We start from the raw sequence: 57,671 nt of genomic DNA, 5'->3' as shown, positions 1-57,671 counted from the left end.
AGAGGAATTGAGGTTTGCAAAAAACTGTTGGACAACATCAAAAATAGTCTTTCTTCTGATCAATGTAAGATGTCTATGAGTATTGGTGTTGCAATCACTCAAAATCGAGAGCCGATTCGTTATTATTTAGAGATGGTAGAGAGTCAATTAAAGCTGGCGAAAGATGAGACCTGTCCTCTCATCTTAAAAAACGAGCTTGATGCTAAAATTGCAATTGGAAATTTAGCATTTTTTGATCTTAATTATGCAAGGATTAAAGCAAGAAAAGGAGCGTTAAAAGGCTCAGCTAATAAAGACAAAAAACAGATAAACCGCGAGCTGAGTTTAATACCTGCATGGTATGCTTTTTTACATCAACTACGTGTATTACGTTGGATTCAAGATAATGAAAGATATAGACAGGAGCTTGGCCGTTCAAGATTTTTTTATACGCTTTTAGAAAAATTGTGTGATCCGAGTGTTGAGTCAAATGATATCAAGTATATGAATCAGCTTTTATATCACTTAATTCCTAAATATATGGAGCAGCCGGAGTTGTATCAGGCAGAAGTGCTCTTAAAAGCGGGTATACTTGAGCAGGTGGGAGGGAAAGGGGAAAATGGATTTGAATTTGTGATGCTTAAGGGAAAAAAAGAAGGAGAAGAATTGTTTTTAAGACTTAAGCTTATTCAGAAAAGAAAAAAACGCTTAGAAAGCTATTTACGGCTTATGCTGCTGTTTTGTGATGAGCGATTTAGTATTGCTGAAGAAAAAAATAAAAATGGAAAATACTTTAATGAGATTGAGCTAAAAAACGCTGGAAAAATTTTGCTTTTTAAAACGACGGATTATTTATATGAAAATAGTTTGTATAATAATCAGTTTAAAAACGTATTTGTTCAAAAAATGGAGTTTTTTCCAAAGGATAAAAATAGAAAAAGATTTTCTTATTATAAAAAAATTCATATTGAAAAATCTATGTTTTTTAAACTGCGAGATACAAAAAAAATAAATATCGAAAAGGCTAAAAATATGATTTTGGGATATGCGAAAATATTTTGTGGAGAAGAAAAAGAGTCGAAAAAAATGATCATGAGTGGAAAGGAGTATCAGCAGACAGATCAGCCTGATTATCATATGGATTTTGATAGTGATAAATTTTGTAGATTAGCACATGCATGGTGGAATGTAGATTATATTGATTCACTTATGCTATTTTATCAGTATCATGATATGTGTATACGTAATAAGATTCTGATGAAAAATCAAAAAGGTGGAGGAACTAAATCATGCAAAACATCATTCAATTTAAAATAAAAACACTTTCCAATTTATTTATCGGCGGTGCACCGGTAGCGTTTGAAATTGGCGGGATAGATCAGCAGACGGTGGTAGATTTGGCGGGGTTTCCGTGTCTTCCAGGTTCCTCGCTTAAGGGGACTTTGCGTGCAATTATACGAGATGATACGAGTGCAAAAAAGCTGGAGATTGCGGATTTATATACGAAGTATTTGCAGGATAAGGAACAACAGATTGTGTTACGGCATGAAGACGTAAAGCGTATACGAGAACGGTATCACGAGGTTCAGGAGAAGCTTTCTGCTGAATATTTATTTGGAATTGAGGGCTTTAACAATACACCGAAGTTGTTGTTCAGTGATGTGAGCATCAAAGCAAATGATTATAACATAAAAGACTGTTTTTCTATTGATATGAAAAACTCTATTGACATGCAGGATGGTAAACCAGTTTCTAATCCTCGTACATATAAGGCGGCACGAAGCGGACTGCTCTTTCAAGGAGAAATACGTTTATATAAGATAGCATTATTAGGTGAAAATGCTGTAACTTTATGCAAAGAATATGTTCAGGAGCAATTACTGAAATTTAATGAAGGTATCTATCGTTTGGGCAATTCTAAAAGTCGTGGTTATGGAAAAATTTCAGTCATGCTTGAAGAGGGAGGTTCCGATATTGAAAAATTATCGAATTGACCTTAGTGCAATTGGAAGGATGACGCAGATTCCAGATTCGCAACGTGTGTTTGGTGTTTTAGTTTCACTGTTTGCGGAGCGATATGGGGACCAGCAGGCAACTTCGTTGGTAACAGATGTTTTACATAAAAATATTCATTTTGCACTTTCGAATTTAATGCCATTGGGATACTTACCAACACCAGTGAATTATTTGGTCGACTGTTTGGTGGAACGTGACAAACAAGCAAGTGGTAACGTGTATGTAAAAATGGAGCAATCAAAGGTAGAAGCGACTTTAAAACAGCTTCGTAATGAAATAAGAAATCGAAATTATATTGGATGGTCTGATATTGAGAAAAGTTTAAACGATCCTATGTATTGTACGACTTTGTTTCCTTACGTCAAGGTGCAAAGTGGGCAACAGTCTCGTACTTCCCTAGAAAGTGCACGTCTGGATCTTCCGGGGATAGAAAATAAACTTTTTTCAGTTCCAACGATAGAAGTAACTGAAGTGAGCGGCAGTCAAGATAAGCAGATACAGCAGCCTGTAGGTGAGTTTTGTTTTTATTTGCAGCTAGACAAAGAGAATGCGCTTTGCGAGAAGTTTTTGATGATGCTGCGTACCGTAATGGAGGAAAACCAACCTGTTATATTAGGAAAAAGGGCGTCGCAGGGACTTAATGTATTTACGTTTCGTAAGTTTGATGAAATATCTTTTAAGAGTCAGGCTTCAAGTGATTTTATAAATTTGGGCATGTTGTTGCCTAATCAAATAAATTTTGCAGCTTCGACACTAAAGCTGTTTACTTCGGAAAGACGACCCTTTCATATGCTCGGTGGGTGGGATAACAATCTTACTAAACAGTATATTAGTTTTATTGCAGAAGGAAGTATGATAAATGTGGAGGATGAGAAAAAAGCAGTAAAATCAATTTTATCTCCATTCAATCCTGAACGGGATATTGTCTTTGGCAATGCGTTTTTGTATCCAATTACGCTACAGAAAGGGGAGCGATCAAATGGAAGAAATCAAAAAAATCAAGTATAAAATGAGAACAATATCCAGCGTAATTGTATCACCGAGGGCAAATACAGCGTTTTATAAAGATTTAAACGAGTTTGATACTGATGCATTAGTATCAAGTAGATACTTGGAACAAAGTAAGGTAAATGTGATTTATCCATTCTATCAGTATGGGGAGTATGAAACATATGAACCATTGAAAGCGCAGTATTATTTGCCGGGAAGCTCAGTTAAAGGTGCGTTATGTCAAGGTTTGTATGATAATCAAGGACAGATAAAAAAATTTATGGTAGATGATGTGCAGGTATGTAAAACGCAAATTGTTTTGCGCAATCTTTATAAAGTGCAGTATATAAAGGATTCACAAAAAACATGCTTTGGTGCATTTTTCCCAAATATCGGGATAGAAATGATAAAGGACAATGTGGAATTAAATGGAGAATTTTACACGAAAGATAGAAAAACTGCGGAAGAAAAGATAAAGATAGCGAGTAAAGCTACTGCGACTAAGATAGAGAATATGATGGCATATCTTACTGCACTAAAGGATAGAGTAGCAAATGAGGAGCTAAAAATTAAGCTTCAAGATTTTTTTGAAAAACTTCGTGATGTGCAATCTAAAAAGGATATTATTTTGTTTGGTGGTTACAAAGGATTAATTCATTCGATGCAAAAAAAGATAGAATTGCCAAATGAAGAAGATCGTGATGCAAGTTACAGCGCGATTTTTATTGATACAGAAACTAACTTACCACATGGTCTTGTTCAGATCGTGTTGCAATAAAAAAGAATAATTTGTGGTGTTTTTGTTATAAGTTAGGTGGATTACAGAGTAAGTGACAGGTTAAATCAACCAAATATTAGTTTGATAAATTTTATTGACATCTAATTAACTTACTGATATAATATATTTTGTGGTTGACGGGGCATGGCTCAGTTTGGTAGAGCACCTGGCTTGGGACCAGGGGGTCGCAGGTTCGAATCCTGCTGCTCCGACCATCAATCGCGCCTGTAGCTCAGTTGGATAGAGCAACGGCCTTCTAAGCCGTGTGTCGAGCGTTCGAATCGCCCCAGGCGCACCATTTGAAATTTAAAGGTTCTAGCATTTTGCTAGAGCTTTTTTGTTGTTCATCCAGTAAAGGAGTCAGTAACTTGGTGGCGAAAGTCCGATACGACTTAGTAGTAGGAAACATTAGATGAACAGCAATTCACCTTTTAGAAAAATTATCTTTATAGTAAATTCAAAACTTGGTCAACGAATTGGTACATTGTTTAGTTAATTAGCTTAATATAGTGAACGGAAATCGCTTTTGTTAAGAGGGGTATTTGTTATTATAAAGCAGTGAATGAGATTATAACTAAATATGGTTTAAATCCAATTAAGTATTATGGGGATAGTGATAGTATTAATCAAGTGGTATAGTGAATAAAGGTAACCTAGATAAGGTTGCCTTTATTATGATATAATTAAAATTGAAGAATTTACTCTAAATTAAAAGGGTGTATTTATATGAAACTTTATCATGGTTCACATATGATTGTTCAACAACCTGAGTTAATTGTACAAAATAGATTTTTAGATTTTGGGTTTGGTTTTTATACGACAACGAATAAAATGCAAGCGGTTAGTTTCTCAAATAAAGTGATTAAGCGTCGGAAAAATGGTAAGCCTATTGTTAATATATATGATTTTGATGAAAAGAAAGCTTCTGAAAATTTACAGATCTTAAAATTTGATTTTGCTAATGAAGCATGGCTTGATTTTGTATCTATGAATAGAGCTGGCGAATATAAAAGTAAACAATATGATATTATTATAGGTGCTGTCGCAGATGATGATATTTATCGTACGTTTGCATTGTATACTGAAGGGCTTTTAACAAAAAAACAAACTTTAGAAAATTTGAAAATAAAAAAATTATATGATCAAGTTGTATTTGCAACAGGTAAAGCCTTAGAATACTTGATTTTTAAAGGTACAATTGAGGAGGTAGAATGAAATGTCTGATAAGCAGTTTAAAGCTATCTTAACGTTAATCTTACCTAAATTAATTTCATTGATTGCTGAAAAAGAAAATATGAATGAAATTGAAGCAACGAATCAGCTTTATCAATCAGAATTATATACATTGCTTGAGGATGAAGATACAAAACTTTGGCACTTCAGCCCGTTAACTTTATATCATATGTATGAAGAAGAACGAAGAACGGGGAAGATTACTTTCCCTGAGGAGGGATAAGTTGTGAGTAGAGAGTTGCCTTTTTTGATTTATTGTATTGAAGAATATAAGAATCAAAAAAGCATGACAGGAAAGCAGACCATACAATTGTTTAACAAATATAATATATCCGAATATCTCTATGAATGTTATGAAGTCTTGCATACTACAGGGGCAAATTATATTGTAAATGATATAGACTCCTTTATTAAGGAAAGAAATAGTATAATTCAATGAAAAAATTTATGATGACTATATGAATTTTTAGTATTTTTTTTAATTCTTTAGTGGGTCAATAAGAGAAAAAATCAAAATAATCATTGGAATAAAAATTTTGATTACAAATAAAGTCCCTGTTAAATAAGGTTTATTGAGACATAAGAAACAAATAAAATTTAAAATTTTATTCTTCTAAGCCGTGTGTCGAGCGTTCGAATCGCCCCAGGCGCACCATTTGAAATTTAAAGGTTCTAGCATTTTGCTAGAGCTTTTTTTGTTGCGCAAATTAAGGCTAGCCGATTTAAATTGGCTAGCCTTAACTACAAAGTTGTAGATTAAGTAGTTGGTTTTTTGGGAAAGGAAAAGGAGAATATAGCGCCGTTATTTACGCTTCCGATAAGCCATGCTTTTCCATTGTGCCTTTTTAAAATCTTCTGACATACGACAAGTCCGACACCGGTTCCTTCAAACTCATCGACAGAGTGTAATCTCTCGAAAATTTTGAAGAGGCGTGATGATTCACTCATATCGAAACCTGCACCATTATCTTTAACAGATATAATGTAGTTATTGCCTTCCTCTGTAGAAGTTGCTTTGATAATTGTTTGCTCACGATTACGGGTATATTTGAGTGCATTGGAAAGAATATTGGTCACTAATATTTTTATCATGATCGGATCCCCGTAAATTATAGGTAGGTGATGCGTCGTAAAGTTTATATTTCTCTTGGGAGTAATGTCAATGAGCTCCTTGTACACTTTATGAAATAGTAATTCTAAAGAGATTTTATCCATTTTAACTTCTTTTTGGGACATTCTAGAGAGCTCTAATAAATGATCTGTCATATTAACTACTTCTGCTGATTTATTTTGAATATGTGTAATAATTTCTTGCCCGTTGCTATCAATTTTATCAGAATAATCACGTAAGAGGTATTTAGAAAGTTTGTTAATTGATTGTAATGGGGATTTAAAATCGTGTGCGACAGAATGGCAGAAATGGTTAAGCTCTTGATTAGATTGTTGGAGTGCTATGTTAGCTTTTTGAAGAGCTTTTTGGTTAAGAATTAAATCGGTTCTAGTTTTTTCAAAATATACTAACAGTATCCCGCCCGCAATTAGTAAACGAACCATAGCACAAATAAGGCTAATAGCCGAATAAATTCCTGCATTTTGTAAATTTTGATAACAAAAAGAAATTATAAAAGTGAGAAGCCCCCATAAAATTAATGAACACCCTGTGATATATTTTCCAAACCATTGAGTGTTAATTTTTAAAATACTATATCCAGTGTAAATAAGTGCAATGGCGCTGAATGAAGTAAGAGGTATTAATTTATAAATCAATGGTAAATGATTTATTGAGGAGAGAATGCTCAAAATAATTATGATTATAACACTATAAAACCAATATTTTCTTAATGGTCGGTTTGTAAAATTGTGTGTGCCGCAAACAAGAAGAAAAGTGGCTATGATATAACATGCTTGATATAATAAGGAGCTAATAAATGAGCTATTCCAATCAATCAATCCATAGTCAAATAGAAAAAATCTCGTAAATAGTATAAGCCAACACATTGTCCAGATACCCATAAACCGTTCACGGTATATTACGTATAAGTAGATATATATAGGTATAGTTGAAATTGTTCCTAAAACTATTGCTAGATTGGATAGCTGTAAATAACTCATTTTTATATAATAGCTCCTTTTAGGTGAGATAGCAAACGTATGTTTTAAATTATAATAAATTTTTACATTAATATCAATATTTCCTACTGTTATAATAAGTGATGAAGTTTTTAAGAATGACACATATTAGCAAGTATTTTATATGCAATATTAGGATGTCGTTTTCTAAAGTTACAAAAAGCATAGGAGGATATGACTAAAAGTTTTGAGTTTTCCAATGATATAATATTTGAAGAATGAGTTTGAAAGCAGATTAGACCATTTTCTCCGCAGGGTTGTCCAGGATAGAGCGTTCCAGTAAGTGTAGAGTATGCCTTTCCAGATAGTAAAATAAGAAATTCTTGACTTGTGTTGCCGCGAGATGTAAGGTAATCACCTGCGTGACAATGAACAATTGTACTGCAAAAATGTAAAAAAATTTTTGATTCTGTGGTGGTTAACCCGTTTAGAAAAGGAATTTTATAATTAGGTAAGATGCCAAGATACTGCCAAATTATATTCCATAGAGTTTCCTTATTGGTAAGTTGAGTATTAATATTTATTTCAATTTCTTGGGCAAATTCTGAATAAAACCAATTTACAGCTTTTTTATTGATAATATTTTTTTTACGAATAATACGAAATAATGGGGATCTAACTGATCTCAAATGATCAATATCATCCACCAATAAAACAAGACTAGTTAAAGGACTTTTATCATTAGAATCTATAGTATTTTTGTTAATACGAATCTGCCCAGTATGTTCATAAAAAGAAATTAAATGAAATGTACAATTTAAAAAACAAAATTGTACATTATACTCGTAGCACATTTCATAGATTTTTGTTATAAGTAGGTATAAAGCTGTAGAACTACGATATTGTGGGGATATTATACCTCGCGAGATGATTGTAAAATGAGGATCATCTTTTTTACTATAAAATTTCATAAATCTATCCAAGCAATAGGTTTCAACTAAGTCAGAAGGAAAATCTGATATTTTTCCAATGTTTATTCTTACTGTACCAATAAGTGTTAATCCAATATGAGCGGTAAGTAAAATTCCCCAATCATCTAACTCATCATATAAAAGTTCGTTTTGATGATCGACATCCTCAAGATTATAGCCTATTTCTTCAGCATAAACTTTGTAACGTAATTGATAGACTTCTCTTTTTTCCTCAGGCGTGGTTGCTATACCAATTTGAATAGGACCTTCTTTGATGGATACATTTGTTACTTGTGTTGTGTTTTTCATGAAAACGCCTCCTCTTTTTTATAAAAAGACAAAAATCTTTTTATTTATTAATAATATCTACTTAACTGTAATAATTTGCAATGTTATAATAGACATAACTTGAAGAGGCATTTGGAAATAAAAGCTAAACATAAGAAGGCTAAGTTCAAGGGAAATAAGGTACACAATGTGATAGTTATGAGGTTTTTGTTGAAAAATGACGGGAAAACCTGAAGTGATAATTTAAGAAAGGTACATTTTACAGCATTTTGTTTGATAAAGTGAAATATTGGTTATGTATCATTTGTTTATAGGAAGATAAAACGAATGGAAGAGGAGGGGTGTAATTTGTATAAGGTGTTGCTGGTAGATGATGATAAATCGACTTTATGTGGGCTTAGGCAGTTTAAAGAATGGCAATCTTCCGGGTTTTGTATAGAAGCGGAAGCCTATGATGGTGTAGGTGCGTTAAAAAAGCTATCTGAAAAAGAGTTTGATTTAGTAATTACGGATATTAGAATGCCTGGTATGGATGGATTGAAGTTTTTAAACAAACTTAAAGAGACAAAGTTAGAGCTTTGTTTAATGATTATGAGTACATATAGTGATTTTGAGTATGCGCAACAAGGAATTCGAATTGGAATTTTTGATTATTTAATGAAGCCGATTGATGATACCATTTTAAGTAACGCCTTAAAACGAGTGAAACTATATTTGGATGAAAAGAAATACCTAAAAACTAAGCGGAAGCAAGAGAAAAAAATTTTATTTGAAAACAATCTTAGATTTTTGTATCCGACGAATCAGGAGAGAAATTTGCTTGATTTGCTGATGTCTGGTGAATGTAGAGTGACTGATGAAGCAAAAAAAACTTGTACAGAATTATTCAATTTAACAAATCAAGATATGGATAAGACAGAAATACTATTAGAAAAAGTGCTTTTGCAATTAAAGCATGAGTTAAATAAAAATTTCCCATGGTTGTGGACGCTTGAAGAAATTATTTTTCATGATACTTTGAGTCATTCAGAGTCGGTAGAAGACTTACAAATAAAGTTTTCGAGAAATATTAGTCGTATGTTGGACGTTATAAAAAAATATGAACTATATCGTTCTGATAGTGTGGTGGGAACAACTTGTAAGTATGTAGTAGAACATGTAGAAGAAAATATAAAACTTGAATATATTGCAAATGAAGTGCATATAAGCAAAGATTATATAGGAAAGCTGTTCAAACAGAAAACCGGGAGTAATTTTATTGATTATGTCACTAAAGTGAAGATGGAACATGCCAAATATTTACTGGGGGCAGGAGAATATAAAAATTATGAAGTAAGCGCAAAATTAGGCTATAGTAGTTCGGATTATTTTTGTCGTTTATTTAAAGAATATACAGGGGTTACGCCAGTACAATTTAAAAAATGGAACTTCGAAAATTTTCATTAAAATAGGCTGTGGCAATATAGTTCATACAGGGCGTTTTAATTTTACGGTTTTTTAGTGCGAAAATAGCTGTTTTATTAGGTTTATTTAAGTTGGATAAAAGTGTAAAATGTGACAAGAATAAGAAATTTGGAGAATTACTGATTGTAGTGAAAATAAATGTAAGCTGATCATTTTAAAATCTACGAATAAATCTTTGGGTGAAAAATATGTGAAGAAAGGCGCGTATTACGAGAGTATTATTTTAATGGTGAAGTAAGTTGTAAGAAAGTTATTACATAATCGATGTATTCATAATACAAAGTACGGAAGAGTTATATTGTTGTTATAACAGCAGATGTTTCAAGAGAGGGGAGCACAAGTAACTATATGATAAAAATTCATACTTCAGATACTACCATTGAATTAGCGGAAGTCAGGTATACGAGGTGCAGTCTGATTGATTATAATGGTAATGAATATATAGTTTTAGATTACTTTAATAAAAAGAGCCTCTATAAATTGCGTGAAAATGATGAAGGGCGAATCGAATTTATATATGTCGATGATATCCTTCAAATTGAGGCTGAAAAGGAACGTACCGTAGATCTTCGAGGTTTTTAATTGATTGATATTTAAAAATTTATTTTAGATGGTTCTAGTTTTTGCTGGAGCCTTTTTGTTTTGTTCATTTATAAGAGATAATCGATTAGCATAAAAGATAAGAAAATTTCCTTAAGATATGTTTGCTAATGAAGGAATTTGAATAGATTCGTGGAGAATTTGTAAAATATAAATAAAACTATATTGCAATTCGGATAGAAGATGGAGGCGAGATAGACTATGGATTTGAAACGAAGCGAACAAGAGTTGAGAAAAATTTATTTAGCTGGAGGCTGCTTTTGGGGCATTGAAAAATATTTCTCTCTTATCAAGGGGATTCAATTCACCGAGGTTGGTTATGCAAACGGTGCTACAGAGAATCCAAGCTATGAAGAAGTGTGCACAGGAAAGACTGGACATGCTGAGACAGTCAAGATTTACTATGATATAAAAGAGATAAGCTTAGACTTCATCTTAAAGCTTTTTTATGATGTAATTGATCCTATCGCAAAGAATCGTCAAGGGAATGATATTGGATCACAATACCGTACTGGAATTTATTATGTAGAAGAAAAAGATCGACAACAAATTATCAATTCTTTACAAGTTCTACAAAAGCGATACGAGGAACTGCTTGCTATTGAAGTTGCTCCTCTACGGAATTATTATGCTGCAGAAAATTATCATCAAAAATATTTAGACAAGAATCCACACGGCTATTGTCATATTCCTCACGGAAAATTCACGCAGGCTGAACAAGCGGTAGATTCTTCGTCACGATATCTTAAACAATCAAAATCAACGTTAAAAAATACGCTTTCTCAAATGCAATATGCAGTGACCCAAGAAAATGCCACGGAACCACCTTTTCGAAATGAATTTTATGATAATTTTCGGGAAGGGATTTACGTTGATGTAACGACAGGAGAACCACTTTTTGTTTCAACGGATAAGTTTGAATCTGGTTGTGGTTGGCCGAGTTTTGCTAAACCCATACGACTGGAAAATCTCATTGAAGTAATCGATCGAAGCCATGGTATGGAACGGGTCGAAGTGCGAAGTAAATTAGGCAATGCCCATCTTGGTCATGTTTTTAAAGATGGACCGAAGCAATTTGGTGGTTTGAGATATTGTATTAATAGCGCAGCATTACTTTTTATTAGCAAGGAAGAAATGAAAGAAAAAAATTATGGATATTTGCTACCCTTATTGGACTGAAGAATCGATAGAGCATAGGATAAGTTCGAATAAATAAAATAGAAAAACTAGATGGTATTCTTAAAAGCGTACCATCTAGTTTTTTGATGTATCTTTTTAGAATGTTGTGCGATAGTATAGTAGTGTTCCGTTACCTTTCTGTCCGATTTACACAAAGATACGTAAAAATACTTGACTTTGAGTCAACTCTAAATGATATGATGAAGGTGAACTAAGATCTAGCAGTATAGATCGATTAAAATGAATTGAAAATTAATTCATATACGTTGATTGAAGATAGAAATGGAGTGTACAGAGGTGAAAAGAGGAAATCAGAAATTTTCGCGACGGATGTTTGCAAAAGTTATTGGCGGAGTTGTGATAGGCGCAACAGGACTGTATACTTTTTTGCCAAGTATACGATCATGGACACAAAATATGTTTGACACGGCAAAGGCAATCGTTGGACATTATGTGCCTATGGGAGATTTGGATGCGTTTTTTATTCGACAGATCATTACAAGAGACAGTTCTAACTCTAGAACTATTATGTGGCAATCTGCACTTTCCGAAAAAAATGCGTTGGTCGAATATAGGAGTATAGGAAAATCCGAGATTAAATCAAGTACAGCGAATGACGAAAAGTTTGTTGATGACAACGTGGTGACCCATATACATACGGCGACATTGCAGGATTTAAAAGCGGGAGCACAGTATGAATATCGTCTTGGTTATGAGGATAAGCGTAGTGATTGGCACGTTTTAGATACTGATTCCGGAGGAGATTTTAAGGCATTGATTTTTCCAGACTCGCAGTCCAGTGATTATAGTGATTGGAAAAAAATCGCGCAGTTTGCGAGAACAGAAAATCCAGATGCTGCTTTCTTTGTCAACATGGGAGATTTGGTTGATAATGGAGAGGATCATACCCAATGGCGAGCTTGGTTCGATTCTTTGGAGGGAATCATCAATACGATTCCCGCAGTTCCGGTTATGGGCAATCATGAAACTTATAATTTAGACTGGAAAGTGCGTAATCCAGAAGCTTATTTACATTTGTTTTCTTTACCGAAAAATGGTGATGAAAAGCGGCAGAATCAGTATTATTCGTTTGATTATGGGGCGGCACATTTTATTGTTTTAAATACGCAGTTTGATGAGATGGAGCAGTTTCAGCCTGGACTTCTTGAAGCGCAGAGAGAATGGTTTATAAACGATATTACGCAAACCCAGAAAAAATGGAAGATCGTTTTGATGCATAAGGATGTTTTAACCTATGAAATTCGAAATCGAAGTGATCGTAAGGCAGGCATTTCAGCAATCGGAAGAGATTGGATGCCGTTATTTGATCAATATGGCATTGATGTTGTGCTCACAGCACATCTTCATACATATCGCCGACGTGAGCAGTTATATAATTTTCAGCCGGATACACGCGGTCCGCTTTATATTGTAACTGGTGTTGCTGGCAATGTTCGTTATCCGAATTTATGGGTAGATCATCCTTTTGATAAGGCAGTGGCACCACAACCGGAGACGGATAATTATATGACAATGGAAGTAACATTAAATGCACTGAAACTAACGTCGTTTCTGCCAAATGGAGAACAGATCGATCAAGTAGAAATTGTGAAAAGCTAAATGATATGTAAAAAGTAATCAATCTTAAGGTTAAATAATGGTTGGAGTGTTATAAATTTATGATATGGAGAAATCGATTATGAAAGTGTTATATTATGATTGTTTTTGTGGTATTAGCGGTGATATGAATTTGGGTGCATTATTGGATTTAGGAATAGATGAAGCTTACTTAAGAAAAGAATTATCAAAACTTAATTTAGATGATGCATATGAACTGCGAGTAGAGAAAGGAAATAAAAAAGGAATAACAGGAACTAAGGTGACTGTTGTTTTAAAAAGTCATCATGAGCAGGAAGAGCACCATCATCATGAAGCAAAACAGGATAGCAAGTCTGATCATAGCTTGCATCATGTGCATCGAAATTTAAGAGACATTGAAGCTATCATTATAAATAGTACCTTAAGTAATAAGGTTAAGAAAATAAGTTTGTCTATTTTTATGAAAATAGCAGAGGCTGAAGCGAAAGTTCATGGAAAGCCTTTAAATGAAGTCCATTTTCATGAGGTTGGAGCCATTGACTCCATTGTAGATATTGTAGGAGCTGCGGTATGCTTGGATTCTTTAAAGGTAGATAAAATTATGGCCTCCTCCGTTCAGTTAGGGGGCGGTTTTGTGGAGTGTGCGCATGGCATCATTCCAATTCCTGCACCGGCGACTGTTGAAATATTAAAACATATTCCGGTGAAAACTGGTATTGTTCCATTTGAAACTACTACACCTACCGGTGCCGCAATATTAGCAGCAAATGTAAACCAATTTACAGATCAATTTGATTTTGCCGTTCAAAAGATTGGGTATGGAATCGGTCATAGAGATTTGGAGATTCCAAATGTTTTAAGAGTATATCTTACTTGCGAAGAACAGTGTATGAAAATAGAAAACCAATTTATGATAGAAACGAATATTGATGATATGAATCCTGAATTTTATAGCTATATAGAAGAAAAATTGTTTGCACAAGGTGCCTTAGATGTATTTAAGACGGCGATTTTGATGAAAAAGGGGAGACTGGCGACAAAACTTAGTGTATTGGTTGATGAGGTGCATGAAAAAAATATCCTCAACGTGATTTTTCGTGAAACGACTTCTATTGGCATTAGAAAATATCGTGTTGATAAAGTTATGTTAGATAGAGATTATACAAAAATTTGCACATCCTACGGAGCTGTAAATATTAAAAATGCGTATTATCAAGGCGAAAAGGTAAAATTCAAGCCTGAATATGAAGATTGTAAAAAAATTGCACTGGAAAATGAAGTTCCAATTTTGAAAGTGTATCAAGATATTTACAAAAAAATAGAATGCAACTCTGCTGATGAAAAGTGAAAGTGTAGATTGCTTTTTAGAAGATGAGATGCATAGAGAGACCTGTTGTAGTTAAATGGTTGGTTTAGGAGGAAATTATGGATAGATCGGATATCAAAAGATTGCTTGAAAGGGTAAAACATAATGAAATAGAGGTTGAAGCAGCATCGAAAATCATTGAAGACTTACCATATAAAGAATTAGGCTTTGCTAAGATTGATAATCATCGTGAAATACGGGTGGGGTATCCGGAAGTTATTTATTGTGAAAGAAAAACTGTAGAGCAAGTCAAGCACATCGTTGCGTATATGATGACAAAAGAGAATAATATATTAGCAACACGTGCGGATGAAAAAATATATGATGCTGTAAAAACAATTTGCAAAGAAGCGGTTTATAATCCTTTGGGCAGAACGATTACAATCCGCAAAAGAGAAGAAGAACTGACTAAAACTTATATTGCGATTGTTTCCGCAGGAACTTCTGATTTGGCAGTGGTTGAAGAGGCTGCAGAAACAGCTATGCTTATGGGGAATCGTGTGGAAAAGATTGTTGATGTAGGAGTGGCGGGCATTCATCGCCTGTTTGATAAGTTAGCGATTATTCGAGGCGCAAAGGTTGTTATTGTGGTTGCGGGGATGGAAGGCGCACTTGCCAGTGTCATTGGAGGGCTGGTAGATAAACCTGTAATTGCTGTGCCAACCAGTGTTGGCTATGGGGCAAATTTTGGGGGGATTTCAGCTTTACTCTCTATGCTGAACAGTTGTGCAAGCGGAGTCAGTGTAGTGAATATTGATAATGGATTTGGCGCAGCCTATAATGCCAGCATGATCAATAAATTATAAAAGTGTATTTTAAAAGTAGAAAATAATTGAGGAGAGAGTTTACTATGGAAAAGAAAAAATTAGGATTTGGTTTTATGCGCTTACCACTGCAAGACAAAAATGATGCAACAAGCATTGATATGGATACGTTAAATCAGATGGTGGATACTTTCATAGAGAGAGGTTTTACTTATTTTGATACAGCGTATATGTATCATGCAGGGAAAAGCGAGGAGGCCATTAGAGAAGCGTTGGTAAAACGGCATAAAAGAGAAAGTTTTACTTTAGCAACCAAATTACCAACGATGTTTTTGAAAAAAGAGGGAGATCAAGAACGTATTTTTGATGAGCAGTTAGAAAAATGCGGTGTGGAGTACTTTGACTATTATTTGCTTCATAACCTTGGGGTTACGAACTATCAGACAGCACAAAAATTTGATAGCTTTGCTTTTGTTCAGGAAAAAAAGCAAGCCGGCAAAATAAAGCAGGTTGGTTTTTCTTTTCATGACCGTGCTGATTTACTTGATGAAATTCTAACAGCACATCCGGAAGTAGATTTCGTGCAATTACAAATCAATTATCTTGATTGGGAGGACGCTGGAATTCAATCAAGGAAATGTTATGAAGTAGCAAGAAAGCATCGCAAGCCAGTGATTGTTATGGAACCGGTAAAAGGTGGAATGCTTGCCAAAGTGCCAGAACGAGTGGCAACATTATTTAAAGGATATCATCCGGATCTGTCGATTCCTTCATGGGCGATCCGCTTTGCAGCAAGTCATGAAGGGATTATGATGGTGCTAAGTGGAATGTCTGACATGGAGCAATTGCTTGATAACACAGATTATATGCAGAACTTAAAGCCATTTGTAGAAGAAGAGTATGATATAGTGAAGAAAGCAGTACAAATTTTGCATGAAGCGATTGCAATCCCTTGTACGGCCTGTCAATACTGTGTAGATAAGTGCCCGAAACATATAGATATTCCGAGATATTTTGCATTGTATAACACAGAAAAACAATCTTTAAGTAAAGGCTTTTCGATACAAAGGGTATATTACGATAATTACACGAAAACACATGGGAAAGCATCAGAGTGCATTAACTGTAAACAATGTGAAAGAAGCTGCCCGCAGCATATTGATATTACGAAGCATCTGGAAGACGTTGCGGCTGTTTTTGAAGCTTGATGCTTATAGATAAGAAACTTTGACTTTCAAAGAAAAGACCTCGTTATTTATGGATATTCAACCAATAAATAGCGAGGTCTTTTTATAGCTAAAAAGTTATATTTTAGCAGAAGCGATAGATTATATGATATAATAAAGTCAAATCAATCGAGGTCAGGATTTAGAAATTTATCGTTTGAGCTTAATTCTAGAAGGAGTGCATGTAAATGAAACTTGGAATTGCAGGAGCAGGAAAGATTGTAACGGAATTTTTGTCTATTAAAGATGAAATTAAAGGATTAGATGTTCAAGCAATTTATGCAAGAAGTAATCGTGAGGGGAAACTTGATCAAATCTGTAATCGATATCGTATTGCAAAGTATTATACGGATTACGATGAAATGTTAAAAAATCAAGAGATCGATACGATCTATATTGCAGTGTTGAATGATGTGCATTATGCGTTTTGTAAAAAGGCTTTAGAGGAGGGAAAACATGTTATTTGTGAAAAACCCTTTACTGTAACACTTAGCCAGTTCGATGAACTTTCTTCGATTGCCCAAAAAAAGCAACTGATGCTCCTGGAAGCCATAACAATTCCTTATATGCCTTATTATAGGGAAATTCAAAACCAGATAAGCAAACTAGGGCGGGTTAAAATTATTGAGTGTAATTATTCACAGTACTCCAGTCGTTACGATGCGTTCCAACGTGGCGAGATTTTACCTGCTTTTGACGTAAATCATGCAGGCGGTGCATTGATGGATTTAAATATTTATAATATTCATTTTGTTACTGGACTGTTTGGAAAACCAAACAGTGTACAATACTATGCCAATATTGAAAAAGATATTGATGTATCAGGTCTTTTGGTTCTTTCTTATCCAAATTTTCAATCTGTATGCATTGGGGCGAAAGATTGCGCTGCTCCAGTTACATCGAATCTTCAAGGGGATAGCGGATGCATTCATCTTGAACAGCCGACCAATTCTTGTACGACCTTTCAGACGCTGCTGAATCAACAACCAGAAAAAATCTATGACTTTAATGAGAATAGACATCGTATGTATTATGAGTTTGCGCAGATGACAGAATGGATCGATGCTAAAAATTATGAGGCAGTCCAAATTCGTTTAGAAAAAAGTCGTATTGCTTTAGAAGTTTTAGTTGCGGCGAGAAAAAGTGCAGGAATTATTTTTGATGGTGACGAATAAAGTTTCATATGTTTTAATAGATCATTTGTTTTTTATTTTCAAAGTGGTCAATATTGAGAGATGTATAAACATCTAAAATAAATTTAAATAGAGTGAGGGGAGTTTTATGTTTCAAGATCTTGTATTAAAGAATCGCAGCTATAGGCGTTTTTTTGAAGAGGAAAAGATTACGAGGGAAACTTTGCTTAAACTTGTAGACTATACGCGGAAGATACCTTCTGGCGCAAATAAGCAAGCACTTAAATATTATATTTCCAGTGAAAAACAGGATAACGAACAAATCTTTGCTACTTTAGGTTGGGCAGGTTATTTACGAGATTGGGATGGCCCCGTTGAGGGAGAAAGACCGGCTGCTTATATTATCTTATTACAAGACAAAAACTATAAAATGGCGACGAGCTTTGATGCTGGCATTGCGGCCCAGACCATATTACTTGGTGCAGTTGAATTAGGCTTGGGTGGCTGTATGATTGGCAATGTGCAAGCGGAAAAATTAAAGACGGTATTAAATCTGGGCGAGAACTTGGAAATTGTCTTAGTTTTAGCTTTAGGCAAGCCAAAAGAAACTGTGGTTATTGAAACAATGGATGCAAGTGGCGATATTAAATATTGGCGTGATGAACAGCAAGTACATCACGTTCCAAAAAGAAAAATAGAAGATATTATAGTTTCTAAATCAATCTAAATCTAAACTAAAAACAAATAGAGAAGTATCCGAAAGTGGATACTTCTCTATTTGTTTTTAGTTTGTATGTTTTACACGGTCGCCTTCTTCGGCTCGCTTTGCATTATTCCATCTATCTACTGTACCTACGAGATAGCCTGTAATACGGCGAATTCGATCAAATTTTATATTTGCAAAACTATATTCCATCTCAACATCTTCGTTGTCAATTGTGAGCGTTAAGTTTTTTAGTATTTGATGTGGATGATTTTGTTTTATATAATTGATATAATTTAAAATTTCTTCCCTTTCAATCGGCCCGTTGTTTACTGTAACGTTTATATTTCCTATAATCATGTTGCATACCTCCAAACAATAATAAATATTATATTGTAATTATTATTTATATATTCTCTTTATTTAATCCAAATCCTCCTTATTTTCTAAATTTAATAATTTTTATTGCATATTATATAATGATAAGGAGAGTTTCTTTTATAGACATACGAAATATGTGAATAAATTGTGTTATAATTATAAATTAACAGATCAGTGCATAGAAAAGAATATGGTTTGATAGATCTTGAGCAAGATAGAATTTGTCATTTTCATTCATGCACATTCTAGATAGCTAAACTTTAATTCTATAGTGTGCATTTCATAAATTGTTTATTAGGATGGTTGATAAGCAATCGTATTGATAAACTATAATTTTAATAAAGAAAAGAGGAAAATATTTTATTATGGATAGAAACGGTCAATGTTGGTGTGGTAGTGGGATAAAGTATAAAAAATGTCATTTAAGCTTTGATGAAAAAATGAAGAGTATAAAACTTGATGTCTTTAAAGGTCATTTGCTACCGCCGCGAAGTTCGATTAAAAATGAAGCAGATATTGCAGGCATAAAAAAGAGTGCGCAAATTAATGGTGGCGCATTGGATTTAATCGCTGCGCATATAAAAGCTGGTATCGATACAGAATCGTTAGATCAAATTGCACATGATTATATTGTGCAGCAAGGTGGAATCCCTGCGTGTCTAAATTATCATGGATATCCAAAGAGTACTTGTATTTCGATTAACAATGTGGTATGTCACGGAATTCCATCTAAAAAAACAATTTTAAAAGAAGGCGATATCGTAAATGTTGATATTACAACAGCTCTGGGTGGATATTATGCAGATGCTTCACGGATGTTTATGATAGGAACAGTCAGTGAAAAAGCAGAAAAGCTTGTAAATGTCGCAAGAGAATGTATGGAAAAGGGAATTGCTGCGATTCAGCCGTGGGGCTATTTAGGTGACATTGGTGAAGCTGTAGAGCAATATGCGCATGCCAATGGATACTCTGTTGTTGTTGATTTAGGCGGACACGGTGTAGGAAAGAAAATCCATGAAGAACCTTTTGTGCCTCATGTAGGAAAACGTGGTACTGGAATGTTATTAGTTCCAGGAATGGTGTTAACTGTGGAACCGATGATCAATTGTGGAGACTATAAAGTATATACGGATAAGAAAGATAATTGGACGGTTTATACGAAGGATGGTTCTTTATCAGCGCAATGGGAACATACAATTGTCATTACGGAAACAGGGGTCGAAATTTTAGCAAAATAAATTTTAAAAAAATAACACATTTGATATTGATTCTCAATATCAAATGTGTTATAGTATAGACATAGCTTTTCATAGAGGCTCTCCAAAATATAAAATACACGCAAAAAAAGTTTACTATGCTCAGGTAAACTTTTTTTGTGCCTATTTTTAAATAAATTTATAATTTGATATTGATTCTCAATATCAAATGTGTTATAGTATAGACATAGCTTTTCATAGAGGCTCTCCAAAATATAAAATACACGCAAAAAAGTTTACTATGCTCAGGTAAACTTTTTTTGTGTCTATTTTTAAATAAAGTAAGAAGATGGAAAGAAAAATTTTTTATTATAATCCATATGATATTGAAAATCATTATCATATGGATTATAATATTGTATGGGGAAAATAAATCTATTGGTAGCGGGGGAAACAGATGAAAGAAGATAAGCATTTTGAGAGATTACTAGCATTTCATTGTGCACCAACATTAGTGGGAATAAAGTCAGCAAGCTTGATTTCCTGTGCAAAAGATAAATTTGCTGATTTTTTTAGCTTATTGCAAGAATATGAATGCTGTCTAAATTGTAAAGATATTTTCTTTTTTGTTTTATCTAATAGCACGAAGTATACCTTAATCTTGGTTTATCGAAAGTCTAGGCTTCAGAAAGTATTGAATCAAATCGAGGGAGAAAAAATTCTTACAAGATTTGGTTATAAAAAAGGAGATAGCATCGAAAGCCATCTAAATCATCTAAAAATACGTATGTCGTTAACAAAAACTTTTCCGCACGAAATTGGTTTATTTTTAGGTTATCCGGCCGAAGATGTGAGTGGTTTCATCGAACATAAAGGACAAAATTTTAAACTTTGTGGATATTGGAAAGTTTATTCTGACGAAATACGAGCCAAAGCACTATTTGAAAAATATACAAAATGCACCAATGTGTTTTGTAAACATTTGAGTAATGGTACATCTATTAAAAAACTTTTAAAAGCGATTTAAATATTAAGGGGGCATAGCAATGAGTCAAATTGCAGTGGTTTATTGGAGTGGATCAGGAAATACAGAGAAAATGGCGCAGGCAATTGCAAAAGGCATTGAAGGAGTGGAGAAAGAGGTAAAACTTTTTCATGTCGGTGATTTCAATGATCAGGACATAGAGCAATATGATCGAATCGCCTTTGGGTGTCCTTCGATGGGCTGTGAAGAACTCGAAGAAAGTGAGTTTGCACCGTTTTTCGAGTCTGTTGAAGCTAAACTGCAAGGTAAATTAGTAGCGCTATTTGGTTCTTACGGTTGGGGCAATGGCGAATGGATGCATGATTGGGAAGAACGAGTAAAGAGTAATCAGGCAAACTTATTTGAGCAAGGTTTAATTTTGCGTGATGCACCGGATCAAGAGGGTGAAGAAGTATGCAACGCTTTTGGTGAACGTTTTGCAAAATAATAAATAAAAATATCTGGTCTGCTAGCAGACCAGATATTTTTATTTATTAGGTCAATTTTTCTCAAATAATGTTGACAAAAATAAAAAAAACACGTATACTATTCAAGTAACGTAAGTGACTCTGTAGCTCAGCTGGATAGAGTGTTTGACTACGAATCAAAAGGTCGCAGGTTCGACTCCTGCCAGGGTCACCATTTACTTTTTATAAGAAACTTTGTCTTGAATTTAAATCGATGAATTGAGGACAGGTACTTATATTTTTTATTTTGTTTTTTATGGTGGCTGTGGTGAAGTGGTTAACACGCCGGATTGTGGCTCCGGTACTTCGAGGGTTCGATTCCCTCCAGTCACCCCATGAATTTTATATTGGGGCGTAGCCAAGTCGGTAAGGCACGGGACTTTGACTCCCGCATGCGTTGGTTCGAGTCCAGCCGCCCCAGCCAAGTATATGATCCACTAGCTCAGTCGGTAGAGCACCTGACTTTTAATCAGGGTGTCCCGCGTTCGAGTCGCGGGTGGATCACCATTGAAATAAGTGCTTTCTGGTATAAAAATACTGGAAAGCTTTTTTGTTTATCTTGTTTTAGTTTGTCTAAACGCAAGAGAAGCTCTGTATGAATATATTCATACAGAGCTTCTTCGTGTTTAAATTTTAAATTTTTCTATTGCTGTTTGTAATTCAGTTGCTAATACTGCGAGATGATGACTGGCTGTAGCAATTTCTTGCATAGAAGCTGATTGTTCTTCGGTAGCCGCTGAAACATTTTGAGATTCCGCTGCGGTATTTTTGATAGAACGATCAATTTCATGAATGGAATCTACTAAATTACGATTGGCAAGTGTGATTTCATTTATAGAATCCGAGATCATCCTAATTTGATTAGATAGTATAAGTATAGCTTCTACGATATTTTTAAATGTTTCGCCTGTGTTATGCACAAGTGAAATTCCGGTATGGATGCCGTCAGAGCCTGATTTTGTAACAGTGATGACCTGATTAAGATTTATTTCATTACTTTCTACGAGTGCGTCTATTTGCTTAGCAGCCTGGTTCGATTCTTCCGCAAGTTTACGTACTTCTTCTGCTACAACTGCAAAACCGCGCCCGTGTTCACCTGCGCGTGCTGCTTCAATTGCAGCGTTTAAGGCAAGTAAATTGGTTTGACCAGAGATTGAAGTGATTAATGTAATAATTTCACGGATTGCCTGAGAGCTTTTGCTTAGTTCGGAAATTGCATTCTGCGTAATTTCGGTACCTTTGCCAATTTCATTGATTTGTTCAATTGTTTGGTTTACAGATTGCAGACCAGTTTCAGCAGATTGAGAGGTTGTACTAGCGATTTCTGTTATTTCTTGTGATTGTTTAAAGATCTCGTCCATTTTTATAGACATCACTTCAGAAGTTTTTGCGATCTGGTTTGCCGAAACTGCTTGTTTTTCTGCACCTTGTGCAATATCGGTAATAGAACCGGCAACTTGATTTGAAGCTTCTGCAGACTGCTGCGCATTAGCAGTAAGCTGTTGGCTGGAGGCTGCTAATTGTTCAGCCTGTGTGTTTACTTGTTGAACGAGTGTTCGGAGGTTTTTATTCATTAAGATGACATTGTCGGATAATTGCCCAAATTCACTTTTATCGCGGATTTGTTTGAAAACAGGTTTCAATTGACCGGCTGCGATTTCTTTAATGACTTGATTAATTCGTAAGATTGGGCGAACAAAAGACTGGCTCATCCAGAACGTCATAGCCAGAACAATGAAAAGGCAAATGAATGAAAGACCCAGCAGAATTCTTGATAATGCGGTCAGCTCACTGTTCGCATCCGTAGTGCTTGTAGTCATGAGTAAATACCAAGTTTGATCACCAGATAAGGAAATTGGATTTAGTGAACCTTGTTGTGATGAGCCTGTGATAGATTTATATTGCAGCGGAACGCGTGTATTTTTTTCTGCCGTTTCCTGAAAAGCACTGATAAGATTGGAATCAATTTTCACAGAGTCGCCAAAGTGTTTTTTCATTTCATCGGGAATCGCTGCGGTTTTTAAATTTATTTTACCTACCATTTCAGGATTCATTGGATTTGCCAAATATATTCCTGTATTGGATAGAAGAATGCCATAGCCTTCTTGCTTAAATTTGATATTTTGTATAATTGGTGCCATTTTATCTAGGGAATAAGTTCCAAAGACGATACCAATTAGCTGTGTGTTAGAAAACACGGGAACACATAATGATACCGATTGTATTCCTGTAGTTCTTGCAACAAAGACATCTGATATATAAGGTTTTTTCGTTGTAACAACTTTCTGAAAATATTCGCGATCGGAATAATTAAAGCCCTTTCCAAGTTCATTAAACCCATTGCCGTCAAGCGATGCAAAAAAGATGTGGTCAAATTTGCCTATACGTCTATGATAGTCGCTTAAAGCGGGAAGCATCTGTGCTTTATCACCGCTCTGTACTCTGGCTGTATTTGCCAAATCTTCTAATTGCAGCAATGCGGTTTCTAGTTCTGTTTTTACATAAGCAGCAGCGCTTTCAGCAATGGCTTGCTCGGATTGATTGAGACTTTGCTTTAAATGTTTTTGTGCTATGTAGTAGCCGCTGCCAGACACGACGATTAAGGTACCAACAACGAGGGCGGCAATGATCGCCATAAGGCGAAATCGAATACTTTGTAGTAGTTTCATTTTACACTTCAACTCCTTCATCATATCATTGCTTAAACATTCTAGAATCGAAATTTTGAAAAATAATTTATTATATTATAACATACGTTTATTGTAAGAATATATAAGATTAGACAATAGATATCAAAAAATATTATTTTGATTATTTTTACAGCAACTTGTTTAATGATAAAAAAAGTGCTAGAATAATCAACAGGAATTTAAAGGTCTTTTTGTATAAAAATGTTACATTTATGCAAGAGGTGTTTTATTTTGTCTTAAAGGAGGTGAGGTGTAGAGTGAAAAAAGCAATTGTTGTTGTGAGTTTTGGGACAGTAAATGATGAAGTTAGAAGAAAATGTATTGAGAGTGTAGAAAATAGAATCAAAGCAAGCTTTCCCGCGTATGAAGTCAGACGGGCGTTTACTTCGAATTTTATTATAAAAAAGTTAAGTGCACGAGGTATTTATGTAGATACTCTGCCACAAGCATTAGAAAAGATAAAGCAAGAAGGATATCCGGAAGTTATCGTTCAATCAACACATTTGACGCCCGGCGAAGAATATGAGAATAAAATTGTTCAGGTTGTTCAGCCCTATAAAGAACAATTTGAAAAAATTTCTGTTGGACGGCCTGTTTTTATGTCGGAGAAATATGATGGAAAAACAGATGATTTTTTGCTGGGGATACAGGCTGTTAGACACCAGATTCCAAAGCATCATTTATCTACAGAAATTGTATTTATGGGACATGGATCGCCCAATCAGCATAATGCAGTTTATGAAATCTTACAAAGAAGATTAGATGAAATGGACGCGCATATTACGATTGGCGTTTTGGAAGAGAACGATTATCCCAATATCGAGCATATATTGATACGGCTAAAAGAGAAGAAGTGGATAAAACGCGTAATTTTGATGCCTTTTCTATTGGTAGCGGGGAATCATGTTGAGGTTGATATGGCTGGCGCCCATGCACAGTCTTGGAAAAGTAGATTGATTAAGGCAGGTTATGAAGTGCAAGTGTATCTACATGGTTTGGGTGAAAACGAAGCTTTTCAAGCGCTTTATGTTGCGCACATAAAAGATGCTATAAAAAAATAAGAAATAAAAATAATACGACATGCAGAATGAATTATGATAATATAACTGAAATTTATGTAGTTGTTTATAGTTTCTCATAGTTTTTGGTAGTTTAGGATGTATTATGAAATAATACATCATTTAATGGCATATCTTTACGAAGTATGACAAGATAAACGATGAATTTTACAGTGTAGTGATTATGAATTGATTTTGGGGTGGTATTATGAGAAAAAGTTTAAAAACAAAACTTGTGGTATTATTTATTTTATTTGCATTTATTCCTGTTGTAATTGGTACAGCTTTAAATGCGTATTTCAATATTGTGGAGATGCGACAATCGGCAGTATCAGCGAATCTTAATCTAAGCAAAGAAATTTCTCATCGGATTAAGTCATTACTAGATAATGCACAAAGTATAAATGAATCATTGGCTGCGGTTCCATCGGTTCGTTCTATGGATGCAGAAACGATGAAAGTCTTTTTAATTGAAGTTCAAAAAAAGAATCCTCAATTTGAATTGATTGCAGTATTAGATAAAGATGGTCAGCAGATTGCTCGTACAAGCGGTAAAAATAGTAATCGAGCTGACCGTGATTATTTTAAAGAAGCAAGAAATGGAAAGGTGTTTTTTTCTGATGCTTATATTTCCGCGACAACAAAAGCACTTTGTGCTACGGTGTCCGCACCTATTTTAGGAGCAGATGGCAGCGTTGTTGGTGTTATAGCATCTGATGTAAGTATGCAATCTTTATGGGAAATTGCAGAAGCAAATGTGATTGGAAAAACTGGCTACATTGATATTGTCGATAATAAAGGAACGATTATCGCACATCCGGATAAGGAAAAGGTATTTGCTAAGGAAAATTTCAGTAAGTATGAATATGTGACGAAAGCAATTGGCGGTCAGGGCGGTTCGATGGATGCGGAATCCAGCACTGGGGAAGATAGCTTGATTGTCTACACGCCAGTGGAGAAATACAATTGGGCTGTAGTTGCTTACGAACCAACAAATGAGGTTTATGCTGCTGTGATTCAAAATAGTCTTGTTATGAGTATCATTGTAGTTTTATCTATCTTGATCAGTGGATTCGTTGCATTAAGGTTAGCGAATAGTATTGTAAATCCAATTAAAATTCTAATTGAAGGTGCGCAAAAAATATCTAAAGGTAATTTGTCCAGTAAAATTGTTGTGGATGGAGCTTTGGAAATCAATTTGCTTGCCAAGGAATTTAACGCAATGATTGAACATCTGCGCAATTTAATTATGAAGACAACCGAGGCATCGGAAACGGTTTCGGCGGCTTCAGAGCAACTTGCCGCTTCGATTGATGCTGTTGGACAATCCTCACAGGAAGTAGCGACTACGGTTCAAAAGGTTGCTGAAGGAACCAATGAGCAGGTGCGGTTGTCAGAGGAATCGGTTACCGTAATTCATCATATGATGCAATCAATTGATCACGCTGCAACCGCGGCGGAAGATGCAGCGAAAGTTACGGATGATAGCAAAGTCTCAGCGCATAAGGGAACGAAGCAATCCGAAGATGCAATCATTAAAATTAGCGATGTTCAACAAGGTGTTAAAGATAGTGCAGAAGTTATTAATCTTTTAGGTGAAAAATCAAGGCAAATTGGTACGATTGTAGATACGATTACGGGATTAGCAGGGCAGACGAACTTATTGGCATTAAATGCTGCAATTGAAGCAGCGCGCGCGGGTGAGCATGGGCGCGGCTTTGCGGTAGTAGCAGAGGAAGTCAGTAAACTTGCTGAACAATCAGAACGGGCGGCAGGTGAAATCGCCGAGATTATCAGCTCAATTCGTCAGGAAACTTTAATAGCTGTAGAATCTATGGATAGAGGGCGGAAAAATGTTGATGATGGTGTTGTTGCTGTAGAAAATACAGGTGCTTCCTTTGATGCAATTTATGATGAAATTAGTACGGCGAGTGCACAAGTTGATCGTATTCTTACAATTACACAAAAGCAAAAAGAAAGCAGTTATCATATGAAAGAAGCAGTTGAAAAGATTGCTGATTTTGCTAAGGTGAATGCAAACGGCGCAGAAAAGGTTTCGGCTGCGAGTGAAGAACAAAGTGCAGCAGTTCAAGAAATTAAGTCTGCTGCCGATGATTTGGCTAGAATGGCAATTGAATTGAGAGGCGAAATTAGTAAATTCTCTGTCTGAGCATAAAAAGCTTAGCGTGAAAATATCTCATTATTATTTTTACCATCATGGTGCTGTCGCAGTAAAAAGCGGTAGCACCATGATGATTTTCTTTTTAAAATGATCCCGTTTAATAGATCTGGTTTTATTGGATGCATAAATATAGGGTTTAAGATCCATTCATTTTATGAGTTGACAATTTATAATAGTAATGATATGATAAATCCGATGAAAGTGATGAACTTCATCTTTAAATTGAATAGGAAGAGTTAGGTGTCCTTACGGACTTAATAGGGAAGTTTGGTTTAGAAGCCAACGCGGTCCCGCCACTGTAATAGGGAGCGACTCCAAGATATGCCATTGGAACGATTGTTTTGAGAAGGTTTGGAGAAGCGATGAACTAGAGCCAGGAGAACTGCCTAATTAACAGTCACCGTTTGACCTGCGAGCGATGGGGAAGGGGATTAATAGAGCGATCTATTTTTCTCGACTATTTTATTGTCGAGATTTTTATTTTAGATTGGTTTATTATATATTGACCTCTTTTTGCGTGCGCAGAAAGAGTTTTTTTATTTGTCGGAAAGTTTTTCCCTGCTTTTTAGCTTTTGCGGGGAAACATTGCTCATAAATTTTAATTGCCTTGTTACGTTTTTCGTAACGTTGTTCCTATATTTATAGGAACATTCTTTTTAAAGTAACAGTTGTATGAACTGTTATGATAAATATAGCCTTGGGCTGAGTTGCCCCTCAGGTCCAAGGCTATTCATTTAAGTAAAAAGTTGAATAAAATCTTTTAAAAGATTTTATATTTCATTTTGCATGTTAGGACAGGCACTAAATAAATCTTCTGTTATTTGCTTCTTTGCCTTTTAAGAAGAACTGATAGAGATTTTATTTAGCCTAACATGCATTATGTTTTGTGTGCGTGCTGAAAGAAGAATTTTATATGATAGGAGAAGAGGAATAGATGAGAGCAAACAGAAAAAAAATACTAGCAAATATGATGGCCTTAACTGTATCCACTATGATGGCTTCAGAAATCGTGTATGCAGATGAAAAAAAGATTGAAGAAGAAGGCTTTGATGAAGTTATAGTAACAGCACAAAAATATGAAAAACGTGATGTAGATATAGCGGCAACAACAGAAATCCTTTCGGAAAAAGATCTCAGAAATACAGGTGCAAGTAATGTACAGCAAGCTTTACAATTTGCAACTGGGATTACGTATCAATCAATGGGACCCGGTGGTGCATCGCTAGGCAATATGACAGCAAAGGTACATATTCGTGGCGTTGATGGTGGAACATTGGTACTGGTAAATGGAACACCGTTAAATTTGCGAGGTTTATATAATTTAGAAGATATCCCGGTTGAAAATGTTGCACGTATTGAATTTGTCCGTGGCGGCGGTTCAATTTTATATGGCAGCGAAGCAACTGGAGGTGTTATCAACATTATTACAAAAAAAGAATTGCAAAATACAGTGAAAACAGGGTTCGGGAGCTATGGGCAGCAAACGAACGCATTTACTGTACAAGAAGGTAATTTAGGATTAGGTTACACTTATGAAAAATGGGGTAATGTTGATAAGATATCCAGTTCTGTTTCAGAGATGAAAGAAAAAAATAATTCTTTCAAGGGATCGGAGAAAAATAATGTTTTCTTAAACTATAAATTTAATGATCAGGTAGACCTTCATATAAATCACAATGCGTCTATAGAAAGATTTCAATATCAATTCGGCGCTGGTTATGATGCCGCAGGAAATGCGCAATATGATCGAAAGCATAAGATGGTAAAAGATTTTGTACAGATTAATTTCAAAAATGACGCAGATGTCAGTGGTAATATTTATTATAATGAAAATAATCTGCATTCAACAGGGATCGATTATTATGCCAGCTCTGGCAAGAAAAAAGCTACGCCGGAATCCTACGATAAAGAGGAAAAAAATCGTACGTATGGGTACGATGTACAAAAATCTTGGGAGCTAAAGCAAGGAAAGATTCTTTTAGGCACGACATATCAAAACGAATCTTTCCGCGAAGATTTGTCCACATCAGATAAATACCAACGAAATAACTATTCTGTTTATACACAATGGGAGAACATGCTGAACGATAAAGATACCTTGATTTTAAGTGCGAGAGAAACTTGGACGACAGCGGCACCGCGAGGCGAAGATGGCGAAGATAAAAATTACGATAATTTTAGCGGGCAGGGGCAATGGCTCCATAAACTAAAACCAGATGAAAGTGTGTATGCTAGTATTGGTCAATCTTTTAAAATGCCGACATTTAAACAAATGTATGCTGCCGGTTCTTATAATGTTATAGGTGACGATCAATTAAGACCACAAAAAGGAACGCATTATGAAATCGGTTGGAAGAAAAATAGCGATGCACATAAATGGAAAGTGGCATTATTTGAGTATCATATAAAAGATAACATTACATATAGTAAAGGAAAGTCAGCTGGTGATACAGTTTTTTATGCGATAAACGAAGATTTGAAAAATACCGGAATTGAGATCAATTGTGAAATTGAAGAAGAAAATGGCTGGTCTTATCAGTATGGGCTCACTTACGGAAATCCAAAATCAAGGTCAAAATCCAGTAAAGTTGGAACAAAAGAATATTGGGACAGAACGTTCGGTAAATTACAGCTTAATGGTGGTGTAGGATATCACAAAGATAAATGGGCTGCTAATTTAAATGCCAGCTACTTGTCAGAAAGAGTTATGTCTCCAAGTGATGCTCATTCATTTGAAACCAAACCATATCTGTTGACCAATTTTAATTTGCGTTATGCGGCAAATGAGCAGCAAGAGGTAACACTCAGTGTAAACAATATATTGGATCGTCAGGATAATGTAAGCCATACCAGCTCTTATTACTACACAACTCCGATCAATTACATGTTAACTTATCAATATAAATATTAAGATATTCAATTTAGTGTAATGTCTGTTTAGCGGTGATACGAGCTTAGATATTGTTTATCATTCGTATCACCATTTGTTGCAATTTGTTTGCGTAATGTAGTATTTTATGGATCATTTTTGTTTTGTATAAGGTCGCAATAAAATTTGACAAGGTACTTGAAAAGTGCTAGTATAATCTTGAATTATGAAATAATAATGTTTAACTATAAAATTTAATACTGTTGGAAATAGGTGTCCTTATGGACTTAATAGGGAAGTTTGGTTAAAAGCCAACGCGGTCCCGCCACTGTAATAGGGAGCAAATCCAAGAATATACCATTGAAACGATTGTTTTGAGAAGGTTTGGAGGAGCGATGAACTAGAGCCAGGAGAACTGCCTGTTTAACAATCACCGTTAGACCTGCGAGCGATGGGAAGGGGATTACAAGTAGCGTTAACTACTCTCTTCTCGGCATTTATTTTTTTGCCGAGATTTTTTATTGGTACTTGTTGATTTTATAAAAGCCATTCTGTGTATGCAGGAGTGGCTTTTTTATTTTGCGATGCAAGTTTGAAGGTAAAATTAAATTTTATTCTTAACTATGGAAAGGATCGTGAAAAATGAAACAAACTGAAGAAGCTGAAATGAAACAAGCAGAGCCGCTGCAAGTGACCTTTGAGGAATTCAATGTGCCTACTTATGAAGAATGGAAACAAGAAACAATCACCAGCTTAAAAGGTGCTAGTTTTGAAAAGAAATTGTTTACAAAAACCTACGAAGGAATTACGCTTGAACCTATTTATACGATGGAAATGGCTCCGGATCCAAATGCATTATCTAATTTACCTGGAGCTGAAAATTATATGCGCGGTATCCGGGCGGGAGGCTACATTCATAAATCGTGGTTGATTGCGCAAGCAAATAATGAAGTGCTGCCAGAAAAACTGAATGAATCGATTCGGCACCAACTAGAAAAAGGGGCCACCTCTATTAATATTGCGCTTGATGAGAAGACGAAACAAGGGAAAAATGTAGAGCAAGATTTTGATGATATCCAAAAAGGCGGCGTATCTTTAAGTACAATACAAGATATGTATCATATTTTTCAGGATGTTGATTTGGGAAAATATGAACTCTATATGCATGCTGGTGCTTCTAGTACAATGTTAATCGGCATGATGAGTGCAACTTGCAGGGCAAACTCTGATGCGATTGAAAAAATTCATGGGGTTGTCGGAGCTGACCCAATCGGTACTTTAGCACAAGACGGTCAGTTACCTACTTCCGTACATGATTTATATAATGAAATGGCGCATACCATTGTTTGGACTGAAGAAAATATGCCAAAGTTGAGAAATATCTTAGTGCAAGGTGAGATCTACAATGATGGTGGAGCAAGTGCCGTGCAAGAACTTGGTTATGTGCTTTCTACGGCGATTGAATATATCCGTGCTATGCAATTGAGGAGTATTGACATTCAGACGATTGCGAAACATATGCAGTTCAGCTTTTCTATTGGCTCTAATTTTTTTATGGAGATTGCAAAATTTAGAGCGGCGAGGATGTTATGGTCGCAGGTTATAGAAAATTTTGGTGGGGATAAAGAAGCTCAGAAAATGGTGATTCATGCACGAACAGGTAAATTCAACAAGTCTATTTACGATCCTTATGTGAATATGCTGCGTACTACAACGGAGGCTTTTTCTGGTGTTGTTGGTGGTGTAGACAGCTTGCAAGTGGGTGAGTTTGATGAAGTCATTCGTTTTGGGGATGAATTTTCTCGTCGAATTGCTCGGAATACGCAAGTGATTTTACAGAACGAATGTAATTTAAGGCAGCCGATAGATCCTGCGGGTGGATCATGGTATATAGAAACATTAACGCAGCAAATCGCGCAAAAGGCATGGAAAGTCTTGCAAAGCGTAGAAGAAGAAGGCGGTATGGTTTCTGCCTTAAGAAAAGGAATTGTGCAAAATGCAGTTGCCGATGTATTAAAGCAGCGATTTAAAAACTTAGCGAGACGAGCAGACAGAGCTGTTGGCGTTAATATGTATGCCAATATGCTGGAAGAAGAATTGGAAAAGCATCCATTGGATGAGCCAGAGCTTCAGAAACTGCGAGAGAAACAAGTGCAAGATTTTGTCGCAGATGTTGATACGATTTATCGTGATGAAAAATTGTCTGCGATAAAAAAAGGATTCAACAATCAGTATGGAACGGTACTGGATGAAATTGTTTCCTCCTTTGCCGCTGGTGCGACGTTAGGTGAGGTTACAGAAGCGCTAAGACAAGAAGGTAAAATAGAAAAAATCGATACAATCATTGAAAAACATCGTTTTACTGAACAATTTGAATCACTTCGTCATAAAGCCAAACAATATGAAACGGAAAAAGGAGAAAAGTTAAAAATATTTTTGGCCAATATGGGACCAATCCCGCAGCATAAACCAAGAGCTGATTTCAGTACAGGGTTTTTCGAGGTCGGTGGATTTGAAGTATTAAAGAATGATGGATTTGAAACGGTTGAAGAAGCTGCTGAGGCTGCAATAAAGTCGGGGGCATATGTTGCAATTATTTGTTCTACCGATATTACGTATCCCGAAATTGTGCCAGCGCTTGCAAGGCAAATAAAACTAAAAAAACCTGAAATGATTATGATGCTGGCTGGTGCACCTGCGCCAGAGCATGAGGAAGCTTATCGTGAAGCTGGTATAGAAGAATTTATTCATGTAAGAGCAAATTGCCTGGATATTTTGACTTGGCTGCAGCAAAGAGGAGGTATAAAATAATGTACTTCAAACCGGATTTCACAAAGCTTGAATTTAAAACAAAAGCGCAAGCTGAGAGTTTTGAAGAATGGAAAGCGCGCTTAGAGTCTGAGACAGGTAAGAGCTTTACAGAGCTTTACCAAAGAACCATGGAGCAAATCGATGTAAAGCCATTATATACGAAACAAGATTTAGAAGGTATGCAGCATTTGCATTATATGGCTGGGGTTCCGCCATTTTTACGTGGACCATATCCAAGTATGTATGTAACTCGTCCTTGGACAGTACGTCAATACGCCGGATTCTCCACAGCAGAGGAAAGTAATGCATTTTATCGCCGCAATTTAGCAGCAGGGCAAAAAGGACTTTCGATAGCCTTTGACCTTGCGACACATCGCGGCTATGATTCCGATCATCCACGGGTTGTTGGGGATGTTGGTAAAGCAGGGGTGGCAGTTGATTCTATTTTGGATATGGAAATTTTATTTTCAGGAATTCCACTGGATAAGATGTCGGTATCGATGACAATGAACGGCGCTGTTTTACCTGTTTTAGCTTTTTATATCGTAGCGGCTGAAGAACAAGGGGTAAAACAAGAAGTTCTTGCAGGTACGATTCAAAATGATATTTTAAAAGAGTTCATGGTGCGCAATACGTATATTTATCCACCGGCTGCTTCAATGCGGATTATTGGCGACATTTTTGCTTACACATCGCAATTTATGCCTAAATTTAATAGTATCAGTATTTCTGGATACCACATGCAGGAAGCCGGAGCAACTGCGGATATAGAACTTGGCTATACACTCGCCGATGGCCTTGAGTATATCAGAACAGGGGTGAATGCGGGACTCAATGTCGATGCATTCGCACCAAGGCTGTCTTTCTTCTGGGCAATGGGAAAAAATTATTTTATGGAAGTTGCGAAGATGCGAGCAGGCCGTTTATTGTGGGCAAAAATTATTAAGCAATTTAATCCAAAGAATAAAAAATCAATGGCATTACGCACGCATTCACAGACTTCTGGATGGAGTCTTACCGAACAAGATCCATTTAATAATATTGTTAGAACTTGTATTGAGGCTATGGCAGCTGCACTTGGGCATACGCAATCTCTGCATACGAATGCTTTAGATGAAGCGATTGCTTTGCCAACCGATTTTTCGGCCCGCATTGCCCGTAATACACAGCTGTACTTACAGGACGAAACAAAAATCTGCAAAGTCGTAGATCCTTGGGGCGGGTCTTATTATGTGGAAGCTCTCACACAAGAATTGGTAAAAAGTGCTTGGGCGCATATCCAGGAAGTTGAGAAACTGGGCGGTATGGCAAAAGCAATTGAAACAGGTTTGCCTAAGATGAGAATTGAAGAAGCTGCTGCACGTCGACAGGCGCACATTGATTCAGGAAATGAAATGATTGTTGGTGTGAATAAATTTCGTTTGGATAAAGAAGATCCACTAGATATTTTAGATGTCGATAATGTTGCTGTTCGTCAGGCGCAAATTAGACGTTTAGAAAAACTTCGTGCCAATCGTGATCAAGATCAAGTCTTATCTTGTTTGGAGGCGATTACAAATTCTGTTGAGACGGGTAATGGGAATTTACTCGACTTAGCAGTAAAAGCGGCGAGAGCGAGAGCAAGTCTTGGGGAAATATCGGATGCAGTAGAAAAAGTTTCCGGTCGTCATAAAGCGGTAATTCGTTCTATTTCAGGGGTATATAGCAGTGAATTCGCAAATGAAGATGAAATTCGTCGTGTACGTCAAATGACGGACGAATTTGAAGAGCACGAAGGACGACGTCCGAGAATTATGATTGCTAAAATGGGGCAAGACGGACACGATCGTGGTGCAAAAGTAATTGCTACCGCGTTTGCCGATTTAGGATTTGATGTTGATATTGGACCGCTTTTTCAAACGCCAGAAGAAACGGCGCAAGATGCAGTAGATAATGATGTACATGTAGTTGGTATGAGTTCACTTGCAGCCGGACATAAAACTTTGTTGCCGCAATTGGTGGAAGAGTTGGCAAAGCGTGGACGGGAAGATATTATGGTTGTAATTGGTGGTGTAATACCAGCGCAAGACTACGATTTTTTACGAGAGCATGGTGCTTCAGCGATTTTCGGGCCGGGCACAATCATTCCCATTGCAGCGGGAAAAGTTTTAGAAGAATTGAAAGTGCGTCTCAACTGGGAAAATGAGTGATCAAAATTATAAACCTGATTGGACGCCTGAAGATGCGGGTGCAGAGTTTGCATGCCGTGTCATGCAAGGCGTAGACGGTGGTCATGATGGTATGGCACGCTTCGCTACAACAAAGGTTAGGCAGGCTGCAACTGTAGTAAAGCGCAATAAACTTACCGTTGATGAATATGTAGAAGGTATATTGAAAAGTGATCGAATGGTTTTATCAAGGGCGATTACGCTCATTGAGAGTAACTCCCTTATGCATATGAATCTGGCACAGGATGTCTTACAAAGCGTTTTGCCTCATACGGGGAAGTCAATTCGTATTGGGATTACCGGTGTTCCTGGTGCCGGAAAGAGTACCTTCATAGAAGCATTAGGCTGTACTTTGTGTCAACATGGTCATAAAGTTGCTGTACTGGCGGTAGATCCGAGCAGTAGTATTACAAAGGGAAGCATCCTTGGCGATAAGACTAGAATGGAAAAACTTTCTCGGGAGAAAAATGCTTTTATTAGACCGTCTCCTTCTAGTGGAACTCTAGGGGGGGTTACGCGAAAAAGCAGGGAAACTTTACTGCTTTGTGAAGCAGCGGGCTATGATGTGATTTTAGTAGAAACAGTCGGCGTTGGTCAGAGTGAAATCACAGTGAGATCTATGGTAGACTTTTTTCTATTGGTTGTGTTGACTGGTGCAGGTGATGAACTGCAAGGGATGAAAAAAGGCGTTATGGAAATTGCCGATGCGATATTAATTAATAAAGCAGATGGTGATAATAAGCAAAAAGCTGAAATGGTTAAAGTGGATTATGAACGTATTCTTCGTTATTTAAGACCGGCGACGGATGGCTGGCAGACGAAGGCACATACTTGTTCTGCCTTAACTGGTTTAGGCATTGCGGAGATTTGGCAAGTGATGCAGCGATTTAAAGATGTGGTTGGGAAAAGTGGGATATTTGAATCCAGAAGAAAAGCGCAAACGCTGGATTGGGTATATTCTATGGTTGAGGAACACTTGCATACGATGTTTTATCAAAACGAAAAGGTAAAGAAAAATAGAAACGCGATTGAAACTGCCGTGTCGGAGGGCAAAATGTCCGCTACAATTGCGATGCAAAAACTTATAGCTGCCTTTGATAACGCCCAAAAGTAAATACGTGAGATCGTACAAAGATTCATAGGCAGCGAGTCAGACGCCTGTTTTCGTACTAGTTTTAGGGTAGGACGATGTAGTTGTTTTCTAATTTATTAACGTAAATGTTTAATTTTGCTGACAGTCTGGAGTGATTGCCTTCGGGCAATCACTTTTAGCTTTTTGTATTAAAAATAATTTGGATGAGGAAAATATGGAGTTTAGATGCATAGGAATAGTTTAATTTTAGGTCTTGTTTTTATGATGATGATTTTTAGTAGCTGTAAAAGTTTCGAGACAATACATTCGAGGGTACAATTACACGAAATCACGGATACTTTAGGTAATGTTATACAGGCTCCGGAAAAACCGCAGCGCATTGTATCTCTTAATTTAGGTACAGATGAAATTTTAGTCGATTTAGTTCAGCCTGAACGAATTGCTGCATTATCTTATCTGGCAGAAGATGAGGGGATTTCTTCTATTGCGGATAAAGCGCGAAAAGTGGAGAAAAAATTAACGGATAAAGGAAATGTTGAGGCAATTATTGCTTTACAACCAGATCTTGTACTTATGTCAGATGCTATTTCAGCCGATGTTGCCGAAACATTACGTGGGATGGGAATACCCGTTTATATATCTAGAACACCGTCTACGTTAGAAGAGACCAAACAAAGAGTTTTGGATATTGCCGAAGTTGTTGGTGAATTCGAGAAGGGACAAGCAATTGTTTCTCATATGGAAAAAATATTAACTGAAGTCAATGTAAGATTATCGCAAATTACAGCGGAGAAGAAAAAGACGATCATTGCTTTTTCTTTTTCTGGGGCGTTTGGTCGCAGGGCATCATTGTTCAATGATATATGTGTAAAGGCAAAAGTGATCAATGGTGCAGGAGAAGCTGGTCTTGAAAAAGGTGAAATACTGGCAAAAGAGCAGGTCGTTAGAATTAATCCGGATATTTTTTTGTTGCCGACTTGGAATACAAAGAAACAAAGTGCAAACAGTTATCGAGAAGAAATTCGTCTTGATCCTGCGTATAAAGAGGTCAAAGCGGTTCAATACAATCGGTTGCTTTATATTTCAGATCGTTATCGATATTGTGTTTCACAATATGCAGCGGAAAGTGTAAGGGAGTTTGCCAAAACAGTATATCCGGAGTGTTTTTCGTAACTTTGATTTTACATTATATTGTACTCGGGTTGGAGGTGTCGATTATGTATAAAGGATGTAAACGAAGATATATATTGCGCACGATGATTTGTACTGCATTGTTATTGAGTACGTCTTATATTGGGCAGGCGAATGCAAATGTGCAAGAGGAAGAAGAATTTGACACGGTAGTGGTCACTGCCAATAGAATTCCGACCCAATTATCGGAAACTGCCGCAAATGTAACTGTGATTACGGCGAAAGAAATCGCTGATCGTCATTATGGTGATGTGGCCGAAGCCTTACGGCAAGTGGATGGGGTTGTAATAACGGAGGCCTCAATGACAAGACAGGATATCGTACGAATCGATGGAGATGATCGTGTCGTTGTTATGGTTGACGGTCGGCGAGTAAATTTGGACAAGGGTGCTGCAACCGGTAGGGCCGGTATTGATTTAAAAACAATTGCCGGCATGCAGAATATTGAAAGAATTGAAGTTGTAAAAGGGGCAGGGTCTGTACTATATGGTTCAGATGCTGTAGGTGGCGTGATCAATATTATTACCAAAAAAGGTCAGTCGGGGATTTCATCTACGCTTGATGTGAGTGCAGGTTCATGGAATACGCATAAAGTGGATTTGACTACACAAGGAAGTGATCATGATTGGAGTTGGTTTGTCTCTGCGGGAAAACAAAATCAAGACTATATGAAGTACAAGAATTATAAGAATAATGCAACTGAAAAAATGGATAATAGTGATTACTCAAAAGAAAATGCGACTTTTCGTTTAGATAAGATACTTGATCAAGGCACCTCTTTGACACTGCAGTTTGAACATATGACAGATGAGTCGGGGCAATGGAACCAAGCACCGGGATATAGAGGTTATGGCGGTTTGTCCAATCATTATTTACATGATCGCATGGATAAATTGGTGAACAATTGGGCGTTTACTTACAACTATAAAGAAGATACTGATCTGCCAAGCCATATTCGGTATTACAGCAATTATACGACACAAGGATTTGACGATGTAGATGGTAGCGGTGGATATTCCAAGTATGCGAATAAAATGAAGGGAATTGAATGGCAGGAAGGATGGCAGGCAGATGTAAACAATACGATTGTAACAGGCGCAGAATGGCGAGAAACAAAGATTGATAACGGTGCTGTACATGGTGGGAATTACGAGAATAAAAAACTTGAAAATAAAGCTTTTTATTTTCAAGATACAATGCGAATCAGTGATAAAGTGTCTTTGGTGTCTGGCGTACGATATGATGATCATAGTAAATTTGGCGGAAAGACTACATCGAAGGCCGCTTTGAATTATAAAGTAAATAATATTTCCAGTTTTTATATTTCCTGGGGACAGATTTTTAATGCACCAAATGCCGATGATTTATATTGGTATGATCCCTCCTATTTTATGTATGGCAATCCAAATTTGAAACCTGAAACTGGGGATAAAACTACAGTTGGATTCCATACGAAATTAAATGAACAGACATCATTTAATGCAAGTGTTTTTAAAAGTGAAATTAAAAATGCTATAGGGTGGGTGTATAACGATATGACTTATATCACAATGCCACAGAACGCCAATCGCCAAACAAAAAAAGGAATTGAATTATCTGTAAATCATCAAATCAATGAAAATTGGAAACTTGATGCTGGGTATTCGTATATTAAGACAGAAACCAAAATTGGAGATGATGCATATCAATGGGATGAAAAAAATAGCAGACCAAATGGTTACCGTTTTGGTATTTCTTATCATGATGAAAAATGGAGTAATATGTTAACCGGAAGTGCCGGAACAGGCCGCAGCAGCAAGTATTACACAGCAAACTATTGGATTTGGGATGCAAATGTTAATTATAAAATGAATCAGATGATGACAGCTTATTTAAAAATGAATAATATTACAAATCGAGCCTACGAATTAACCGGAAATGATCCGGTTGGTGCGTATCCAATGGCAGGGCGGAGTTTCCAAGTCGGGGTGAAATATGCGTTTTAGTTTTATATATCAAATGGGGTTACAATTCACAGATGCGGTTTGCATCAGAAAGTCTTAGTTAAAAAGGATGTTAGGGTATGCCAAAAGGGTTAAATCATGTGCGTATTTTTGTACTACTGGTTCTTTTATTTTTTTATGTAATATTCGTTTCATTGGCTTATGGTCAAATTGACATTCCGGTTCAAACCGTATTGGCTATTATAGCGCAACAATTGCATATACCGGGTTTCGAACATATCTCTATTACGCAGGAGCAAACAGCCGTAATTTGGCATATTCGCATGCCGCGTACTCTTGTTGGCATCTTAGTTGGTGCCGCATTTGCTGTAGCCGGTGCCGTTATGCAAGGGGTATTTGGTAATCCCCTTGCCGATCCGGGAATTCTTGGTGTATCGAGTGGAGCCGGACTCGGTGCTGTTCTTGCTATTGCAACTGGATTCTCTACTTTAAGTATGTTTTACATGCCGTTATTTGCATTGCTTGGCGCAGCTTTCGCGGTTACCGTTACCGTTTCCTTAGCTATGCGGCAAAATAAAATTTCAGTCATGACTTTACTATTAGCAGGGGTTGCAATCAGCATTTTTTTAGGTGCGTTGACGTCTGGTATTTTAACTTTTATTAGTGAATACAAATTACGTGAGTTTTTATTTTGGACAGTGGGCGGATTGGATTATCGTCGATGGGAGCATGTTGCCATGGGGTGCATTCCAATTTTAGCGGGTGTAAGTATTTTGTGTATTTTAGCTAGACAGCTGAATATTTTAGTTTTGGGTGAAGAGGAAGCGTATTCCGTAGGTATGTCGGTTGCAAAACTTCGATTGTTTTTGCTCGCCTTGGCCACGTTAACAACGGCGGCTGCAGTTTGTATCAGCGGGAATATTGGATTTGTCGGTCTTATTGTGCCGCACGTGATGCGTCTTCTTTTAGGACCAGAACATCGTACTTTATTGCCTGCCTCTGCGCTCGCAGGCGGGATTTTTTTAGTTGCTTGTGATACTGTAGGAAGATTTATTCTTCCACCAGCAGAAGTCCGCGTCGGCATTATGACTGCTTTGATTGGCGCACCTTATTTTTTATACTTATTGCGTCGTCTGCAAAAAGGAGGTTTGTTCTAGATGGAAGAGTGTTTTGTTTTGGCTGCGGAGCATGTATCCGTCACAATTGGTCAACAACAAATTTTAGACGATTTAAATTTGCAGGCAAGAGAAGGTGAGTTCATTGGTATCATAGGGCCAAATGGTGCGGGGAAAAGCACTTTTTTAAAAGCTTTGCGAGGATTGAATAAGAATATTTCTGGTTCAGTGAAAATTTTTGGTAAAGAAATGGCACAATTTGATGACAAAGAAATTGCGCGTAAGATTGCTTATATGCAACAAGATGTTAATTTGGATTTTGGGTTCTCCGTTTTAAAGGTTGTTTTAGCGGGTCGCTATCCCTATTTGTCATGGTGGCAAAATGAGGGGAAGTCAGATTATGAAATTGCACGTAATTATATGCGATTTACTGGTGTAGAAGACTTGGCAGCAAAAAAGGTCAATCAGTTATCGGGGGGAGAATGTCAACGCGTTTTGCTGGCAAAAGTGCTTGCACAGGAAACACCGTTGCTTTATTTAGATGAACCGACTGCTAGTTTGGATTTAGCATATCAAGAAGAAATTTTTCGCTATTGTCAAAAACTTTGTAAAGAAGGAAAGACCATTTTGATTGTGGTTCATGATATTAGGTTGGCAGCAAAATTTTGTTCAAGATTAGTATTGCTGGCAGATGGGAAAATCATAGAGGATGGCAGACCTGAGAAGGTTATTACAAAAGAAAATTTAAAACAAGCATTTCAATTAGATGCTGTTGTATATAAGAATCCGATAACAGGAATTTTGGATATTCATACATTGGGAAATCGTTTACCTTTGATACAGCAGAAAAAAGTTCACATCATTGGTGGAAATGGTTCAAGTGGTGAGATGATTCGTGCACTTTATAAATGGGGATTTGATATTAGTATTGGGATTTTAGAAAAAAACGATATCGATGCAGCGGTTGCAGAGGCTTTTGCGGTGCATCGCATGATCGTACCGAACTATCAACAAATCAATGCAGAGCAAAAGCTTGCCGTGCAACGGTTCGTTGAAAATGCCGATTGGGTTATATTGACCAATGATACGTATACGGAAGAAAATTATTTTAATTTAGAGCTGGCGTTCTTTTCAAGAAATTTGATTGTAATTGAAGATACGCCTATCGACACGCGTGATTTTACACAGCAAAAGGCAAGCAGGCTTTATGAAAGTTTATTGCAAAGAAAAAAAGTGCGTGTAGAAAAAAGCAATACTTTTCTTAAACAATTTGGAATTGCAATCGAATGAAGCGATGCTATCGTTTATCCAAAGAATAGGAAAGTAGAAGCTTTGAGAATTTTTTTTATTATTGTAATGAAAGCAAAATTTTTTTAGAATCGGGGGATATTCTGTGGAATGGTTAATGGAAGGATTCCATATGTTTAGAGCGGGTGGACCGGTCATGTATTTGATTTTATTGTGTTCATGTATTGTTCTATGTATTGGTGTTGAGCGGTATCTGTATTATAAAAATATTAAAAATAATCCAAAACAGTTTATAGAGAAACTTACATTGTTTATAGAAGCAAATCAATGGGAGAATGCTAAAACTCTGTGCGAAGAGGAGCGTGGAATTGTCGCCCGTGTTGCTTGGCGTGGCATTGATTGCTTTGTGGGAAAAACAGGGAATGTGGAAAGTGTGCTGGAGGGAGAAGCTTCTTTAGCTGCTGCGAAACTTAGAGAAAATCTCAATCATTTGGATATGATTGTTACCATTGCGCCATTATTGGGATTGTTAGGTACTGTGATTGGGATGATTGGCTCATTTAGTGTAATGCATGTTAAAAATGGACAACCCTTGGAAATTACCGGCGGTGTAGGAGAAGCGTTGGTCGCGACAGCATCGGGTTTATGTGTGGCTGTTATGGCAATGGTTTTTTACAGCTATTTCAATCATAGATTAGATCGTGTTATTACCAATTTAGAAGAGGTATGTTTGTTGTTTGTTTCGCATATGAAGCAGGAGAAAAAATCATGAAACTACGTAATTTACGATCAGAACGCAGTCCTAAATTAATGATTATTCCGATGATTGATATTATATTTTTCTTGTTGGTATTCTTTATGATGAGTACGCTTTATCGGATTGAGCAAAATCTTGTTCCGATGCAGCTTCCTTATGCTTCAGCACAAAAGGCACAAACAGACCATAGTATTTCTGTCACTGTACTGCCGAATGGAAATATCTTATTTGAAAATGAAGAAATCGTTTTTGCAGTACTTGGTCAGATGGCAAAAAGTGAATTGCGTAAAAATAAAGAAAGTATATTTGTGCTAAAAGCTGATAAGAAAACAGAATATGGCGAAGTAGTGGCTGCATTGGATGAATTAAAATCAGCGGGAATCAGCAAAATTGCCATTGCAACAGAACGAAAGGAACGATAACGATGGAAGAGTGTATGCGCTGGAAAAAAGCAATTTTTATTTCGCTTTTTGTGCATGGAGTTTCCATATGCTTTGGCTTTCTTTATTTGCATTTTACACCAGTGATGCTTAAGACAGAAGAATACACAGAGATTATTATAGTTCGAGATAAGGAAGAATTAGAAACTTCAGATGCTCAGACTAACTTGGACAATACTGAATATAAGGCTGAACAAGTTAGTCGGCAGCATTTACAGAATAACCGAAAGCAATCTGCGCACCAAGGCACAGTAGGAGATGCAAAAGCAGCATTTGGAGCTGCTGCGGGGATACGTGGTGATATTGCAATAGCCGGTTTTGGTGATGGAAGAGAAGAAGCAGGCTTAATTAATGGCAGTGCTGATCACGAGTTCGGGGATCATGAGAGTGACGGCCCAAAGGGAGATCAAAGTCGTTCAGCAACATTAAATGCGTCAGTAGAGCCCGTTTACCCGGAACGAGATAGACGAGCAAATAGGGAGGGCGTTGTTTGGCTGGAGTTTACGGTTTTGCCGGATGGGGCAATTATCAATGTAGAAATTTTAAAATCTGATTGTTCTGCTGCGATGGAAAAAGCAGCAATTGATTGCGTTAAAAAATGGGAATACACACCGGCGCGTGATGCGAATGGAGTGAAGGTAGCAGCTCGCAAAAAAGCAAAAGTGACCTTTAACCTTAGAAATCAATAGCGTCGTCTAGAGTGAGATGATATATATGTTAGAACTTGTGAATTTATCAAATTATCGTATGGATACGGAACGGCTTATCTATAATAAAAAAGAAAATCTAGAAAAATTTTTGACAAAGCATCATTTGGATGGAATTGAAATGATGTTTTGTGAACCTTGGGATCAGTCATTGCATGAAAAAAGGTTCATACAGGGGGTGCATTTAAATTTTTGGCATTATTGGCTGGAGTTTTGGCGCGGTGATTTAAAAAGTGTTGAGAAACAGCTTGGCAGCAGGCGGGCGATTATTGAATGCTATGGCGGGGTTAACAGAAGTGATTGGTTAAAACTTTATGCCCAAAATCTTAAAATTGCCAGTCAAACGCAAGCAAAATATTTTGTGTTTCACGTGAGTCATGCAAGATTGGATGAAGTTTTTAGTTGGAAGTTTCACGCAAGCAGTGAAGAGGTGATTGATGCTACGATTGAATTGGTAAATGCATTGGTCAACCAGATTCCCCAAAATACAACGCTGTTGTTTGAAAATCTCTGGTGGCCGGGTTTGACTTTAGTGAATAAGCGTTTGGTGGAAAAATTGCTTACACAGGTACAGCACGAGCATGTTGGGATTATGCTAGACACGGGACATTTAATGAATACCAACCAGCGGTTAAAAAATCAAGATGAGGCCATCGACTATGTGCTGCAGTGCGTGGAGAATTTAGGGGAATATCGCACCTTTATTAAGGGGCTGCATTTGCACTATTCTTTATCCGGTACATATGTTGCAAGTTGTATGCAGAATAAGATAGATACAAATCGGACAAGTGGTGAGATTATGGAGCATATCCTTAAAATTGATGAACATTTGCCTTTTTCAACACCGCAAGTGAAGAAACTTATTTCGTATATTCAACCAGAATTTTTGGTGCATGAATTTATGCAAAAAGATGCTGAAGATTGGCAGCGTAAACTTGAAATACAGCAAAATGCAATAAAGTGAGGAGTACAAATGATAAAGCGCCGTATTGTATGGAGTATAATCATCCTTTGCAGTATTTTCTTTCATGGATGTAACTTTCAGGATGCGACAATTCATGAGAATGATGGTTATGAAGCTGTTGATAGTCAAGGCATAAAGATAAAATTGGAAGCAAAACCGCAGCGAATTGTATCACTTACGTTATGCAGTGATGAAATTTTATTATCATTAGTGGATGATAAGCGTCTGGCGGCCTGTTCCTCACGTGCAGCAGATTATGGAATCTCTAATATTGCGGTCCAGGCGCAGGATATACCTGTATTAAGCAGTAAGAGTGTGGAAGGTGTTTTCGCATGCAGGCCGGATCTCGTGATTGCTTCAGATTGGCTGCCAACCGAGCTCATCGAGAGTTTACGAGAGGTTGGGCTGCAGGTATACGTTTATAAGACGCCGGCGACGATTGCAGAGGTCAAAACTTTAGTTATGAAATTCGGCGAATTAGTTGGCGAAGAGGAACGCAGTAAATCTGTTGTAGAAGAAATGAATGCCGTGTTGTCAAAAGTACAAGAAAAGGCAAATAAAATTTCAGAGCATGAACGCAAGGTTGTTATGGCATTATCCTTTATGGGGTGTTATGGCGGGAAGGGGAGTATGCTGGATGATATTTATAAATATGCCGGTGTAGTCAATGGCGCTGCGATTGCCGGTTTAGAAAAAAATGATGTGTTAGCGAAAGAGCAGCTGGTTGCTGTGAATCCCGATTTTATTATGATTCCTACTTGGGATTATGAAGGAAAGGGTATTGAAAACTTTAAGCAGGAAGTAATCGATGATCCTGCATTTTCTACGGTTAAAGCGGTTAAAAACAAACAATTAATTCAAGTGGAGGATAAATACACATACTGTACTTCACAGTATGTTGTCTATGCCGTGCGGGATTTAATTGAAGTGGTTTATCCATGAGTTTATAATTTTATTGCATTTTAAAGAGAATGAATTTGTCAATTGACAAGTAAAAATAAAAGTGGTAACATAACCTTTGTAATAAATATACTTTATTTCATAATATGAAAAAATAATAGCATTGAGATGGGTGCCCGGTAAGGGCTTAATAGGGAAATCGGTTGAATGCCGATGCGGTCCCGCCACTGTAATAGGGAGCGAATCCAAGAATATACCACTGAAAGTTTTACTTTTGGGAAGGTTTGGAGTAGCGATGATCTAGAGCCAGGAGAACTGCCTGTCAAGAAATCACCGTTGGACCTGCGAGCGATGGGAAGGGGATTAATAGATATAAATTTATGATATCTAAATAAGCCTTTTTTGCTATGCAGAAAAGGCTTATTTTTTTATATGTATTACTTAATTAAAATATCTAGGAGGAATCTTTATGAAGCAGTTTTTATGTACTTTGTTAGTCGTTGCTTTTACAGTTTCAGCAGTATTGGCAACACATCACTCGGTGGCAAGTGCAAGTGCCGCTAAAAAAGCAATTGTAGTTGTAAGTTTTGGAACAACTTTTGATGACGCGAGAAAAGCGTGTATCGAAAGCGTTGAAAACGAAATTAAGGCGGCTTTTCCAGACTATGAAGTGCGTCGTGCATTCACATCAAGAATTGTAATGAAAAGATTAGCCGACCGCGGCATTTATGCAGATACTTTGGAACAAGCATTGGACAAGCTGAAAGCGGAAGGATATACTGAGGTTGTAATACAGTCAACACATCTTACGCCAGGAGAAGAATACGATAAAAAAGTCATTGCTCCAGTGAAGACTTATGAGAATTCTTTCCAAAGTATTAAAATTGGCAGACCTGTTCTTATGAATGATGGAACAGATGGGAAAGTAGATGATTTCGCAATTGCTGTGAAAGCGTTGAAAACACAACTTCCAAAGGTTCAAAAAGGACAAGAGATCGTATTTATGGGGCATGGATCTCCACATCAACACAATCCAGCTTATCAAGCATTGCAAAATGAATTTGATGCAGCGAAAATGCCTGTAACGATTGGTGTTGTAGAGGAAACTGATCATCCAAATTTTGAAGATGTAGTTGCTCGTTTAGCAGCGAAAAAATCTGTAAAATCAGTATTGTTGATGCCATTGATGCTTGTTGCCGGTGATCATGCAAATAATGATATGGCTGGCGATGAAGATGATTCTTGGAAAAATTTATTGAAAGCAGAAGGATATCAAGTAGATACTTATGTTCATGGTTTAGGTGAAAATAAAGCAATACAAAAGATTTATGTGCAACATGTAAAAGATGCAATTGCAGGTAAGAACTAAATTAACGGTAAAATTTTTTTAGGGAATAAGAGTTAAAAGTCTAAGCTGGCTTTTTAACTCTTATTTTCCGTTTATTTTATAAAACAATGAATAAAAACAGGTATTTTTTATTTTATATAGTATTTAATATAATGGAGTTTTACAGAAACAGCATAGAAGTAAAATTTACATTGTGAACAAGAGAAATTGGTACCGCAGGTGTCAGACTTGTAGTGCTAAAATAATTTAATGGTATTAACACCTTAGGAGGAAGTTATGGCAGGTATATTTTATGGTATTGGTGTAGGTCCTGGAGATCCGGAATTATTGACAGTAAAAGCAATTCATGCAATACGTGAAGTAGATGTTATTATTGCACCGAAAACGGAGAAGAAAGAAGATAGTTTAGCACTTTCTATTGCTAGACCTTATTTAAAAGATGATGTAGAAATTGTCAAACAAGTCTTTCCTATGGTGGTTAATTTTGAACAATCTCCAGAAGTTTGGGAAGAGAATAAGAATGAAATTCTAGCTTTATTAAAGGCCGGTAAGAAGGTTGCATTTTTAACTTTGGGCGATCCGATGTTTTACAGTACTTATATTTATGTATTTAGATTGTTGGAAAATTGTGGTTATACGATTGAGACGATTCCAGGCATTCCTGCTTTCTGCGCAATTGGTAGCAAATTAGGCTATCCATTAGTAGAAGGCAATGATATTTTAAGTATTATTCCAGCAACCGCACCAGAAGAAAAAGTTAAACAAGTAATTGCGGTGACTGACAATGTTGTCATGATGAAAGTTTATAAAAATTTCCCGGAAATGGTTGATGTGCTTACAGAAAACGAACTTGCCGATAAAGCTGTTATGATCAGTAGATGCGGCTTAGAAGATGAGCTGATTATTCGTGATTTAGAAGCTGCAAAGCATGAAAAGGTAAATTATTTATCTACGATCTTGGCGCGCCGCAGATAGTCGAGTATAGAAATTTTAGAGGAAGATAAAATGTTAAAGTTAAAACAGATATGTATGTTTCTTTTGTTGGTTGTATGTGCTGTGAATGTGGCTGCTTGTTCAAATGCGGAGAAGGACAGTGCGAATCAGGAAGAGAGCGTTTATTTAACGATAAAAGATGATTTAGACAGGACTGTGAACTTAACACACAAACCCGAAAAAATTATTGCATTATCACCATCTTTTTTAGAACTATTGGGTGCTGTAGATGCAAAGCTTATTGCAAGACCTAGTTCAAAAAACAGCATACCCGTATCTGCACAAGATCTTGAGGAAGTTGGTGCAGTGTATAACATTAATATTGAAAAGGTAATATCGCTTCAACCAGATTTGGTGATTGCCTATGAAGGTATGCATGATAAATTTTTGCCGATTCTGGAAACGAACCATATTCCTGTGATTGTGCTTAAGATGAAAACCTATCAAGATGTTCTTGATAAAATTAATTTGTTTTCTCAAATATCCGGCGAAACTCAAAAAGGCAAAGCTTTGATGCAGTCGATGAATCAAAAAGTGCAAAATGTAACGGATAAAATCCCTAAGGAAGCTAAAAAAATAGCAATTCTGCATAGTACAGCAAAGAGTGTAACTGTTGAGCTGGAAGGCAGTATTGCGGGGACAGCGGCAAAAACACTTGGGTTTCATAACATTGCATCGGGCAGTAAAGCATTGGAGCAAGATCCTGATTCTACGCCGTATAGTTTAGAAAAACTGGTGGAAAATGACCCGGAGATCATTTTTATTGTTACAATGGGAAAACTGGAGGATATCAGAAAACGTATGCTTTCTGATATTGAAAGCAATCCTGCTTGGAGTTCCTTAAATGCAGTGAAAAAAAATAAAGTTTATTTTTTACCGCAGGATTTGTTTCTATTAAATCCTGGGCTTAGATATCCTGAAGCAATAGAATTAATGGCAAAGCTGGTATATCCAGAGGTATTAAATGATGGAAGATGATGTAGCTGTACGTAAAGATATAAAATTTGGAATGGAAATAAAAAAATGGCGGATACTGATCTTAATCGTATTTGCCATTTTGGCTGTTTGCGGTTGTTTGGTTAGTTTATTCAAAGGATCTGTGCATATTGGCTATTCGGATATATGGCATATTTTAATGGAGAATGGGACAAGTTCGAAAGATCAAATTATTTTAAATATTCGTTTGCCAAGAACGATTGTTGCTGCTCTGGTGGGGGTTCATTTATCAATTTCCGGAGCGATCTTACAGGCGATCATGAAAAATCCTTTAGCAGATCCGCATATTATTGGAATTTCATCTGGTGCGGGGCTGGCCGGTATTGTGATTATGATTTTATATCCAGCATTAGAGTATCTGATTACGCCGGTTGCTTTTTTTGGTGCAATGGCGGCGGCAAGTTGTATCTATGTTTTGGCTTGGAAGGGGGGCATTCGTCCCGTTAGAGTAATTTTAGCCGGGGTGGCAGTTTCGGCATTTTTGGGGTCTGGAATTTCTGCGCTTATGATTTTTTACAGTGATCGCGTACATGGAGCACTCATGTGGATGGTTGGAGGGCTGGCTGCCCGCAGCTGGCCTCATGTGGATATCATTTGGCCTTATACGATTGTCGGAGTGACATTGGCTTTTTTAGGTGCAAAACATTTAAATATTTTACAACTAGGGGATGAAATTGCAAAAGGTTTGGGAATTCAGGTGGAGTTGACTCGGATTATCATGACTGCACTTGCTGCATTGCTTGCTGCGAGTGCAGTCAGTGTTGTCGGTTTACTTGGCTTTGTCGGTCTGATTGTACCACATGCGGCGCGGCTTATCATTGGATCAGATTATAGGTTTTTATTACCTGCTGCTGCGTTATTGGGAATTGCCGTAGTTACATTTAGTGATACCTTTGCGCGTATTGTGTTTTCACCAGTTGAATTGCCTGTAGGTATTATTATGGCATTTTTAGGCGCACCGTTTTTCCTCTTTTTACTAAGGAGGGAGTTATAATGGCTATGATATCAGCAGATCATATTACGGTGAAGTTACATGATAAAGTCATCTTAAAAGATATTAGTCTTACGATTGAAAGAGCAAAAAGGACAGTCATTATCGGTCCGAACGGATCCGGGAAAAGCACCTTGTTAAAGGTGTTAGCAGGTTTGCTACGCTATACTTCTGGTACGGTTCAGCTGGATGATAAAGAGTTAAAAAACATCTCTAGAGCTACTTTAGCGAAACAGCTGGCTATCTTGCCGCAGGGGTCTGAAACACCAAAGGATTTAACTGTGGGTGAATTGGTCGAGTATGGTCGATTTCCTCATCGGACGTGGTGGAGAGGCAACCTTAAAGAAGATGCAGCGTGTATAAATTTAGCGTTGAAAAAGACTGGAATGGAACAATTTCGTAGTCGCTTTGTTCGGCATCTATCCGGAGGAGAACGGCAAAGAGCTTGGATTGCTATGGCTCTTGCACAGAATCCGAAGCTTTTATTGCTAGATGAACCTACTACGTATTTAGATATTGCGCATCAATTAGAAATTCTGGAGCTTGTATCGGAATTAAATGACAGAAATGATATGTCAGTGATCATGGTATTACATGATATTCAGCATGCAATGAAATTTTCGGATGAAATTATTGTATTGAAAGAAGGACGTGTTTTTGCACAAGGGAAACCACAAGCGGTAATTACGGCTGAAATGTTGGAAAAAGTGTTTGGTGTAAGTGCGGAAATCTACAAAAATCAACAGGGGCAAGAGGTTTTTGTACCAAGTGCGATCAGAAGATGAATTAAAGATAGGAAGATATTGTATGCGTGCAGTATTTACCTATCTTTATTTTTGTTTTAGATTGAATACCATTATCAATAATCTTGACAAACCTATATACATATCTTATGATAAAGTATGAGAATCCGATAATGAAAATCAAAATCAGGTATAATTGAGTTTTTGAATGGAGGCATTATGAGATGGCTTTAAGTGAAGCTAAAGTAGAATTGGCTGAATCCAATGTGAGCAATGATTTGAGCGATAAAATGTCATTAAGTGAAGTACAGCCGGGTGCGACTGTAAGAATTGAAGGACTGGAGAATTCTAAGATTAAATCCCGATTGATGAGCATGGGATTGATTAAGGGAACAACAGTCAAAGTATTACGTTCGGCACCGTTAGGTGATCCTATGGCGGTTTCAGTACGTTCATATAATCTGGCATTACGTGTAGCAGATGCTGAAAAGATTAAGGTAAGTGTGATCTGATTTTATATTTAGGAGTTGATGTATAATGGCAACGCTTTCGGTTGCTTTAACTGGAAATCCCAATACGGGGAAAACGACGATATTTAACGCTTTAACTGGCGCAAGACAAAAGATTGGGAATTGGCCGGGTGTAACAGTTGATAAAAAAGTAGGGTATTTAAATCATAATGATCGTGCAATTTCTGTGATTGATTTACCCGGCACGTATAGTATTAATGCGCGTTCTGCAGAGGAACAAATTGTAATTGATTATTTATTGAATGATAAACCGGATATTGTAGTCAATGTATTAGATGCATCAAATCTCGAACGTAATTTATTTTTAACATTACAATTACTTGAACTTGGTATTCCGGTTATTCTTAATTTAAATATGATGGATGATGCAAAAAAACGTGGACTTAAGATCCATGTAAAGGAATTAGAGCAGCAATTTGGTATGCCGGTGGTAGAAACCGTTGCCAAAGATAATAAGAGCATCAAAAATTTGATGGATGTTTTTACAGAAGAGGCATTAAAAAATTATAAGATCAGTCCTTTAATTCAAGCACATATTGCAAAGGTGAAAGAACTGAATCGTGAAACGAAGAATAAAGATAAAGTCGAAGAAGAAGTAATTGCACTTCGTTATGCATTAATTGACCAAATTATTGCAGAGACCGTTGAAAAAAGTGGTGCAAGTACCTCTACAACTGAGAAAATTGATCATATTTTAGCCAATGGTTTTTTGGCTTTACCAATTCTATTAGCAATCATTTATAGTGTATTTGAAATTACATTTTCATGGATTGGTCAACCGATGGCTGATTTTATTGATGAATTTATTGGTGAGACTCTTACACCTTGGACAGAAGAGACACTTGCAGGATTGGAAGTTGCTGATTGGTTGCAATCAATGATTCTTGATGGTGTAATTGCCGGTGTTGGTGGGGTGTTAACTTTCGTTCCATTAATCTTTACCTTGTTTTTCTGCTTAAGCTTCTTGGACGGGACAGGGTATATGGCACGGGTTGCGTTTATTATGGATCCGGTTATGCGCCGGGCAGGTCTTACAGGCAAAGGCGTTATGCCATTGATTATGGGATTTGGTTGTGCAGTTCCGGCGATTATGGGCGCAAGAGCTTTAGATTCAGAAAAGGACAGACGCATTGCTATGCTCGTTACGCCATTTTTAACTTGCGGTGCTAAACTTCCTGTTATGGCATTATTTGCAGCGATCTTTTTCCCGGAAAATGCAACAAATGTAGTTTTTTCAATTTATGTTGCAGGGGTTATTTTGGCAATTGTTATGGCAAAGGTTTTAAATTCAACTACGTTTAAGAGTGAAGATAGTACGTTCTTGTTGGAATTACCACCATATAGATTTCCGGATATGGAAACTGTTTTATTAGAAACATGGGATAAAGGAAAAGGGTTCTTAATTAAAGCTGGTACAATTATTTTTGCGATGTCCATTGTTATTTGGTTCTTAAGCAGTTATAATTTTGGCGGCTCGGCTGAAATGGAAGAAAGTTTCTTAGCTTCTATTGGGGCTGCAATTTCAAATCTCTTTATTTTCCATGGGTTTGCTACTTGGGAATCAGGTGCGGCTGTTCTTACAGGCATTTTGGCCAAAGAAGCGGTTGTTTCTACAATGGGCGTATTATATGGTGTAGCGGAAGTGGCAGAAGAAGCAACTGAAGCAGCACAGCAAATGCAAGATTCAATCGGCGTAGCTTTTTCAGCACTTTCTGCATATGCGTTTATGATTTTCATTGCACTTTATACACCATGTATGACTGCACTTGGAACGATTAAAAAAGAGTTTTCCTCTTGGAAGTGGATGCTATTCTCCGCTGGTTATACATTTGCGGTGGCATGGGTTGTTTCATTAATTGTATATCAAGTTGGAAAATTATTAGGTTTTGGCGCTTAAGATGAAAAAGCGAATCATCTACCGTATATTTGGAAGATGATTCGCTTTGAATCTCTATTCAATGTTTAAAGGAGGATGGGAAATATGGCTATAGGAACAATTTCGACAGCGGTTATTGCAGCTGTTATTGGTTTTGTATTTATTTTAGGAATGAAAAAAATTATTAGAAAGTTTACAAAAGGAGAAAGTGATTGCTGTACGACAAGTAGCTGTGGTAGCTGTAATTGTCATTGCTCAGAAACAACGAAGGATAAGAATTAATTACTTTACAGATAGCGAGGTTACGCATAAGGGGATTTATGAATCGAATTCTTTTAGCAACAGACTTACATGAAATTGTTGATGCTTTGGGAACTACGTTAGATGCAAAGAGTGCATATACCTGCGGCCATTCAGAACGAGTCGCTGAAGTTTCTTTAGCAATTGCCAAAATTTTATTTTTATCAGAAAGTGAGCAACTTAGAATTCATATTGGAGCCCATCTTCATGATATTGGGAAAATCGGTATTCCTGATTGCATTTTAAATAAACCAGGAAAATTGGACGACCAAGAATATGAGGTTATGAAGAAACATCCAGTCATCGGTTATCAAATTGTGAACAAAGTAAGAGTTTTAAAACCGATATCAGATATTGTTCGTCATCATCATGAACGGATGGATGGCAGAGGATATCCAGATGGATTAAAGGGTGAAGAAATTTCTTTGGCATCGCGTATTGTTGCGATTGCAGATGCCTTCGATGCGATGACGAGTCAGCGTGCTTATCGTTCTAAAATAAAAGCGATTGAGGCAATTGAACAATTAAAATATAATCGTGGAACGCAATTTGATGCAAATATTGTTGATGTTGTAGTCAAGCATAAATTATTAGAAAATTTGGCTCTGAATGTATAAGAATTATTACAAATCTATGTAATAATTCTTTTTTTATAGTTCTTTTATTGCAGGGCTGTATTTTTAGGTTTAGTGTGCAGTTTTATTAAAATTTGCAGAAAAAATTAGTATTTGTTAGAAAATTATGAAAAACATTAAGACCATGATATTGACAGGAAAGTGTTGTAGTGATAGAATGAACCAAAATCGAATAAAACGAGTTAGGTGTCTAAAGACTTAATAGGGAAGTTTGGTGTAATGCCAACGCGGTCCCGCCACTGTAATAGTGAGTTGCTTCTATATATACCACTGAAATGCTTATTTTGGGAAGGTTTGGAGCTGCGATGAACTAAAGCCAGGAGAACTGCCTAATTAACAATCACCGATTGACCTGCGAGCGATGGGGAGGCGATTCATAAAGCAATCTATTATGTGGACTGTATAAATTTTGAGATTTTTTGGATTGATTTTATAAACCATAGAACCTCTTTTGCAGAAAGAGGTTTTTGTTGTTTTAATAAAAGTTTCTTTGCTTTTTAGCTTTGGCAAGGATACATTGCTCATATATTTGCCTTGTTACGTATTTACGTAGCCATGTTTCTAAATTTAGAAACATGTTTTTTTTGTCTGTTTAAGTTGAATAGGTGGATCATGTTTTTGAAAATTCACGTTATTGTTATGAAAATATGGATATTACAACTTGGAAATTAATAAAAACAAGTGAATTTTATTTTTGGAGTGACTAAAGTGATAAAGATGAAAGAGTTAGTAAAAGTTTTTGGTCAACGAATTGCAGTAAATCAATTAAATTTAGAAATAAAAGAAGGTGAGATATTTGGTTTGCTAGGACCTAATGGAGCAGGTAAAACGACGACAATTCGTATGTTGTCGATGTTAACGAAACCATCTTCTGGCGATATTATAATTCATGGGTTACATGTTCAACAGGAAGAAGAAAAAATAAAAGCCATGATTGGTATTGTTCCGCAGCATGTCAATTTAGATCAGGATTTAACGGTGGGAGAGAACCTTGAACTACATGGACGTTTACATCACATGCCAGAGCGTGAACGTAAGGAAAGGATACTTTCTTTATTAGCGTATGTGGAATTAAGTGAGAGAATTCATGATCGTGTACAGGAGCTGTCGGGGGGAATGAAACGGCGTTTATTAATCGCGCGGGCATTAATGCATAAACCAAAAATTTTATTGTTGGACGAACCAACAGTTGCACTTGATCCGCAAGTTAGACGCCGATTATGGGATTTAATTCGTCGTATGCATAATGACGATATTACAGTACTTTTGACTACGCATTATATTGAGGAAGCAGAGCAGCTTTGTCAGCGTGTAGCAATTATGGAAAAAGGAAGTCTCATCGCATTGGATAAACCAGAGAATTTATGCAAAAAGGCAGGCAGTTATGTGGTGGAGTGGGAAGGAAAATTAGGTAGGGAATATAATTTTTTCCCTACACGAGAAAAAGCGGCTGCTTTCGCCGGTTCAATCCATACTACAGCGACGATACGACACTCAAATTTAGAAGATGTTTTTGTTGAGTTGACTGGAAGAAAGGTGAACAGCTGATGTTTTATGATATTATGACGGTGTTTTGGCGTGATTGGATTGTATTGAAACGGCGTTTAATAAAATTTTTATTAAGTCGTATGATTGCTCCAATGCTTTATTTAGTTGCTTTTGGCTGGGGGTTAGGCAGGAGTATTCCAGAAACCTATATCGGAGGAAGTTATTTAGATTTTTTAGTGCCTGGTATTCTTGCTTTGAATTCGATGAATATCAGTTTCAACAGTGTTGGACCGTCTTTACATACTGCGCGGATGTATCATAAAAGTCTTGAAGAATATCTTGTGGCTCCGGTTAAACCATTGGCTTTTATTATTGGGAAAATCGCTGCTGGAACATTGCGTGGTATTTTGTCTTCTATCATTATTATGATTATGGCATATGCATTTGGCGCACATTTTCATATGGATTTCTTTTTTTTCAGTATATTAATTATAAATTGTGTGATTTTTTCGGCATTTGGATTTATTGCAGCAATGCTCATTGATTCACATGAAGATATGGGAAGCGTAAATACTTATATCTTATTGCCAATGTCTTTTTTGTGCGGTACTTTTTTTTCACCGGATAAGTTGCCAATCATCTTTAAAGTTGTTATTGAAAGCTTGCCGCTGACGCATACGAGTGCTTTGCTGCGTACCATTGGCAGTGGGCAGACTGGATCGATGGCTTCGTTATGTATTTTATTTATTTACATAGTACTTGCGTTTGGAGGGTGTATTTTCACAATGCGAAAAATATGTAAATAGTAAGCGAGTGATCTATGACATGAACAATTGGAAATTAATAACATACGAAAATATTTGATGTTTCGTTATTATTTTGCTATAATTATTAAGCAAGCTTATGAAATACTTCTGCACATGCGGGTGTGGCGGAATTGGCAGACGCACCAGACTTAGGATCTGGCGGGTAACCGTGGGGGTTCAAGTCCCTTCACCCGCACCATATATGAGTAATATCCTCTGTGATTTTCACAGAGGTTTTTTGTTGTGCGCAAAAATGACGGAGCAGTCACATATGAATTGCAATTTGTGCAATTCTGATTTTTCATACGGAAGAAAAAATCTTATTACGTCTATATCTAATGCATCTGCGATGGCAAATAAAACGTCGAGTGAATATGCTTTCGTAGAATTTGGCGCCTCAATTTTGCTTAGATAACTTTTGCTAATGCCGACTTTTGCAGAAAGTGTTTCCTGCGTAAGTCCTTTAATTTTTCGATAATAAATGATCCATTTGGCGATTTGTCGATAACGCTCATCGTAACTAATTTTCATATGATAAATTCCCCCTTAATAGAATTATAGATGTGTTTAAAATTAGATGTATTTCACCTATAGTGAAATACATCTAATTTGGAATAGTTGCACTTATAATGAAAGAAGAGTATACTAAAACAATAAAGATGAAAAAAAGTCAATAGAAAAATGAAGTTTTAATGAAATAATTAAGAAAAAAAGGAGATGAATAAATAGTTTTTGCATTTAAAGGATAAATATCACAAATTCTCAAAAAAGACGAATTGATTTGGAGAAGGAGAATAGTATGAATTTTTTTGATGATCTTAAAGTAAATTTAAAAATTGGATGTTTAATTTTGGCTGCATTTTTAGTTGTAATTTTTGTCGGTGGCATGGGATACTATAATCTTCAAAAAGCCAATGAGAGTATTCATGTGATGTATGAAAAGAGATTAATTCCAGTAAGAGAAGTGAATGAGGTCAGAGCTGATGTGGCACTTGTAGGTGAAGCGATGCTGGAACTGACAATCAATACAGATCATAGTAGAAATCAGTATTTAAAAAAGTATATTGATGAAAAGGTAAATAATACGAACGTCGTATTTGAGAAATTGGAAAAAGAGCAATTGGATGCAAAAGGACAAGCAATTGTAAATAAAATTAAAGATGCGAAAGAGAAATATCGTAAAGAACGGGGGCCTGTTCTTGCGTTAGTTGATCAAAATAAAAATGCGGAAGCGTATCAACTGTATTCGAGTAAAGTACTTCCATTGTCGATTGAGTTTAGTGCAAATCTGAAAGAGTTTTCGGATTATTATGCTGAAATATCAGAACAAATGAAAAATGAAGATAAGGAAACCGCTGAACAA

51 protein-coding genes, 7 tRNA genes and 4 riboswitches (2 of these 62 cut by a window edge) are annotated in these 57,671 nt (G+C 36.5%); of the genes, 53 read left to right on the top strand and 5 right to left on the bottom strand.

What is annotated here, in order from left to right; all coding sequences use genetic code 11:
* The 9 genes from BN6559_RS03690 to BN6559_RS03650 form a co-directional block, all read left to right on the top strand.
* Positions 1-1,296 carry the 3' portion of a Cas10/Cmr2 second palm domain-containing protein gene (locus BN6559_RS03690; RefSeq protein WP_110953483.1) on the top strand. Its footprint begins 858 nt before the window's first position, so 1,296 of the gene's 2,154 nt are visible here — the last part of the coding sequence; its start codon lies off the left edge, out of view; it ends in the stop codon at positions 1,294-1,296.
* Positions 1,269-1,973 (top strand): RAMP superfamily CRISPR-associated protein, encoded by a 705-nt coding sequence (locus tag BN6559_RS03685; RefSeq protein WP_110953482.1) that lies wholly within the window; start codon positions 1,269-1,271, stop codon positions 1,971-1,973. Before BN6559_RS03690 ends, BN6559_RS03685 begins: the two co-directional genes overlap by 28 nt.
* On the top strand, positions 1,954-3,003 hold the full coding sequence (locus BN6559_RS03680) for a hypothetical protein (RefSeq protein WP_110953481.1): 1,050 nt from the start codon (positions 1,954-1,956) through the stop codon (positions 3,001-3,003). The genes BN6559_RS03685 and BN6559_RS03680 overlap by 20 nt, the downstream gene beginning before the upstream one ends.
* A complete protein-coding gene (locus tag BN6559_RS03675; RefSeq protein ID WP_110953480.1) occupies positions 2,975-3,763 on the top strand; it encodes a hypothetical protein in 789 nt (262 codons plus the stop codon). The genes BN6559_RS03680 and BN6559_RS03675 overlap by 29 nt, the downstream gene beginning before the upstream one ends.
* A 138-nt stretch (positions 3,764-3,901) precedes the next feature.
* Positions 3,902-3,978 (top strand) — tRNA-Pro (locus BN6559_RS03670).
* 6 nt (positions 3,979-3,984) lie between these two features.
* A tRNA-Arg gene (locus tag BN6559_RS03665) sits at positions 3,985-4,061 on the top strand.
* A 428-nt stretch (positions 4,062-4,489) separates the two neighbouring features.
* Positions 4,490-4,978: a DUF3990 domain-containing protein gene (locus tag BN6559_RS03660; RefSeq protein WP_110953479.1), complete on the top strand. Its 489-nt coding sequence runs from the start codon at positions 4,490-4,492 to the stop codon at positions 4,976-4,978.
* Between the two features lies 1 nt (position 4,979).
* The gene (locus BN6559_RS03655; protein ID WP_110953478.1) at positions 4,980-5,219 is read left to right on the top strand and encodes a hypothetical protein; all 240 of its coding nucleotides are present in this window, start codon (positions 4,980-4,982) and stop codon (positions 5,217-5,219) included.
* A gap of 3 nt (positions 5,220-5,222) precedes the next feature.
* Complete coding sequence (locus BN6559_RS03650; RefSeq protein ID WP_199883722.1) at positions 5,223-5,435, top strand: DUF3791 domain-containing protein; 213 nt, start codon at positions 5,223-5,225, stop codon at positions 5,433-5,435.
* Between the two features lie 317 nt (positions 5,436-5,752).
* Here the strand turns inward: BN6559_RS03650 and BN6559_RS03645 are convergent, their stop codons facing one another.
* Together BN6559_RS03645 and BN6559_RS03640 are read right to left on the bottom strand one after the other, a co-directional pair.
* Complete coding sequence (locus BN6559_RS03645) at positions 5,753-7,108, bottom strand: sensor histidine kinase (RefSeq protein WP_110953477.1); 1,356 nt, start codon at positions 7,106-7,108, stop codon at positions 5,753-5,755.
* Positions 7,109-7,218: 110 nt separating this feature from the next.
* Entirely contained in the window at positions 7,219-8,346 is a 1,128-nt protein-coding gene (locus BN6559_RS03640) for a GNAT family N-acyltransferase (protein ID WP_110953476.1), read from the bottom strand.
* A gap of 336 nt (positions 8,347-8,682) precedes the next feature.
* Here BN6559_RS03640 and BN6559_RS03635 point away from each other — a divergent pair, with 336 nt between their 5' ends.
* The 9 genes from BN6559_RS03635 (at position 8,683) to BN6559_RS03595 (ending at position 18,383) form a co-directional block, all read left to right on the top strand.
* Positions 8,683-9,771, top strand: a complete 1,089-nt coding sequence (locus BN6559_RS03635) for a response regulator transcription factor (RefSeq protein WP_234407891.1) — start codon at positions 8,683-8,685, stop codon at positions 9,769-9,771.
* A gap of 366 nt (positions 9,772-10,137) precedes the next feature.
* Entirely contained in the window at positions 10,138-10,371 is a 234-nt protein-coding gene (locus BN6559_RS03630) for a hypothetical protein (protein ID WP_110953474.1), read from the top strand.
* Between the two features lie 219 nt (positions 10,372-10,590).
* Positions 10,591-11,568 carry a peptide-methionine (S)-S-oxide reductase MsrA gene (gene msrA, locus BN6559_RS03625; RefSeq protein ID WP_199883721.1) on the top strand — a complete coding sequence of 326 codons (978 nt, stop codon included), beginning with the start codon at positions 10,591-10,593 and terminating at the stop codon, positions 11,566-11,568.
* A gap of 297 nt (positions 11,569-11,865) precedes the next feature.
* Positions 11,866-13,188 (top strand): purple acid phosphatase family protein, encoded by a 1,323-nt coding sequence (locus tag BN6559_RS03620; protein WP_110953473.1) that lies wholly within the window; start codon positions 11,866-11,868, stop codon positions 13,186-13,188.
* Positions 13,189-13,267: 79 nt separating this feature from the next.
* On the top strand, positions 13,268-14,515 hold the full coding sequence (gene larC, locus BN6559_RS03615; RefSeq protein WP_110953472.1) for a nickel pincer cofactor biosynthesis protein LarC: 1,248 nt from the start codon (positions 13,268-13,270) through the stop codon (positions 14,513-14,515).
* A 77-nt stretch (positions 14,516-14,592) separates the two neighbouring features.
* Positions 14,593-15,339: a nickel pincer cofactor biosynthesis protein LarB gene (gene larB, locus BN6559_RS03610; RefSeq protein ID WP_110953471.1), complete on the top strand. Its 747-nt coding sequence runs from the start codon at positions 14,593-14,595 to the stop codon at positions 15,337-15,339.
* A gap of 44 nt (positions 15,340-15,383) precedes the next feature.
* Complete coding sequence (locus tag BN6559_RS03605) at positions 15,384-16,505, top strand: aldo/keto reductase (RefSeq protein ID WP_110953470.1); 1,122 nt, start codon at positions 15,384-15,386, stop codon at positions 16,503-16,505.
* A 206-nt stretch (positions 16,506-16,711) separates the two neighbouring features.
* Positions 16,712-17,698, top strand: coding sequence for a Gfo/Idh/MocA family oxidoreductase (locus BN6559_RS03600; RefSeq protein WP_110953469.1), 987 nt, complete (start codon positions 16,712-16,714; stop codon positions 17,696-17,698).
* Between the two features lie 106 nt (positions 17,699-17,804).
* The gene (locus tag BN6559_RS03595; RefSeq protein ID WP_110953468.1) at positions 17,805-18,383 is read left to right on the top strand and encodes a nitroreductase family protein; all 579 of its coding nucleotides are present in this window, start codon (positions 17,805-17,807) and stop codon (positions 18,381-18,383) included.
* A gap of 57 nt (positions 18,384-18,440) precedes the next feature.
* Here BN6559_RS03595 and nrdD read toward each other — a convergent pair whose 3' ends face one another.
* Positions 18,441-18,719, bottom strand: a complete 279-nt coding sequence (gene nrdD / locus BN6559_RS03590) for an anaerobic ribonucleoside-triphosphate reductase (RefSeq protein ID WP_110953467.1) — start codon at positions 18,717-18,719, stop codon at positions 18,441-18,443.
* 386 nt (positions 18,720-19,105) lie between these two features.
* On the opposite strand from nrdD, the gene map reads away from it, so the two are divergent.
* The 7 genes from map to BN6559_RS03555 all read left to right on the top strand — a co-directional run bounded on the left by map (position 19,106) and on the right by BN6559_RS03555 (position 21,934).
* Positions 19,106-19,978 carry a type I methionyl aminopeptidase gene (gene map / locus BN6559_RS03585; protein WP_110953466.1) on the top strand — a complete coding sequence of 291 codons (873 nt, stop codon included), beginning with the start codon at positions 19,106-19,108 and terminating at the stop codon, positions 19,976-19,978.
* 415 nt (positions 19,979-20,393) lie between these two features.
* A complete protein-coding gene (locus tag BN6559_RS03580; RefSeq protein ID WP_110953465.1) occupies positions 20,394-20,963 on the top strand; it encodes a DUF3793 family protein in 570 nt (189 codons plus the stop codon).
* Positions 20,964-20,982: 19 nt separating this feature from the next.
* On the top strand, positions 20,983-21,408 hold the full coding sequence (locus BN6559_RS03575; RefSeq protein WP_110953464.1) for a flavodoxin: 426 nt from the start codon (positions 20,983-20,985) through the stop codon (positions 21,406-21,408).
* A 117-nt stretch (positions 21,409-21,525) separates the two neighbouring features.
* Positions 21,526-21,602 (top strand) — tRNA-Arg (locus BN6559_RS03570).
* An 84-nt stretch (positions 21,603-21,686) separates the two neighbouring features.
* Positions 21,687-21,763, top strand: a tRNA-His gene (locus BN6559_RS03565).
* Between the two features lie 12 nt (positions 21,764-21,775).
* A tRNA-Gln gene (locus BN6559_RS03560) sits at positions 21,776-21,851 on the top strand.
* Between the two features lie 7 nt (positions 21,852-21,858).
* Positions 21,859-21,934 (top strand) — tRNA-Lys (locus BN6559_RS03555).
* Positions 21,935-22,053: 119 nt separating this feature from the next.
* Here the strand turns inward: BN6559_RS03555 and BN6559_RS03550 are convergent.
* Positions 22,054-24,096 carry a methyl-accepting chemotaxis protein gene (locus tag BN6559_RS03550; RefSeq protein ID WP_199883720.1) on the bottom strand — a complete coding sequence of 681 codons (2,043 nt, stop codon included), beginning with the start codon at positions 24,094-24,096 and terminating at the stop codon, positions 22,054-22,056.
* A 278-nt stretch (positions 24,097-24,374) separates the two neighbouring features.
* On the opposite strand from BN6559_RS03550, the gene BN6559_RS03545 reads away from it, so the two are divergent.
* From BN6559_RS03545 to BN6559_RS03420, 27 genes are all read left to right on the top strand, one after another.
* On the top strand, positions 24,375-25,178 hold the full coding sequence (locus tag BN6559_RS03545; RefSeq protein WP_199883719.1) for a sirohydrochlorin cobaltochelatase: 804 nt from the start codon (positions 24,375-24,377) through the stop codon (positions 25,176-25,178).
* Between the two features lie 205 nt (positions 25,179-25,383).
* Positions 25,384-27,345, top strand: coding sequence for a methyl-accepting chemotaxis protein (locus BN6559_RS03540; RefSeq protein ID WP_110953462.1), 1,962 nt, complete (start codon positions 25,384-25,386; stop codon positions 27,343-27,345).
* Between the two features lie 233 nt (positions 27,346-27,578).
* Positions 27,579-27,761: riboswitch (cobalamin riboswitch) on the top strand.
* A gap of 530 nt (positions 27,762-28,291) precedes the next feature.
* Positions 28,292-30,268, top strand: a complete 1,977-nt coding sequence (locus BN6559_RS03535) for a TonB-dependent receptor plug domain-containing protein (protein WP_110953461.1) — start codon at positions 28,292-28,294, stop codon at positions 30,266-30,268.
* Between the two features lie 212 nt (positions 30,269-30,480).
* Positions 30,481-30,663: riboswitch (cobalamin riboswitch) on the top strand.
* Between the two features lie 205 nt (positions 30,664-30,868).
* The gene (locus BN6559_RS03530; protein WP_110953460.1) at positions 30,869-33,037 is read left to right on the top strand and encodes a methylmalonyl-CoA mutase family protein; all 2,169 of its coding nucleotides are present in this window, start codon (positions 30,869-30,871) and stop codon (positions 33,035-33,037) included.
* Positions 33,037-35,226 carry a methylmalonyl-CoA mutase gene (scpA, locus tag BN6559_RS03525; protein ID WP_110953459.1) on the top strand — a complete coding sequence of 730 codons (2,190 nt, stop codon included), beginning with the start codon at positions 33,037-33,039 and terminating at the stop codon, positions 35,224-35,226. The genes BN6559_RS03530 and scpA overlap by 1 nt, the downstream gene beginning before the upstream one ends.
* Entirely contained in the window at positions 35,219-36,358 is a 1,140-nt protein-coding gene (gene meaB / locus BN6559_RS03520) for a methylmalonyl Co-A mutase-associated GTPase MeaB (protein WP_110953458.1), read from the top strand. Before scpA ends, meaB begins: the two co-directional genes overlap by 8 nt.
* Positions 36,359-36,562: 204 nt before the next feature.
* Entirely contained in the window at positions 36,563-37,510 is a 948-nt protein-coding gene (locus tag BN6559_RS03515) for an ABC transporter substrate-binding protein (protein WP_110953457.1), read from the top strand.
* A 44-nt stretch (positions 37,511-37,554) separates the two neighbouring features.
* Entirely contained in the window at positions 37,555-39,513 is a 1,959-nt protein-coding gene (locus BN6559_RS03510) for a TonB-dependent receptor plug domain-containing protein (RefSeq protein ID WP_110953456.1), read from the top strand.
* A gap of 77 nt (positions 39,514-39,590) precedes the next feature.
* Positions 39,591-40,628, top strand: a complete 1,038-nt coding sequence (locus BN6559_RS03505; RefSeq protein ID WP_110953455.1) for a FecCD family ABC transporter permease — start codon at positions 39,591-39,593, stop codon at positions 40,626-40,628.
* Positions 40,629-41,876, top strand: a complete 1,248-nt coding sequence (locus tag BN6559_RS03500; protein WP_110953454.1) for an ABC transporter ATP-binding protein — start codon at positions 40,629-40,631, stop codon at positions 41,874-41,876.
* Positions 41,877-41,979: 103 nt separating this feature from the next.
* Positions 41,980-42,606, top strand: a complete 627-nt coding sequence (locus tag BN6559_RS03495; protein WP_199883718.1) for a MotA/TolQ/ExbB proton channel family protein — start codon at positions 41,980-41,982, stop codon at positions 42,604-42,606.
* Positions 42,603-43,013 carry an ExbD/TolR family protein gene (locus BN6559_RS03490; protein WP_110953453.1) on the top strand — a complete coding sequence of 137 codons (411 nt, stop codon included), beginning with the start codon at positions 42,603-42,605 and terminating at the stop codon, positions 43,011-43,013. The genes BN6559_RS03495 and BN6559_RS03490 overlap by 4 nt, the downstream gene beginning before the upstream one ends.
* Positions 43,014-43,015: 2 nt before the next feature.
* On the top strand, positions 43,016-43,720 hold the full coding sequence (locus BN6559_RS03485) for an energy transducer TonB (protein ID WP_110953452.1): 705 nt from the start codon (positions 43,016-43,018) through the stop codon (positions 43,718-43,720).
* Positions 43,721-43,745: 25 nt separating this feature from the next.
* A complete protein-coding gene (locus BN6559_RS03480; RefSeq protein ID WP_110953451.1) occupies positions 43,746-44,702 on the top strand; it encodes a TIM barrel protein in 957 nt (318 codons plus the stop codon).
* Between the two features lie 9 nt (positions 44,703-44,711).
* On the top strand, positions 44,712-45,644 hold the full coding sequence (locus tag BN6559_RS03475) for an ABC transporter substrate-binding protein (protein ID WP_110953450.1): 933 nt from the start codon (positions 44,712-44,714) through the stop codon (positions 45,642-45,644).
* A 111-nt stretch (positions 45,645-45,755) separates the two neighbouring features.
* Positions 45,756-45,939: riboswitch (cobalamin riboswitch) on the top strand.
* A 132-nt stretch (positions 45,940-46,071) separates the two neighbouring features.
* Complete coding sequence (locus tag BN6559_RS03470) at positions 46,072-46,971, top strand: sirohydrochlorin cobaltochelatase (RefSeq protein WP_110953449.1); 900 nt, start codon at positions 46,072-46,074, stop codon at positions 46,969-46,971.
* Between the two features lie 255 nt (positions 46,972-47,226).
* A complete protein-coding gene (gene cobI, locus BN6559_RS03465; RefSeq protein ID WP_110953448.1) occupies positions 47,227-47,925 on the top strand; it encodes a precorrin-2 C(20)-methyltransferase in 699 nt (232 codons plus the stop codon).
* A gap of 30 nt (positions 47,926-47,955) precedes the next feature.
* Positions 47,956-48,921: an ABC transporter substrate-binding protein gene (locus BN6559_RS03460; protein WP_110953447.1), complete on the top strand. Its 966-nt coding sequence runs from the start codon at positions 47,956-47,958 to the stop codon at positions 48,919-48,921.
* Positions 48,911-49,933: a FecCD family ABC transporter permease gene (locus BN6559_RS03455; RefSeq protein ID WP_110956257.1), complete on the top strand. Its 1,023-nt coding sequence runs from the start codon at positions 48,911-48,913 to the stop codon at positions 49,931-49,933. Before BN6559_RS03460 ends, BN6559_RS03455 begins: the two co-directional genes overlap by 11 nt.
* Positions 49,933-50,715: an ABC transporter ATP-binding protein gene (locus BN6559_RS03450; protein WP_110953446.1), complete on the top strand. Its 783-nt coding sequence runs from the start codon at positions 49,933-49,935 to the stop codon at positions 50,713-50,715. Before BN6559_RS03455 ends, BN6559_RS03450 begins: the two co-directional genes overlap by 1 nt.
* A gap of 248 nt (positions 50,716-50,963) precedes the next feature.
* Positions 50,964-51,185 carry a FeoA family protein gene (locus BN6559_RS03445; RefSeq protein ID WP_110956256.1) on the top strand — a complete coding sequence of 74 codons (222 nt, stop codon included), beginning with the start codon at positions 50,964-50,966 and terminating at the stop codon, positions 51,183-51,185.
* 25 nt (positions 51,186-51,210) lie between these two features.
* A complete protein-coding gene (gene feoB, locus BN6559_RS03440) occupies positions 51,211-53,100 on the top strand; it encodes a ferrous iron transport protein B (protein WP_110953445.1) in 1,890 nt (629 codons plus the stop codon).
* Between the two features lie 84 nt (positions 53,101-53,184).
* Positions 53,185-53,361: a hypothetical protein gene (locus tag BN6559_RS19155; protein WP_199883716.1), complete on the top strand. Its 177-nt coding sequence runs from the start codon at positions 53,185-53,187 to the stop codon at positions 53,359-53,361.
* A 38-nt stretch (positions 53,362-53,399) separates the two neighbouring features.
* Positions 53,400-53,996 carry an HD-GYP domain-containing protein gene (locus tag BN6559_RS03435; RefSeq protein WP_110953444.1) on the top strand — a complete coding sequence of 199 codons (597 nt, stop codon included), beginning with the start codon at positions 53,400-53,402 and terminating at the stop codon, positions 53,994-53,996.
* Between the two features lie 185 nt (positions 53,997-54,181).
* Positions 54,182-54,361, top strand: a riboswitch (cobalamin riboswitch).
* A gap of 361 nt (positions 54,362-54,722) precedes the next feature.
* Positions 54,723-55,562, top strand: coding sequence for an ABC transporter ATP-binding protein (locus tag BN6559_RS03430; RefSeq protein ID WP_199883715.1), 840 nt, complete (start codon positions 54,723-54,725; stop codon positions 55,560-55,562).
* Positions 55,562-56,308, top strand: coding sequence for an ABC transporter permease (locus tag BN6559_RS03425; RefSeq protein ID WP_110953443.1), 747 nt, complete (start codon positions 55,562-55,564; stop codon positions 56,306-56,308). The genes BN6559_RS03430 and BN6559_RS03425 overlap by 1 nt, the downstream gene beginning before the upstream one ends.
* A gap of 116 nt (positions 56,309-56,424) precedes the next feature.
* Positions 56,425-56,507: transfer RNA gene (locus BN6559_RS03420), tRNA-Leu, on the top strand.
* Between the two features lie 26 nt (positions 56,508-56,533).
* Here the strand turns inward: BN6559_RS03420 and BN6559_RS03415 are convergent.
* The gene (locus BN6559_RS03415) at positions 56,534-56,839 is read right to left on the bottom strand and encodes a helix-turn-helix domain-containing protein (RefSeq protein ID WP_110953442.1); all 306 of its coding nucleotides are present in this window, start codon (positions 56,837-56,839) and stop codon (positions 56,534-56,536) included.
* Positions 56,840-57,107: 268 nt separating this feature from the next.
* Here BN6559_RS03415 and BN6559_RS03410 point away from each other — a divergent pair, with 268 nt between their 5' ends.
* Positions 57,108-57,671: the 5' end (the start) of a methyl-accepting chemotaxis protein gene (locus tag BN6559_RS03410; RefSeq protein WP_110953441.1), read on the top strand. Its footprint extends 1,152 nt past the window's final position; 564 of the gene's 1,716 nt are visible here — the first part of the coding sequence; the start codon lies at positions 57,108-57,110; its stop codon lies beyond the right edge, outside the window.

The organism is Massilibacillus massiliensis (assembly GCF_900086705.1).
Lineage (GTDB): Bacteria > Bacillota > Negativicutes > FLKF01 > FLKF01 > Massilibacillus > Massilibacillus massiliensis.
The sequence above is the reverse complement of the archived record's forward strand: the minus strand, read 5'-3'. Positions and strand labels throughout refer to the sequence as shown.

What these genes read in the sequence shown, in the direction of transcription:
- BN6559_RS03655 (WP_110953478.1), top strand. Translation starts at nt 4,980, where the DNA reads ATGTCTGATAAGCAGTTTAAAGCTATCTTAACGTTAATCTTACCTAAA.
- BN6559_RS03630 (WP_110953474.1), top strand. Translation starts at nt 10,138, where the DNA reads ATGATAAAAATTCATACTTCAGATACTACCATTGAATTAGCGGAAGTC.
- BN6559_RS03415 (WP_110953442.1), bottom strand. Translation starts at nt 56,839, where the DNA reads ATGAAAATTAGTTACGATGAGCGTTATCGACAAATCGCCAAATGGATC.
- BN6559_RS03685 (WP_110953482.1), top strand. Translation starts at nt 1,269, where the DNA reads ATGCAAAACATCATTCAATTTAAAATAAAAACACTTTCCAATTTATTT.
- nrdD (WP_110953467.1), bottom strand. Translation starts at nt 18,719, where the DNA reads ATGATTATAGGAAATATAAACGTTACAGTAAACAACGGGCCGATTGAA.
- BN6559_RS03595 (WP_110953468.1), top strand. Translation starts at nt 17,805, where the DNA reads ATGTTTCAAGATCTTGTATTAAAGAATCGCAGCTATAGGCGTTTTTTT.
- larC (WP_110953472.1), top strand. Translation starts at nt 13,268, where the DNA reads ATGAAAGTGTTATATTATGATTGTTTTTGTGGTATTAGCGGTGATATG.
- BN6559_RS03455 (WP_110956257.1), top strand. Translation starts at nt 48,911, where the DNA reads ATGGAAGATGATGTAGCTGTACGTAAAGATATAAAATTTGGAATGGAA.
- BN6559_RS03425 (WP_110953443.1), top strand. Translation starts at nt 55,562, where the DNA reads ATGTTTTATGATATTATGACGGTGTTTTGGCGTGATTGGATTGTATTG.
- BN6559_RS03485 (WP_110953452.1), top strand. Translation starts at nt 43,016, where the DNA reads ATGGAAGAGTGTATGCGCTGGAAAAAAGCAATTTTTATTTCGCTTTTT.
- BN6559_RS03640 (WP_110953476.1), bottom strand. Translation starts at nt 8,346, where the DNA reads ATGAAAAACACAACACAAGTAACAAATGTATCCATCAAAGAAGGTCCT.
- scpA (WP_110953459.1), top strand. Translation starts at nt 33,037, where the DNA reads ATGTACTTCAAACCGGATTTCACAAAGCTTGAATTTAAAACAAAAGCG.
- BN6559_RS03490 (WP_110953453.1), top strand. Translation starts at nt 42,603, where the DNA reads ATGAAACTACGTAATTTACGATCAGAACGCAGTCCTAAATTAATGATT.
- BN6559_RS03435 (WP_110953444.1), top strand. Translation starts at nt 53,400, where the DNA reads ATGAATCGAATTCTTTTAGCAACAGACTTACATGAAATTGTTGATGCT.
- BN6559_RS03575 (WP_110953464.1), top strand. Translation starts at nt 20,983, where the DNA reads ATGAGTCAAATTGCAGTGGTTTATTGGAGTGGATCAGGAAATACAGAG.
- BN6559_RS03660 (WP_110953479.1), top strand. Translation starts at nt 4,490, where the DNA reads ATGAAACTTTATCATGGTTCACATATGATTGTTCAACAACCTGAGTTA.
- BN6559_RS03500 (WP_110953454.1), top strand. Translation starts at nt 40,629, where the DNA reads ATGGAAGAGTGTTTTGTTTTGGCTGCGGAGCATGTATCCGTCACAATT.
- BN6559_RS03550 (WP_199883720.1), bottom strand. Translation starts at nt 24,096, where the DNA reads ATGAAACTACTACAAAGTATTCGATTTCGCCTTATGGCGATCATTGCC.
- cobI (WP_110953448.1), top strand. Translation starts at nt 47,227, where the DNA reads ATGGCAGGTATATTTTATGGTATTGGTGTAGGTCCTGGAGATCCGGAA.
- BN6559_RS03645 (WP_110953477.1), bottom strand. Translation starts at nt 7,108, where the DNA reads ATGAGTTATTTACAGCTATCCAATCTAGCAATAGTTTTAGGAACAATT.
- BN6559_RS03535 (WP_110953461.1), top strand. Translation starts at nt 28,292, where the DNA reads ATGAGAGCAAACAGAAAAAAAATACTAGCAAATATGATGGCCTTAACT.
- BN6559_RS03470 (WP_110953449.1), top strand. Translation starts at nt 46,072, where the DNA reads ATGAAGCAGTTTTTATGTACTTTGTTAGTCGTTGCTTTTACAGTTTCA.
- BN6559_RS03580 (WP_110953465.1), top strand. Translation starts at nt 20,394, where the DNA reads ATGAAAGAAGATAAGCATTTTGAGAGATTACTAGCATTTCATTGTGCA.
- BN6559_RS19155 (WP_199883716.1), top strand. Translation starts at nt 53,185, where the DNA reads ATGGCTATAGGAACAATTTCGACAGCGGTTATTGCAGCTGTTATTGGT.
- BN6559_RS03460 (WP_110953447.1), top strand. Translation starts at nt 47,956, where the DNA reads ATGTTAAAGTTAAAACAGATATGTATGTTTCTTTTGTTGGTTGTATGT.
- BN6559_RS03675 (WP_110953480.1), top strand. Translation starts at nt 2,975, where the DNA reads ATGGAAGAAATCAAAAAAATCAAGTATAAAATGAGAACAATATCCAGC.
- BN6559_RS03530 (WP_110953460.1), top strand. Translation starts at nt 30,869, where the DNA reads ATGAAACAAACTGAAGAAGCTGAAATGAAACAAGCAGAGCCGCTGCAA.
- meaB (WP_110953458.1), top strand. Translation starts at nt 35,219, where the DNA reads ATGAGTGATCAAAATTATAAACCTGATTGGACGCCTGAAGATGCGGGT.
- BN6559_RS03480 (WP_110953451.1), top strand. Translation starts at nt 43,746, where the DNA reads ATGTTAGAACTTGTGAATTTATCAAATTATCGTATGGATACGGAACGG.
- msrA (WP_199883721.1), top strand. Translation starts at nt 10,591, where the DNA reads ATGGATTTGAAACGAAGCGAACAAGAGTTGAGAAAAATTTATTTAGCT.
- BN6559_RS03600 (WP_110953469.1), top strand. Translation starts at nt 16,712, where the DNA reads ATGAAACTTGGAATTGCAGGAGCAGGAAAGATTGTAACGGAATTTTTG.
- BN6559_RS03510 (WP_110953456.1), top strand. Translation starts at nt 37,555, where the DNA reads ATGTATAAAGGATGTAAACGAAGATATATATTGCGCACGATGATTTGT.
- BN6559_RS03450 (WP_110953446.1), top strand. Translation starts at nt 49,933, where the DNA reads ATGGCTATGATATCAGCAGATCATATTACGGTGAAGTTACATGATAAA.
- map (WP_110953466.1), top strand. Translation starts at nt 19,106, where the DNA reads ATGGATAGAAACGGTCAATGTTGGTGTGGTAGTGGGATAAAGTATAAA.
- feoB (WP_110953445.1), top strand. Translation starts at nt 51,211, where the DNA reads ATGGCAACGCTTTCGGTTGCTTTAACTGGAAATCCCAATACGGGGAAA.
- larB (WP_110953471.1), top strand. Translation starts at nt 14,593, where the DNA reads ATGGATAGATCGGATATCAAAAGATTGCTTGAAAGGGTAAAACATAAT.
- BN6559_RS03515 (WP_110953457.1), top strand. Translation starts at nt 36,563, where the DNA reads ATGCATAGGAATAGTTTAATTTTAGGTCTTGTTTTTATGATGATGATT.
- BN6559_RS03505 (WP_110953455.1), top strand. Translation starts at nt 39,591, where the DNA reads ATGCCAAAAGGGTTAAATCATGTGCGTATTTTTGTACTACTGGTTCTT.
- BN6559_RS03445 (WP_110956256.1), top strand. Translation starts at nt 50,964, where the DNA reads ATGTCATTAAGTGAAGTACAGCCGGGTGCGACTGTAAGAATTGAAGGA.
- BN6559_RS03605 (WP_110953470.1), top strand. Translation starts at nt 15,384, where the DNA reads ATGGAAAAGAAAAAATTAGGATTTGGTTTTATGCGCTTACCACTGCAA.
- BN6559_RS03475 (WP_110953450.1), top strand. Translation starts at nt 44,712, where the DNA reads ATGATAAAGCGCCGTATTGTATGGAGTATAATCATCCTTTGCAGTATT.
- BN6559_RS03540 (WP_110953462.1), top strand. Translation starts at nt 25,384, where the DNA reads ATGAGAAAAAGTTTAAAAACAAAACTTGTGGTATTATTTATTTTATTT.